This is a genomic window from Eudoraea sp. (assembly GCF_039969275.1).
In the GTDB taxonomy this organism is placed as follows: Bacteria; Bacteroidota; Bacteroidia; order Flavobacteriales; family Flavobacteriaceae; genus Eudoraea.
In genome coordinates this window covers 115,343-173,013 of record NZ_JBDVOC010000017.1, presented here as the reverse complement: position 1 = coordinate 173,013, position 57,671 = coordinate 115,343, and the positions used below count along the sequence as shown (strand labels likewise).

At 37.9% G+C, this 57,671-nt stretch carries 46 protein-coding genes (2 of these 46 running past the window's edge); 32 read left to right on the top strand and 14 right to left on the bottom strand.

Annotation, left to right across the window (positions count from 1 at the left end):
* Nucleotides 1-229: the end of a peptidylprolyl isomerase gene (locus tag ABJH90_RS16360; protein WP_348140000.1), read on the top strand. The gene continues 485 nt to the left of window position 1, outside the view; only the last 229 of its 714 coding nucleotides appear in the window; the start codon falls outside the window, past its left edge; it ends in the stop codon at nt 227-229.
* Here ABJH90_RS16360 and ABJH90_RS16355 read toward each other — a convergent pair whose 3' ends face one another.
* Complete coding sequence (locus ABJH90_RS16355; RefSeq protein WP_348139998.1) at nt 230-838, bottom strand: trimeric intracellular cation channel family protein; 609 nt, start codon at nt 836-838, stop codon at nt 230-232. It abuts the gene before it with no gap.
* Nucleotides 839-1,025: 187 nt separating this feature from the next.
* Between ABJH90_RS16355 and ABJH90_RS16350 the strand changes: the two genes are divergently transcribed.
* The 10 genes from ABJH90_RS16350 (at nt 1,026) to ABJH90_RS16305 (ending at nt 16,417) form a co-directional block, all read left to right on the top strand.
* The gene (locus tag ABJH90_RS16350; protein ID WP_348139996.1) at nt 1,026-1,649 is read left to right on the top strand and encodes a DUF2306 domain-containing protein; all 624 of its coding nucleotides are present in this window, start codon (nt 1,026-1,028) and stop codon (nt 1,647-1,649) included.
* 275 nt (nt 1,650-1,924) lie between these two features.
* Nucleotides 1,925-2,419 (top strand): CIA30 family protein, encoded by a 495-nt coding sequence (locus ABJH90_RS16345; RefSeq protein ID WP_348139994.1) that lies wholly within the window; start codon nt 1,925-1,927, stop codon nt 2,417-2,419.
* A 72-nt stretch (nt 2,420-2,491) separates the two neighbouring features.
* On the top strand, nt 2,492-4,690 hold the full coding sequence (locus tag ABJH90_RS16340; RefSeq protein WP_348139993.1) for a M28 family metallopeptidase: 2,199 nt from the start codon (nt 2,492-2,494) through the stop codon (nt 4,688-4,690).
* A gap of 35 nt (nt 4,691-4,725) precedes the next feature.
* Entirely contained in the window at nt 4,726-8,136 is a 3,411-nt protein-coding gene (locus tag ABJH90_RS16335; protein WP_348139991.1) for a HEAT repeat domain-containing protein, read from the top strand.
* 227 nt (nt 8,137-8,363) lie between these two features.
* Nucleotides 8,364-9,803 carry a serine hydrolase domain-containing protein gene (locus tag ABJH90_RS16330; RefSeq protein WP_348139989.1) on the top strand — a complete coding sequence of 480 codons (1,440 nt, stop codon included), beginning with the start codon at nt 8,364-8,366 and terminating at the stop codon, nt 9,801-9,803.
* A complete protein-coding gene (locus ABJH90_RS16325) occupies nt 9,803-10,825 on the top strand; it encodes a DUF3500 domain-containing protein (protein WP_348139987.1) in 1,023 nt (340 codons plus the stop codon). Before ABJH90_RS16330 ends, ABJH90_RS16325 begins: the two co-directional genes overlap by 1 nt.
* Nucleotides 10,826-11,084: 259 nt before the next feature.
* Nucleotides 11,085-12,770: a hypothetical protein gene (locus ABJH90_RS16320; RefSeq protein ID WP_348139985.1), complete on the top strand. Its 1,686-nt coding sequence runs from the start codon at nt 11,085-11,087 to the stop codon at nt 12,768-12,770.
* A 53-nt stretch (nt 12,771-12,823) separates the two neighbouring features.
* The gene (locus ABJH90_RS16315) at nt 12,824-14,554 is read left to right on the top strand and encodes a hypothetical protein (RefSeq protein ID WP_348139983.1); all 1,731 of its coding nucleotides are present in this window, start codon (nt 12,824-12,826) and stop codon (nt 14,552-14,554) included.
* Nucleotides 14,555-14,610: 56 nt separating this feature from the next.
* Nucleotides 14,611-15,273, top strand: a complete 663-nt coding sequence (locus ABJH90_RS16310; protein ID WP_348139981.1) for an SCO family protein — start codon at nt 14,611-14,613, stop codon at nt 15,271-15,273.
* Between the two features lie 91 nt (nt 15,274-15,364).
* The gene (locus tag ABJH90_RS16305) at nt 15,365-16,417 is read left to right on the top strand and encodes an SMP-30/gluconolactonase/LRE family protein (RefSeq protein WP_348139979.1); all 1,053 of its coding nucleotides are present in this window, start codon (nt 15,365-15,367) and stop codon (nt 16,415-16,417) included.
* A gap of 72 nt (nt 16,418-16,489) precedes the next feature.
* On the opposite strand, the gene ABJH90_RS16300 is transcribed toward ABJH90_RS16305, so the two are convergent.
* Entirely contained in the window at nt 16,490-17,431 is a 942-nt protein-coding gene (locus ABJH90_RS16300) for a nitronate monooxygenase (protein WP_348139977.1), read from the bottom strand.
* A gap of 67 nt (nt 17,432-17,498) precedes the next feature.
* Nucleotides 17,499-18,689, bottom strand: a complete 1,191-nt coding sequence (mnmA, locus tag ABJH90_RS16295; protein WP_348139975.1) for a tRNA 2-thiouridine(34) synthase MnmA — start codon at nt 18,687-18,689, stop codon at nt 17,499-17,501.
* Between the two features lie 283 nt (nt 18,690-18,972).
* On the opposite strand from mnmA, the gene ABJH90_RS16290 reads away from it, so the two are divergent.
* Nucleotides 18,973-19,956, top strand: a complete 984-nt coding sequence (locus ABJH90_RS16290) for a fasciclin domain-containing protein (protein WP_348139973.1) — start codon at nt 18,973-18,975, stop codon at nt 19,954-19,956.
* A gap of 443 nt (nt 19,957-20,399) precedes the next feature.
* Here the strand turns inward: ABJH90_RS16290 and yidC are convergent, their stop codons facing one another.
* From yidC to ABJH90_RS16275, 3 genes are all read right to left on the bottom strand, one after another.
* On the bottom strand, nt 20,400-22,250 hold the full coding sequence (gene yidC / locus ABJH90_RS16285; RefSeq protein ID WP_348139971.1) for a membrane protein insertase YidC: 1,851 nt from the start codon (nt 22,248-22,250) through the stop codon (nt 20,400-20,402).
* Between the two features lie 96 nt (nt 22,251-22,346).
* On the bottom strand, nt 22,347-23,984 hold the full coding sequence (locus ABJH90_RS16280) for a CTP synthase (RefSeq protein ID WP_348139969.1): 1,638 nt from the start codon (nt 23,982-23,984) through the stop codon (nt 22,347-22,349).
* Nucleotides 23,985-24,034: 50 nt separating this feature from the next.
* Nucleotides 24,035-24,277, bottom strand: coding sequence for a DUF3820 family protein (locus ABJH90_RS16275; protein WP_348139967.1), 243 nt, complete (start codon nt 24,275-24,277; stop codon nt 24,035-24,037).
* Nucleotides 24,278-24,324: 47 nt separating this feature from the next.
* Here ABJH90_RS16275 and ABJH90_RS16270 point away from each other — a divergent pair, with 47 nt between their 5' ends.
* Nucleotides 24,325-25,191 carry a TIM barrel protein gene (locus ABJH90_RS16270; protein WP_348139965.1) on the top strand — a complete coding sequence of 289 codons (867 nt, stop codon included), beginning with the start codon at nt 24,325-24,327 and terminating at the stop codon, nt 25,189-25,191.
* Nucleotides 25,192-25,218: 27 nt separating this feature from the next.
* Here the strand turns inward: ABJH90_RS16270 and ABJH90_RS16265 are convergent, their stop codons facing one another.
* The 4 genes from ABJH90_RS16265 to guaA are packed head-to-tail and all read right to left on the bottom strand — an operon-like array spanning nt 25,219 to nt 29,832.
* Nucleotides 25,219-25,698, bottom strand: a complete 480-nt coding sequence (locus tag ABJH90_RS16265) for a DUF922 domain-containing protein (protein WP_348139963.1) — start codon at nt 25,696-25,698, stop codon at nt 25,219-25,221.
* 38 nt (nt 25,699-25,736) lie between these two features.
* Nucleotides 25,737-26,141 (bottom strand): OsmC family protein, encoded by a 405-nt coding sequence (locus ABJH90_RS16260; protein ID WP_348139961.1) that lies wholly within the window; start codon nt 26,139-26,141, stop codon nt 25,737-25,739.
* Nucleotides 26,138-28,288 carry a LysM peptidoglycan-binding domain-containing protein gene (locus tag ABJH90_RS16255; protein ID WP_348139959.1) on the bottom strand — a complete coding sequence of 717 codons (2,151 nt, stop codon included), beginning with the start codon at nt 28,286-28,288 and terminating at the stop codon, nt 26,138-26,140. Before ABJH90_RS16255 ends, ABJH90_RS16260 begins: the two co-directional genes overlap by 4 nt.
* A gap of 11 nt (nt 28,289-28,299) precedes the next feature.
* Entirely contained in the window at nt 28,300-29,832 is a 1,533-nt protein-coding gene (guaA, locus tag ABJH90_RS16250; protein WP_348139957.1) for a glutamine-hydrolyzing GMP synthase, read from the bottom strand.
* 78 nt (nt 29,833-29,910) lie between these two features.
* On the opposite strand from guaA, the gene ABJH90_RS16245 reads away from it, so the two are divergent.
* Both ABJH90_RS16245 and ABJH90_RS16240 read left to right on the top strand, forming a co-directional pair.
* Nucleotides 29,911-30,636 (top strand): SIMPL domain-containing protein, encoded by a 726-nt coding sequence (locus ABJH90_RS16245; protein WP_348139955.1) that lies wholly within the window; start codon nt 29,911-29,913, stop codon nt 30,634-30,636.
* Between the two features lie 254 nt (nt 30,637-30,890).
* Nucleotides 30,891-31,442, top strand: coding sequence for a pyridoxamine 5'-phosphate oxidase family protein (locus tag ABJH90_RS16240; RefSeq protein WP_348139953.1), 552 nt, complete (start codon nt 30,891-30,893; stop codon nt 31,440-31,442).
* Between the two features lie 12 nt (nt 31,443-31,454).
* Here ABJH90_RS16240 and ABJH90_RS16235 read toward each other — a convergent pair whose 3' ends face one another.
* Together ABJH90_RS16235 and bshC are read right to left on the bottom strand one after the other, a co-directional pair.
* A complete protein-coding gene (locus tag ABJH90_RS16235; protein WP_348139951.1) occupies nt 31,455-32,825 on the bottom strand; it encodes an aminotransferase class V-fold PLP-dependent enzyme in 1,371 nt (456 codons plus the stop codon).
* A gap of 55 nt (nt 32,826-32,880) precedes the next feature.
* Nucleotides 32,881-34,482 (bottom strand): bacillithiol biosynthesis cysteine-adding enzyme BshC, encoded by a 1,602-nt coding sequence (gene bshC / locus ABJH90_RS16230; RefSeq protein ID WP_348140389.1) that lies wholly within the window; start codon nt 34,480-34,482, stop codon nt 32,881-32,883.
* 207 nt (nt 34,483-34,689) lie between these two features.
* Here bshC and ABJH90_RS16225 point away from each other — a divergent pair, with 207 nt between their 5' ends.
* The gene (locus tag ABJH90_RS16225; protein WP_348139949.1) at nt 34,690-37,143 is read left to right on the top strand and encodes a M14 family metallopeptidase; all 2,454 of its coding nucleotides are present in this window, start codon (nt 34,690-34,692) and stop codon (nt 37,141-37,143) included.
* A gap of 17 nt (nt 37,144-37,160) precedes the next feature.
* Here ABJH90_RS16225 and ABJH90_RS16220 read toward each other — a convergent pair whose 3' ends face one another.
* Entirely contained in the window at nt 37,161-38,225 is a 1,065-nt protein-coding gene (locus ABJH90_RS16220) for a DUF3667 domain-containing protein (RefSeq protein ID WP_348139947.1), read from the bottom strand.
* A 358-nt stretch (nt 38,226-38,583) separates the two neighbouring features.
* Between ABJH90_RS16220 and ABJH90_RS16215 the strand changes: the two genes are divergently transcribed.
* From ABJH90_RS16215 to ABJH90_RS16180, 8 genes are all read left to right on the top strand, one after another.
* Nucleotides 38,584-39,075, top strand: a complete 492-nt coding sequence (locus ABJH90_RS16215) for a nuclear transport factor 2 family protein (protein WP_348139945.1) — start codon at nt 38,584-38,586, stop codon at nt 39,073-39,075.
* A gap of 225 nt (nt 39,076-39,300) precedes the next feature.
* Nucleotides 39,301-41,454, top strand: a complete 2,154-nt coding sequence (locus tag ABJH90_RS16210; protein ID WP_348139943.1) for a PQQ-dependent dehydrogenase, methanol/ethanol family — start codon at nt 39,301-39,303, stop codon at nt 41,452-41,454.
* A gap of 74 nt (nt 41,455-41,528) precedes the next feature.
* The gene (locus ABJH90_RS16205; RefSeq protein WP_348139941.1) at nt 41,529-43,250 is read left to right on the top strand and encodes an arylsulfatase; all 1,722 of its coding nucleotides are present in this window, start codon (nt 41,529-41,531) and stop codon (nt 43,248-43,250) included.
* Between the two features lie 468 nt (nt 43,251-43,718).
* A complete protein-coding gene (locus ABJH90_RS16200; protein ID WP_348139939.1) occupies nt 43,719-45,218 on the top strand; it encodes a M1 family aminopeptidase in 1,500 nt (499 codons plus the stop codon).
* Nucleotides 45,219-45,399: 181 nt separating this feature from the next.
* The gene (locus ABJH90_RS16195; protein ID WP_348139937.1) at nt 45,400-46,332 is read left to right on the top strand and encodes a hypothetical protein; all 933 of its coding nucleotides are present in this window, start codon (nt 45,400-45,402) and stop codon (nt 46,330-46,332) included.
* A 150-nt stretch (nt 46,333-46,482) separates the two neighbouring features.
* Nucleotides 46,483-47,427: a homocysteine S-methyltransferase family protein gene (locus ABJH90_RS16190; RefSeq protein ID WP_348139935.1), complete on the top strand. Its 945-nt coding sequence runs from the start codon at nt 46,483-46,485 to the stop codon at nt 47,425-47,427.
* Between the two features lie 28 nt (nt 47,428-47,455).
* Complete coding sequence (locus ABJH90_RS16185) at nt 47,456-48,649, top strand: MFS transporter (RefSeq protein WP_348139933.1); 1,194 nt, start codon at nt 47,456-47,458, stop codon at nt 48,647-48,649.
* 352 nt (nt 48,650-49,001) lie between these two features.
* Nucleotides 49,002-50,594, top strand: a complete 1,593-nt coding sequence (locus tag ABJH90_RS16180; protein ID WP_348139931.1) for a sulfatase — start codon at nt 49,002-49,004, stop codon at nt 50,592-50,594.
* 353 nt (nt 50,595-50,947) lie between these two features.
* Here ABJH90_RS16180 and ABJH90_RS16175 read toward each other — a convergent pair whose 3' ends face one another.
* The gene (locus tag ABJH90_RS16175) at nt 50,948-51,808 is read right to left on the bottom strand and encodes a hypothetical protein (RefSeq protein WP_348139929.1); all 861 of its coding nucleotides are present in this window, start codon (nt 51,806-51,808) and stop codon (nt 50,948-50,950) included.
* Between the two features lie 176 nt (nt 51,809-51,984).
* Between ABJH90_RS16175 and ABJH90_RS16170 the strand changes: the two genes are divergently transcribed.
* From ABJH90_RS16170 to ABJH90_RS16135, 8 genes are all read left to right on the top strand, one after another.
* Complete coding sequence (locus tag ABJH90_RS16170) at nt 51,985-52,977, top strand: helix-turn-helix domain-containing protein (protein ID WP_348139927.1); 993 nt, start codon at nt 51,985-51,987, stop codon at nt 52,975-52,977.
* Between the two features lie 102 nt (nt 52,978-53,079).
* Nucleotides 53,080-53,553, top strand: a complete 474-nt coding sequence (locus tag ABJH90_RS16165; RefSeq protein ID WP_348139925.1) for a GyrI-like domain-containing protein — start codon at nt 53,080-53,082, stop codon at nt 53,551-53,553.
* An 82-nt stretch (nt 53,554-53,635) separates the two neighbouring features.
* Nucleotides 53,636-54,064, top strand: a complete 429-nt coding sequence (locus ABJH90_RS16160) for a DoxX family protein (RefSeq protein WP_348139923.1) — start codon at nt 53,636-53,638, stop codon at nt 54,062-54,064.
* A 157-nt stretch (nt 54,065-54,221) separates the two neighbouring features.
* Nucleotides 54,222-55,199, top strand: coding sequence for an NAD(P)-dependent alcohol dehydrogenase (locus ABJH90_RS16155; RefSeq protein WP_348139921.1), 978 nt, complete (start codon nt 54,222-54,224; stop codon nt 55,197-55,199).
* 190 nt (nt 55,200-55,389) lie between these two features.
* Complete coding sequence (locus ABJH90_RS16150; protein ID WP_348139919.1) at nt 55,390-55,719, top strand: metalloregulator ArsR/SmtB family transcription factor; 330 nt, start codon at nt 55,390-55,392, stop codon at nt 55,717-55,719.
* Nucleotides 55,720-55,780: 61 nt separating this feature from the next.
* Nucleotides 55,781-56,395 carry a protein-tyrosine-phosphatase gene (locus tag ABJH90_RS16145; RefSeq protein WP_348139917.1) on the top strand — a complete coding sequence of 205 codons (615 nt, stop codon included), beginning with the start codon at nt 55,781-55,783 and terminating at the stop codon, nt 56,393-56,395.
* Nucleotides 56,396-56,397: 2 nt separating this feature from the next.
* Nucleotides 56,398-57,462, top strand: coding sequence for an ACR3 family arsenite efflux transporter (gene arsB, locus ABJH90_RS16140; protein ID WP_348139916.1), 1,065 nt, complete (start codon nt 56,398-56,400; stop codon nt 57,460-57,462).
* A gap of 162 nt (nt 57,463-57,624) precedes the next feature.
* Nucleotides 57,625-57,671 carry the 5' end (the start) of a glycosyltransferase family 39 protein gene (locus ABJH90_RS16135; RefSeq protein WP_348139914.1) on the top strand. It continues 1,477 nt past the right edge of the window, so 47 of the gene's 1,524 nt are visible here — the first part of the coding sequence; it begins with the start codon at nt 57,625-57,627; its stop codon lies off the right edge, out of view.

The following is a 57,671-nucleotide window of genomic DNA, read 5'->3' as shown; positions in this document are numbered from 1 at the left end:
CTCTATGCCCAGCAGTGAAATAGATAATCCGCATATGCTAGCCTCTCCTTATGAATTTTTTATTGTCGTGACAAAACCCGGATCCTACCATTTAGACGGTGATTTTACGCCCTTTGGAAAGGTTATTAGTGGTATGGATGTGGTTGATAAAATAAACCAGCAACCAGTAGATAGTGGTGACTGGCCCATGCAAAATATCAACATACTGAAGGCAGAAATTGTTGAGTGATTATTGAGTTTTATATATACTGGGAAGCGCAATTTTGTATTTTACAGCCACTAAACGAATGCCAATCACAATTAGAATAGACGCCAAATAGACGTATTCATCACCTAAAGGTAATTTTCGTAACAGGAAATAACTTAATCCTCCCACTACGCATGCTGTGGCATATATCTCTTTGCGAAAAATAACCGGTATTTCATTACATAAAATATCTCTGATAACACCTCCAAAACTAGCTGTAATTGTACCCAAAATAATACACATAGCAGGAAGTAAGTTCGCATTTAGGCCCTTCTCTATTCCAACCATGGTATACAATCCAATTCCTAAAGTATCAAAAAAGAATAATGATTTTCTTAAATATCGGAGTTTCTCCCTGAAGGCAATGGCAAGGATAACAGTTCCTATAATGGTAATTATATACGTAGATTCCAGCATCCAGGCTACCGGAGTATTCCCTATTAGTAAATCTCTAAGTGTTCCACCTCCTATAGCGGTGACAAATGCAATAATAAATACCCCGAAAAGGTCAAGCCGTTTTTCCATGGCTACAAGCACCCCGGAAATAGCAAAGGCTACAGTACCCAACAGATCCATTAGAAAGTAAAACATAATTCCTTCTTTTAGGATTAATCCTATTACAAGTGTTAAAACTATAAAAATAAACTTTGCTAAGACAGCAGGCTATAAAAGAATTCGTTTTGTAAATATGATATTAAAATCGTAAGATTACTAAAGGTTAAATAATTGGACTGTGATCGGAAAATCAAACTAATGTACCTTAACTTAGGTTTGTAATATGGATTTAAAAAAAGGGCGCCTCAACACAGGTTATTTCTTTCTTGGATTATTTGCCATTTTCATTGGCTTGTATCCATTGCGATTTATTGGATTACCTTATGAAGAAAGTCTTTTAGGATCAAAATCCGATGCACTCCTCAATAGTTCAGTATATCTCACTGCTTTTTATACACATATTTTTTTAGGTGGACTTGCCTTGCTAACAGGGTTTTCTCAATTTTATAAAAGACTGAGAGTAAAAAGATTAGCCTTGCATAGGACATTAGGGAAAATTTATGTTGGAGCCGTCCTGTTAAGTGGTATTGCCGGATTGGGCATTGCATTTTTTGCAACAGGAGGGATCATTCCTGCACTGGGTTTTGGGGGATTAGCTATACTTTGGCTTTATACCACATCAAATGCATACACCAGTATAAAAAAAATAGATATTGATGCGCATCAGCGATGGATGATCCGAAGTTACGCCCTATGTTTTGCCGCTGTTACACTTCGTCTTTATCTGCCCTTATTCACTGGGTTAATGCATATGGACTTTCTCCCGGCCTATAAAATTATTGCCTGGTTATGCTGGGTACCAAATATTCTTATCGCGGAGATTTTTATCGTCAGAAGGCTTACCTGAATCTTCCAATTGCATAAGGGTCTGCCTTTCTGCCTATTTAGACGTAAAAAATGATAAAATAGAGTTATTTTTTAAGAAAATTGAGATTATTTTTATCATTACTTTTAGAAAATGATCTCTTAGTGTCTAAAACCAAATCGTAAAAGATAAAAATGAGCTAAAAGAATTAAAAAAAGCAATTGTTTAGCGAGAATCTTCTTAGTTAATTATTTAAGAAGAAAATCTGCAATCTGGTATTTATGAGATTCTTGTTTCTAGTAATTTTTATATTCATAATGTCTGAACCTTTTGTTCTATTTAATTTCTCTAAAGAATGTAATATTCAAAACTGGAGTGTGGTGAATGATGGGGTTATGGGAGGTCTGTCAAAAGGGAATTTCTCAGTTAATGACAAAGGAGATGGCTTTTTTACCGGGAATGTATCTCTTGAAAATAACGGTGGCTTCTCCTCTGTTCGCTGCAATTTCGAATCCAAATTGGTACACAGTCTTAAGAAAATAACTTTACGACTTAAAGGCGATGGAAAGCAATATCAGATAAGGGTTAAAACCAGGATTTCAGATTATTATTCATATATCGCTTATATCAAAACTAATGGAGAATGGCAGACTTTGGAAGTTCTATTTTCCGAAATGATCCCTTCATTTCGGGGAAATAAACTAGATCTTCCCAATTATCCTGGGGAATATATGGAGCAATTTGCAATTTTAATTGGAAACAAAAAAAACGAAGATTTTGAATTAAGTCTTGATCAGATAGAGTTGGAATAGCTGGTTTAATCGGAATATCTCCGATACGTTTAAATTAGTTAGCTAATATGATAAATTATAATAAAACCCAATATGAAAAAACAGTACCTAGTGATCCTTTTAGCCCTTTTTGTTGTGGCGCTGAATGCCCAGAATATAAAAGGATTTAAACCTGAAAATGTAAAAAAACAATTAGATCTTGAAACCTCCTTTGAGTCCAAAATTTCCACAGGTAATTTGGATTCCTGGATGAAAAAAATGGCTGCGCGCCCACATTATGTGGGCACTGAATATGGAAAAGAAAATGCAGAATGGATGCTAAAACAATTCAAATCCTGGGGTTATGATGCAAAAATAGAAACCTATCAGGTCCTCTTTCCTTATCCAAAAGTTAGAATTCTCGAATTAACGGAACCCACGGTCTATAAGGCAAAATTAACTGCAGTTCCCGTTGCAGGTGATACGTATACCGAACAGGGAGAAGAATTATTACCCAGCTACAATGCATTCTCAACAGATGGAGATGTTGAGGCAGAACTGGTATTTGTCAACTATGGGATTCCTTCAGATTACGAAGAGTTGGAAAAACTGGGAATAGATGTAAAAGGAAAAATAGTTATTGCTAAATATTACGGGTCATGGCGAGGCATTAAACCGAAGTTAGCAGCAGAAAAGGGAGCTATTGGTTGTATCATTTATTCAGATCCTGAGGATGACGGTTATGTTCGGGGTGACGTTTATCCTGAAGGAGCGTTTAAAAATAAAACTGGTGTACAACGGGGATCCGTTATGGATATGCCACTATATCCGGGAGATGTACTTACTCCGGGTTATGGTGCAACAGAAGATGCTCAAAGATTGGATAGAAAAGATGCACCAACTATTACAAAAATACCTGTTTTACCAATTTCCTATGAAGATGCCGCACCATTGCTGGAGGCCCTTCAAGGGCCTGTTGCTCCGGTTTCATGGCGAGGGGGATTACCTCTCACTTATCATATTGGTCCGGGACCTGCAAAAGTTCATTTAAAACTTGAATTTGACTGGCAATTGAAGCCAGCCTACAATGTCATAGCCACTCTTAAAGGTTCCGAGTTTCCCGATGAATGGGTTTTACGCGGTAACCATCATGATGCATGGGTTCATGGTGCTGCTGATCCTGTAAGTGGTATGGTGGCTCTAATGGAGGAAGCAAGAGCAGTTGGTGAATTAGCTAAAAAAGGACAAAGTCCAAAAAGAACTTTAGTATACTGCGCCTGGGATGCTGAGGAACCAGGACTGATTGGCTCTACGGAATGGGTAGAACATCATAAAGAAGAATTGCAGAAGAAAGCCGTTGCATACATTAATACTGATGGAAATGGCAGAGGGTTTTTTAACGCCGGGGGCTCTCACACATTGCAGACCCTGGTAAGTGAAGTAGCTGATGCCGTTACAGATCCCCAGAAAGGCGTTTCTATTAAGGAAAGAAAAATTGCAAGGGATCAAATAAATGGGGGAGACAATAAATTTAAGCTTTATGCCCTGGGATCAGGATCAGATTACACCCCTTTCATACAGCACGCCGGAATTGCTTCACTAAATTTAGGATTTGGTGGTGAAAATGCCGGGGGAGAATATCATACTATATATGATACTTATTCCCATTATAAACGTTTTAAGGACCCTGAATTTGCCTACGGGGCCACCCTGGCAAAGACCGCAGGCAGAATTGTATTGCGGCTCGCCAATGCCGATATTTTACCCTTCGCTTTTGACCCCTTGCGAGAGACAATTTCAACCTACCTGGAAGAAATTATGAAGTCTTGTGAAACCATGAGAAAAGCTGTGGGAAAACATAACAAGCTGATCAGCGAAAATGCCTTTTATCTGGCCTCCGATCCAACTAAACCCTATATTGAACCTGAGAAAAAAGAAAGTATCCCTTACCTGGACTTTACACCAATTCAAAATAGCATGACTAGCCTCGGAGCTACAATAGATTTGTTCAATTCAATAAATTTAAATTCACTTTCTGATAATGAACTTGACGCATTGAATAATAAATTGATGCACTCAGAACTTGCCTTAACCGATGCGTCTGGATTACCCAGAAGGTCGTGGTACAAACATCAGATTTATGCGCCAGGCTTCTATACCGGTTATGGAGTTAAAACCTTACCTGGTGTTCGGGAAGCTATAGAGCAAAAAGAATGGTTGGAAGCCCAGGAGCAAATTAAAAAACTAGCACAAACACTAAATAAATTAAATAATCATATTGAATCTCTTTGTTCCATCGCAAAGAAAAAATAGTCATGTTTTAATGTAATCCCGTTAATTAAATAATAATGATTTCAAGCAGGTACCTTTCATATTTTATCGCATTAATAACAATAGGTTTATTGGCACACTCATGTAGTCAAAAGTCAAAAATTCCAAAAGAAACTCCCTTAACCTTTGTGTTAGATTCTTTATCTGCAACGATGTTAGTAGATGCAAGTCAGGAGTATATTTCGCCAAACGTGGCAGATGGATTAAAATTGGACTTATGGGCATCAGATTCATTAGCTCCCGATCCTATTGCTATTGACATAGATGATGAAGGCAATGTATATCTAACAAGAACCAACAGGCAAAAAAATTCCGAATTTGATATCAGGGGACATCAGGATTGGATGACGGCCTCCATTGGTTTACAAACGGTTGAAGACAGGCGTGCTTTTTTACGCAAAACATTCGCACCTGAGCTGAGCGAAGACAATGAATGGTTCCCTGATCTGAATAAGGACAGTATTCATGACTGGAGGGATCTCACGGTTGAAAAAGATGAAATATGGAAATTAGAAGATACTGATATGGACGGTGTAGCAGATGTTTCCACGCGTATTTTGGAAGATTTTAATGAAGAAATTACTGATGTGGCCGGCGCTCTATTGGTGCGGGACGATGATATTTTTGTAGGAATAGGACCCGATATGTGGCGGGTAGAGGACGCCAACGGTGATGGTGTCATGGATACAAAAACCTCAATTGCACATGGTTTCGCTGTGCATATTGGATTTGGAGCCCACGGGATGTCTGGAGCAATAGAAGGCCCCGATGGTAAAATTTATTGGGGAATTGGTGATATTGGCGCCAGTATAACTACAGTAGAAGGTGATTCACTTCATTATCCGAATCAGGGTATGATTGTGAGATCTAATCCTGACGGTACCAACTTTGAGGTATTTGCAAGAGGACTTAGAAATACACACGAATTTGTATTTGACGCTTATGGCAATTTAATTTCTTCAGATAATGACGGGGACCATAGAGGAGAAAGCGAGCGACTAGTACATATAGTTGAAGGTTCTGATGCCGGATGGCGATCTAATTGGCAATATGGGAAATATACAGATCCAAAGAACAACAGTTATAAAGTATGGATGGATGAAAAGCTATATCTCCCCCGCTGGGAAGGACAGGCAGCCTATATCATTCCTCCTATTGCCAATTACCATAATGGCCCTACCGGGATGGTTTATAACCCGGGGACCGCCCTTGGGAAGGACTGGCTGAATCAATTTTTTCTGGTTGAATTTGTCGGTGATCCCGCACTTTCACATATTTGGTCATTCAGTTTAAAACCAAAAGGGGCTTCCTTTGATCTGGAAAAGGAATTAGATGTCTTAAGTGGTGTCCTACCCACCGGTTTACAATTCGGGCCGGACGGTGCTCTCTACTTAGCTGATTGGATTAACGGTTGGGGAACTAAAAATTATGGACGGGTCTGGAAATTGGATGTTGAGGATTCAAAAAACGATTTAAAAGAACAAAGACTGGAGACACAAAGGCTTATGACCTTAGCATATGAAGATCAGTCTGCCGATGATCTTGTTGAACTACTGGCTTATCCGGATATGCGAATAAGAAAAAAGGCGCAATTTGAGCTTGCAGAACGAACTTTCTGGGGATACAGAGCCTTAAAAGAGGTAATTCTGGAAGATAAAAACCAATTTGCAAGAATACACGCAATTTGGGGAATTGGTCAGGTTGCTTCAGATAATATTAAGAAGGCCAAGCCTTTAATGGATTTATTGGATGATGAGGATCCCGAAATCATAGCCCAGGCGGCAAAAGTCCTCGGAGATGTAAAATATAAGGAGGCAGGAGACAAACTTATTTCTTTATTGGAATATGAAAACGAAAGGGTGCGTTTCTTTGCGGCACAGGCATTGGGAAGAATAGAATACTCAGAAGCCGTTCAGCCTTTAATTAATTTCCTGGCCGTTAACAATGATGAGGATGTATACCTACGTCATGCCGGGGTACTGGCATTGAGCCGTATTGGTGAAATTGAACCCATAATTGCTTTATCAGAGAGCCCCGAAAGGAGTTTGCGGATTGCTGCAGTATTGGTATTAAGAAGACTACAAAATGAAGATGTGGCGTTATTTTTAAAAGACAATGACGAATATATTGTTACAGAAGCTGCAAGGGCTATTAATGATGACTGGTCAATTCCTGAAGCCATGCCTGCTTTGGCAGCTCTTCTGCAGGAAGAAAGATTTACTTCAGAACCATTGCTGCGCAGGAGTATTAATTCAGCCTTAAGAGTTGGAGGTGAAAGAGAGCTGGACATGCTTATTTCATTTGCAAAAAGAACTGATGTTTCTGGCGATCTGCGAGGAGAAGCCCTCGCAACAATTGGCACCTGGGCCTCTCCCTCTGTTTTAGACAGAGTAGATGGGCGTTACAGAGGAGAAATTAGTCGGGATTCAAATTTTGTAAAACAAAAGATCCAGAAAGATATCCCAGTATTCCTTAAGGACAGCGATCCAAATATTCTTATTGGTACTTCAAAAATTTTGGGAACACTTGGAATATCTGCTTATAATTCTCAGTTGAAATCTATTCTGTCTAAGGACCGAAGACCGGGAGTAAGAGTAGCAATGATAGAAGCTTTGGGAGAATTAAATGACGATGCAATTGCCTCAATTGTAAAAATGGGGATGCGCGACAAAGATGAAAACGTTCGAGCAGCCGCTGTGGGTATGATCCCTGAGTTAAATATTTCGAAAAATGAATTACCCGGTGTAATAGGTCCAATTTTTAAAAATGGATCAATAAGGGAGCAACAAACAATGATAAGTGCTTTAGCAGAGATGCCCCTTGATCAAAGCCAGGATGCATTAGAGGATCTAATTCATAAAGCAGGGAACAAGCAACTGAATCCCGGAGTCATCCTGGATCTAATTGAGGCTGTTGAATCAACTCAATCGGAAGATTTGATTGCCGGTTTAAGCAAACTGAAAAACAGTGGATATTCTATGGATTCATATATGGAAGCACTTTATGGTGGCAGGAATTGGCCGGGTGCGAATGTCTTTAAGAATAATTCCGCGGCGCAGTGTGTAAGATGCCATGCACTTGATGGGGCAGGTGGAAAAGTGGGGCCCCCTCTGGACAATATTGCGAATATACTAAGCAGGGAAGAAATCTTACAATCCCTTATTGAACCCGGAGCACGTTTGGCTCCCGGGTATGGCTCTGTTGTGTTGACCCTTAAAGATGGCCAGGTGGTATCGGGAATTCTTGCAGCGGAAAACAAGGAGGAAATAATTCTTCGGACTTCGGATGCAGAGCCAATGGAAATTGCGGTATCAAGAATTAAGAAAAGAAATAATATGCCTTCGGCAATGCCCCCTATGGGAACGGTATTGACTAAAAGGGAGCTTAGGGATTTGGTTGAATTCTTGTCCAATTTAAAAGGAAAATAATCAGGGGGATTTCTCAATTTATATTTGTCTTGTAGTTATGAAATCCAAAGTGGAAGTTCGAATTTAATTATTACCTTAACCGGGGATTTATTGATGAAATTGCGACATAGGACGAGCAGCATAGCGTTTCTTGGTGCTTCTCCTAATAAAGTAAACTAATTTCATAGCAATAATTGCATTGCAATTTCAATAACACCTATAAACCAACTTAATCACCAACGACTAACATGAAATTTAAAATTTTTGCTTTAATCTTCATTTTTTGCTTCAATACAGGTGCACAAGAAACTAAAAAAGACTATTCTGAAGCCTTTAAAATAATTGAAGTCTGGTTAGATGCCCAAAAAGATTACGAAAAACTCCCTGGCATATCAGCTGCAATCATTGAGGATCAGGAAATAATCTGGTCTGGTGCTTTTGGCAAATCAAATATCGAGGCAGATGTGAAAATCGAAACAAATACGATTTGTAGTATCTGTTCAATTTCCAAATTATTTACCGCCACAGCCATTATGAAATTGTATGATGAAGGTAAGCTCCGTCTGGACGATAAAGTGAGTGATCTTTTACCCTGGTATAACCTGGATCAGAAATATTCAGATAGTGGTCCTATTACCGTGCGCACTTTATTAACTCATTCCTCCGGCTTACCAAGAGAGGCCAATTTTCCTTATTGGACGGGCCCGGATTTTCCATTTCCCACCCAGGAGGAAATCAAAAAAGAGTTGGGCAATCAGGAGACTTTATACCCTTCATCTACCTATTTTCAATATAGCAATCTTGGCCTTACCCTGTTAGGAGAAATTGTGGAACAGGTCTCAGGAATATCTTTTACTACATATGTTGAAGAGCAAATTATAAAACCTCTTCAGCTTAACAATACACGAACACAACTCCCTGAAAATTTATATGGAAGTCAATTAGCCATAGGTTATTCATCTTTAAACCGGCAGGGGCAGCGTCAAAAAGTGAAGCTATTCCAGGCAAATGGAATCACCGCCGCTGCGGGATTCTCGTCCAATGTACTGGACCTGGGGAAATTTGCTTCCTGGCAATTTCGACTTATGGATTCGACAATTACAGAAATTATAAAGCCTTCCACCCTAAAATATATGCAACAGGTACACTGGACCGATCCTGATTGGAAAACAACCTGGGGATTGGGCTTTTCAGTATATAAAGGCAGTGATGGAACAAAGTGGGTTTCCCATGGGGGCAGTTGCCCGGGTTATAGATCCGGGATACAGTTAAACCCAAAAACTAAAATGGCGTATACGGTAATGATTAATGCAAATGGCACAAATCCTCATAAATATTCCATAGCCATGCATGCCATTCTCCAAAAGGTGAAAGACGAATCTAAAAATGGCAAGGTAGCAGAAACTTCAAAAAAAGATATGACAGATTATACCGGTTATTACAGCAGTCAACCCTGGGGAAGTGAAAGTTATATTTCAAGCTGGGAAGGAAAGCTGGTACTATTAAGACTACCCTCCCAATCTCCTGCCAAGTCTATGATTTTCCTTAAACATCTGGAGGGAGATCGTTTTCAAAAAATAAGAAAGGACGAAGAACCCGGAGAGATCATAGTATTTGAACGAGACGAAGCCGGGAAGGTTACTAAGTACAGTCAACATGGAAACTACTCTAATAAAATAAGAAGCTGATGACATTAAAATCATTTTTATTACTGGTTGGATGCAGCCTAATTTGTGCTAACATATCCTCACAAGAACTTAATGCTCTTGCAACTAAATTTTTAAACACTCTGGATCCGGAATTAAAGTCAAAAACAATTTTCACTCTGGATGACGAAGAACGGTTGAATTTTAATTTTATCCCTATCATAAGAAAAGGCCCTACTTTTCATGACTTCAATGATGAACAAAAACAGGCCGCAATGGACCTGCTCAGAACTTCATTGAGTGCAGAGGGATTTCGAAAAACAAAAGAAATCATAGCACTGGAAAATGTTTTGCTGGAAATTGAAGGAGGCAAATTCAAAATGCCTGATGGCTCTGGTCGTGATGCACTCAATTATCATTTTTGTGTTTTTAATGATCCGGCAACCCAGCAGTTTTGGGGATGGCGGTTTGAAGGACATCATATTTCCTTTAATTTTGTCGCCTCAAAGGGCAAGATTGTTGCCTCTACACCTTCTTTCCTGGGATCCAACCCGGCTATAGTTCGAGAAGGGAAACAAAAAGGTAAGGAAGTTTTGAAATTAGAAACCCAATTGGGGTTTGATTTGGTAAATTCCCTTTCAAAAGAGCAATTAGGTAAAGCACTTTTTTCCGAAGAAGCACCAAGGGAAATTTTCACCACTAATAAACAGGAAGTGACCAATCTTGATCCTTTGGGTATTTCCTATGCAGATTTAAATAAGAGTCAAAAAGAAGCTTTAGAGAAGTTACTTATGGTTTATTTGGACAATTATGAATCGGGATTTTCCCAATCTCTTTTAGATAAAATAAATACCACGGGAATGGATAAGCTCTCATTTGCATGGGCAGGTAGTTTAACGCCAGGAAAGGCTCATTACTACAGATTACAAAGTCCTGTGATATTAATAGAATATGACAACACGCAAAATAATGCCAATCACGTGCACACCGCAGTAAGGGATCTTACTAATGATTTTGGGAGGGATCTTCTGAAAGAGCATTATAGCGAAAGCCATAAGCATTAGGAGGTAGTGTGTTATATTTTTTCGAATCAAAAGCTGGTTACTGGTAAACTTTAATTAATTGGGGTTAACACAAAAGGGTATTTATACTTTTTATTACCCAATCTAAGTATAAAAAGCTACGAACCATACAGTTTAACTTTTGAGCTATTTCTGCAAACTTTTTATTGCTTATCTTTAAACGAAGTCGTGTAGTGTCTCACGATACGTCTATTCGCTTACTTCATATATATTTACCCCTTTGTATTAAACTTGTATTATAATGAAAATCAGAAAAACACTGTTTGTAGGCTTATTTATTCTAGGCTTGTTTAGCTTCACCAATTGTAAAAATAAATCAAAACCGAATCCTGAATTGGCATCTATTAATCTGCTCAGAGGCGAACTCATTTTATGTAGTTCAGAACAATTCGGGGAGGTGAGCTTTTCCCTATCCTGTAATTATGATACCCGCGAGACTTTTGACCTGGCAGTATCCTTATTGCACTCATTTGAATATGAAGAGGCAGAAAAAGCGTTTGTCCAGGTGTTGGATGCAGATCCTGATTGTGCAATGGCTTATTGGGGAGTGGCTATGAGTATCGTCCATTCATTATGGTATCAGTCTGATAATAGTTACTTAGAAAAAGGATCAAAACTTCTGGAAATTGCAAGTAAAATTCCAAAAGGAGAAAGAGAAAAGGATTATTTGGATGCTATAAGTGTATATTATAAAGATTGGAATACTGTTGATCAAAATACAAGGGCGCTATTGTATGAAAAGAAGATGGAAAAAATTTATAATAAGTACCCTGACGATAATGAAGCGGCCGTTTTTTATGCTTTAGCCTTAAGAGCATCTGCTGATCGTAAAGATAGGAGCTACAAGAATCAAAAAAAATCAGGTAAGATTCTTGAAAACTTATTTATAGACCAACCCAACCATCCCGGTATAGCTCATTATATCATACATAATTATGATTACCCGGAATTGGCTCATTTAGCATTACCAACGGCAAGAAGATATGCAGATATCGCACCGGCCTCATCACACGCCCAGCACATGCCTTCCCATATCTTTACTCGTTTGGGATTATGGGATGAATCTATACAATCTAATGTAAGTTCAGCGTCTTCGGCGCGATGTTATGCCGAGGCAAGTGGAATGGCTGGTCACTGGTCTAACGAGCTTCATGCCATGGGTTATTTAGTATATGCTTATTTACAAAAAGGAGACAATGTACAAGCAAATGAACAATACCAGTACATGAAAACAATTTACAAAGTGTACCCTTCAAACATTGCCGCTATTGCGTATCCCTTTGCTGCAGTACCTGCAAGAATTGCCCTGGAAAATAGGCAATGGGATGTCGCGGCCAATCTTGAATTTCATGAATCAGAGGTGAAATGGGATCAATTTCCATGGCAAAGTTCTTTACTTCATTTTACCAGAGCCATAGGTTCACTTCATCTAAAAAACTTCGATGCTTCCAAAGATGAAATAGAAATTCTGGGCACTTTAAGACAACAAATAATTGATAGCGGTAATGAAGCTAATGCAAACCAGGTATTAATTCAAATGAAAATAGCACAAGGATGGTTAGATTTTTATAGTGGACAACAAGATTCCGGTATTACACTATTAAAAGAGGCCGTAGAAATGGAAGATATCATAGGAGTACATGGTATTACGCCAGGTAAATTGATTCCGGCCAGAGAATTTTTGGCAGAAATGTTAATGGCCATGAATAAACCACAAGAAGCTTTAGAAGTATATGAAAAAAATCTAAGTGTGAATCCTAATCGCTTTAATGGCGTTTATGGCGCAGCCGTGGCTGCAAAACAATTTGGTGATCAGGAGAAAGCATCAAGGTATTTTGAAGATTTGTTAAACCTTACGGAATCATCGCGAAGCGGTAGACCCGAAGTAGAGGAAGCGGAAGCATATATTCAACAAAATGTAGGCTGATTTCCTGTAATTAAGAGAACAAAACACAAACAACAATTATTAACATTACTATCATGAAAAAAAAATCAGGCCTTATAATACTCGCAATTGGGCTACTTGCACTTGTATATTTTTTGCCTAGTCAAAAAAGTGACAAAAGCCTGGACAATTCACAAAAAGCATCCTATTACACTATCAAATGTACCGTTGCTAAATATTTATTAAGCGATGTGGACACCACACAACAGATATCACCCTTGTTCGAAAACCTTGGAAATCTTAGTTTTTCAATTACAACCTCCAAAGAAATGGCGCAAACTTTTTTTAATCAGGGTTTAAGACTTACCTATGCTTTTAATCATGCAGAAGCGCACCGCTCGTTTATGGAAGCATCCAGGTTGGATCCGAATTCTGCTATGACTTATTGGGGACAAGCCTATGCACTGGGGCCAAACATAAATGATCCATTGCCTCCGGAGGAGCGCAAGGAAAAATATAATGAGGCACTCGCAAAAGCTACAAAACTGGCGGCTAATGCAAGTCCAAAAGAACAGGCTTTAATTAATGCGCTGACATCCAGATACAGTACAGATCTTACTAAGGATGTGGCAGAATTGAATATCGCATATATGAACGCCATGACGGAAGTAGTAAAGCAATTTCCTGATGATTCAAATATTCAGACCTTATACGCTGCATCGGTCATGAATACGGTACCATGGAATTATTGGGATAAGGATGGAAATCCGTCACCTAATATCACCGAAGCAAAGGCCGCGCTGGAAAAAGCTATGGAAATAAATCCCGACAATCCAGGAGCGCATCACTATTATATTCATATGGTAGAACTCCCCAAACCAGACCTGGCAGTTCCCAGTGCAGATAAATTAGCATCCCTTATGCCTGCCGCAGGCCATATTGTTCATATGCCTTCACATATCTATATCAGAGTTGGCCGTTATCTAGACGCAGTTAAGACCAATCAGGCAGCTATTTTGGCCGATGAAGATTATATTTCTCAGTGTTATTCCCAGGGCCTTTACCCCCTTGGTTACTACCCCCATAATATTCATTTTCTTTGGTCTGCCTCAAGTTTATTGGGAGCCAGCGAGATAGCTATAGATGCGGCTAAAAAAACGGCTGAAAAAGTACCCACAGGAGAATTAGTAACACTTCCCTTTTTGCAGGATTTTGCATCGACACCTATGCTTTCCTATGTCCGTTTTGGTAAATGGAATGAAATATTGACTATACCAGCTCCAAATCCGGAGATTAAGCATGTAAATCTTATGAGGCACTATGCCCGTGGAATAGCATTTGTCCGTAAAAACAATGCGAAAGAAGCCCGGGAAGAACTGGAAGCCATTGCAACCCTTAAAGAAGATCCTGAACTGGAAGACCTCGTAGCTACAGCCAATAACAACTCGGCTTCCATTGCCAGTATAGCATATGAAGTTGTTGCCGGAGAACTGGCCGCTATTAACGGGGATTTGCCAAAAGCCATTGAACATTTAAAAAATGCTGTGGCCCTGGAAGATAAACTGGTCTATACTGAACCTGCGGCCTGGCATGTGCCAACACGTCAAAATCTGGGCGCAATACTTTTAAAAGCCAAAAAATACAATGAGGCTGAAGTTATTTATAAAGAAGACCTGGAAGTATTAAGGCAAAACGGTTGGTCGCTTATGGGCTTATATAAAAGCCTTTTAGCTCAGGGTAAAATGGATGAGGCGGCGCTCATTAAAGCCGAATATGATAAAGCCTGGGAAAATGCCGATATAGAAATAGATACTTCAATACTTTAAAAATAGAAGAAATCTATTAGTTACTTTGAATATATTAAGTTCATAAATACGAATCATTGCAGACTGAATTTTTTAAAAATCCGTATTTAAGGCAGGGAATAATTATATTTCTGGTACTTACATCCTTATTGATTTTCTTTTCCTATTGGTTGCAGGAAGAACAACCCCCAGTTTATAATCCTTCAGATTTAAATCCTGCATTGGTAGACAGGAGTCTTCATGGTATGAATGCTAACCACACTATTGGTCCTTTTAGCCTTATCAATCAAAATGGAGATACGATAACAGAGGTGGATTATGAAGGCAAAATCTATGTGGCCGATTTCTTCTTTACCCGCTGTCCTACTATTTGTCCTGTTATGACCAATAATATGGAAAAATTGCAAACTGAGTTTTTGAATGATGCCGATGTAAAATTATTGTCGCTTTCTGTAACGCCCGAGTATGACAGTGTGCCCGTTTTATATGACTATGCCTCTAAAAATGGTGCTATTGATACTAAATGGAATATTACTACAGGCAAAAAAAAGCATATTTATGAACTAGCACGAAAAAATTATTTTGCAGTGGTTGATCAAGGTGATGGAGGTTTACAGGATTTTATCCATACTCCAAATTTTGTACTTGTCGACAAAAAAAAACAAATAAGAGGTATTTATGACGGTACCAAAGACGAAGAGATAAAGCGATTAGTTAAGGACATCAGAATCTTACAATAGTAGTCGGCATTTTTAGTAAATTACATCATGCCCCGGTGAAATCATTAAAATTAAATGCATTACAGCCGGTATTAAGCTTAATACAATCAATATGAAAAAAATATTATATCCATGCCTTATAGCATTAAACGCCTTTATCCTGCTTCAATGTAAGACAGAAAAAAAAGAGAACTCTATCAAAGAACAGGAAGAACATAAGGTATCCAGGATATTTGAAGAGGGTGAGATTGAGGCATACGAAGAAAGCTTCTGGTCCATAGTTCCCAAGGCAAGCAGAATTGAAGTGATCGCGGAAGGACATGACTGGACTGAAGGCCCACTATGGTTACCTGAACAGGAAATGTTATTGTACACAGATATACCCAGGAATGCAATTTATAGTTGGAAGGCAGGTGAAGAGGCAAAATTATATCTTCAGCCTTCAGGCTTTATGGGTGAAAATTTTGAAGGATCAGAACCCGGAGCTAACGGATTACTACTTAATAGTGAAGGCGAGTTGGTACTATGCCAGCATGGGGATAGACAGATGGCACTAATGCAAAGTTCGGTATTGGAACCAGCAGCCAATTATAAAACCCTTACGAGCGCTTTTAAAGGCAAAAGATTTAATAGCCCAAATGATGCGACATACAAAAGCAACGGTGACCTCTATTTTACAGACCCTCCTTATGGCCTGCCACAGCGAATGGATGATCCAAACAAAGAACTGGACTATCAGGGGGTATACAGGCTCAGCCAGGAAGGAGAGTTGACCCTATTGACAACTGAATTTACAAGACCCAATGGAATTGCGTTCTCTCCTGATGAAAAGAAACTATATGTGGCGAATTCTGATCCGGAACTTGCTGTTTGGAAAGTATTTGATGTCCTAGATGACGGTTCTGTTAGTAATGTTGAGATCTTTTTTGATGCTACCGAACTCGTTACCAAGGAAAAAGGGCTGCCAGACGGCTTAAAAGTGGATAATGACGGGAACTTATTTGCTACAGGCCCTGGCGGAGTTTTTGTATTCTCACCCGAAGGAAAGCTATTGGGGAAGATTAAAACAGGGCAAGCCACCTCAAACTGCGCCTTCAATGAGGATAAATCAACATTATATATAACGGCGGATAGTTATGTACTTAGAGTGCGCTTAGATCTATAATTAGATTGAGGTTTTTTACCACTATCTGATTTCTTCAAAGCCGGGAGAAATACAATAGATTCTTAATTTTTATTATAAATCACTCATTCTTTCTTTGGCATCATTAAACTCCTGCATCATATCAGATAATATTTTTGCTGCGGGCTTAATGTCGTGGATAAGAGAGGAAACCTGACCTATTTCTAACTCCCCTTCTTCAAGGTCACCTTCAAACATGCCTCTTTTGGCCCTGGCCCTACCCAGGAGATTTTTTAACTCTTCTACGCCATAACCCTGCTCATAGGCCGACTGAACATCATTGTAAAATTTATTTTTAAGGAGTCTTACCGGAGCAAGTTCCTTAAGTGTCAAGTGGGTATCCCCTTCTCCTGCCTCAACAACTTTCTCCTTGAACAACGGGTGGGATGATGCTTCTTCACTAGCAACAAATCTACTTCCAACCTGTACCCCGTCTGCACCTAAAATCATAACTGCAAGCATAGCACTACCGGTGGCAATTCCTCCTGCAGCTATAAGGGGAATATTAATTTTTTCACGAACAGCAGGGATTAGGGTCAGGGTAGTTGTTTCATCCCTACCATTGTGACCTCCCGCCTCGAAACCTTCAGCGACGACCGCATCAACACCGGCTTCCTGCGCTTTTAGAGCAAATTTGACACTACTTACCACATGCACCACAGTAACTCCATTTTCTTTTAAATAATTGGTCCATGTCTTTGGATTCCCGGCTGAGGTAAATACGATCTTAATCTTTAATTTCACTATAATTTCCATCAACTTGTCGATGTCCGGATAAAGCATAGGTACGTTAACTCCAAAAGGTTTTTCCGTTGCCTGCTGGCACTTTTGAATATGTTCCCTAAGCACTTCCGGATACATACTCCCTGCACCTATAAGTCCAAGTCCTCCTGCATTAGATACTGCGGAGGCCAGCCGCCAACCGCTTGCCCAAATCATGCCCGCCTGGATAATTGGAACCTCAATTCCGAAAAGTGTGGTTATTCTGTTTTGCATATATTTTTAATCAAATCTCCCTGCGCTAAAACTTAATTATTAAAATTCCGATTGTTTAGCGGAAAAATTAAGAAATTACTCCGGAACCTATAAGCTCGTTTTCAATATACCAGGCTGCGAACTGTCCTTCAGTTATGGCAGATTGTTTCTCTTCGAAATCAACATAAAGCCCGGTATCAACCTTGTATAATTTGGCTTTTTGGAGTGGTTGCCTATATCGTATCCTGGCCCAAACCTCCATATCCTCATCTACTTTAAGACTAAGGTCGGGTCTAATCCAATGCAATTCATCATTCTTTATAAATAATGTTCGTCTGAAAAGTCCGGGATGGGTTTTTCCCTGTCCCGTAAAAATGATATTTTCGGAAACATCAGTATCTATGACAAATAAGGGCTCAGGGGTACCCCCTACATCAAGCCCTTTTCTCTGTCCTTTAGTAAAGTAATGAGCACCCTGATGCTGGCCTACTACTTTACCATCGGAAATTTCGTAAACGGGTTTTTGAGCATAAAAGGCCAATTCCTCAAATTTATTATTAAAAACAGGAACTTTTCGTGCGTATTGGGGCACATTATTTGGCACTTCCACTATGGGCCCGTTTTTTGGCTTTAACTTTTGCTGTAAAAAATCGGGTAAGCGCACTTTTCCAATAAAGCAAAGTCCTTGAGAATCCTTTTTATCAGCAGTAATTAAATCATTATCAAAGGCGATCTTCCTAACCTGTGGTTTAGTCAACTCCCCAATTGGGAAAAGTGTTTTCGACAATTGATCCTGGGACAGCTGGCATAAAAAATAGGATTGATCCTTATTATCATCTACCCCTGCTAATAACCTGTAAGTAGTAGATCCATCAGCATTCAAAATTTCCCCTTTTCTACAATAATGTCCTGTCGCTACGTAATCTGCTCCCAATTGTATTGCAATCTTTAAGAAAACATCAAATTTAATTTCCCGATTACATAACACATCTGGATTGGGGGTTCTTCCTTTTTCATACTCCCGAAACATATAATCTACAATGCGTTCCTTGTATTCTTTACTCAAATCTACCGTTTGAAAAGGGATTCCCAATTTCTCGGCAACTATCAATGCATCATTGCTATCTTCCAGCCATGGACATTCTTTGGAAATGGTCACAGAATCATCATGCCAGTTTTTCATAAAAAGGCCAATGACATCATATCCTTGTTCTTTCAACAGATATGCTGCCACACTAGAGTCTACACCTCCCGAAAGTCCTACAACTACTTTTTTCATACTTACTAAAGAGCTGCAAAATTACAAAATTTGATTATTATTCGGGCTAAGAAGAAAAGTCTCTGCACTAGAGTAGATATCAAAAACGTTACAGTATCAATTACACGTGCAATATTTTTGAATATTGTTAAAATTCGATTAACCCTAAATGGCAGGCAAACAAGCTTGATTTAAAATCAAAAAGCAATTTTAAAAGAATATTAAATTTATCCTAAATTTAATTAGACAAAAAAAATGTCAACAAAAAATATTGCATTTTTATATCACAAATAAAAAAAGAATTATGAAAAAGCATCAAAGTTTAAAACATTTCCTGATTTTAACTCTTTTGGCCTTAACAGTACTCTCCTGCAACAATGATGACGGAGGTGGGTCCCAATCTGGTGAAAACATTGTTGAAATTGCAATGGCTAACCCTAATTTATCCACTTTGGTTGAGGCACTGGAAATTACAGATTTAGTAACTGCCCTTGAAGGCCCTGGTCCTTTTACGGTTCTGGCACCTACAAATACTGCGTTCGACCTATTTTTAGCTACCGGGAATTTTGCCAGTATCAATGATGTTCCTGTTGATGTTTTGGAACAATTACTACTTAATCATGTAATTGGTTCAGAAATAAATACAGCAAATTTTCAAACTCTTGCCAGGAATTATGCAGAGACCCTGGCAGACGGGCCAACCGATGGCACAAAGCTCTCCCTCTATTTCGATGCCACTGGTGCTGCAATTGAATTTAACGGCGCTTCTAACGTAGTTGACGGGGATGTACTTGCATCGAATGGCATTATTCATACCGTTGACACGGTAATAGATTTTCCAACATTGATGACCTTTATAACAAATGATATTAATTTTGAACAGTTGACAATTGCTTTGACGACTGCAACCCCAGGCACCGATTTTGCAGCACTTCTTTCAGGTACAGGACCGTTTACTGTCTTTGCACCTGCTGAAATTGCATTTGATGAGCTGCTTGCCACTAATCCCGATTGGAACACCGTAGACGACATTGATGAAGATTTGTTAACCGCTGTGCTTCAACACCACATTAGCAATGGCAATCTCCGATCTGAAGATATTACAGACCAATCAACCGCTACTACCCTGGAAGGTGACGATATTACATTTGCATTATCGCTTGGTATTATAACAATCACGGATGGTTCCGGAAATACAGATATTGAAATAGCAGTCGCTGACATACAGGCTGCAAATGGCGTCATGCACCTTATTACTAAAGTAATGATCCCGGATACAACAAATTAGATTTAAAGGTTTACTAAAATAAAGTTTAAACTGCCGTCTTTACGGCAGTTTTTTTATGCTTAAAATTAGGGTCATTATAATGGTTTCGCTTCCTTCGAAGACGTCCCAACAGATGTTTTGTCGGAAATTTTATTAAACCTCGTTATGTCTTCAGATATCACAGCAGGTGATTTAGTAGACTAAATCAATTATTTGGTAGCGTAAACTCCCTTGAATTTCAGGGGAGTTTTTTTGTAGGAAAAAAGTCCAGGATTCTGCTTAGAAATTCGAAACAACAAAATTGAAACTGTTAACATACAAAAAATGAGCCTTTACAACTATTCTTTTTTCTTAGTGGAACTATAGTGCATCTTTGAAGTCCCAAATCTTATCAAACTAAACCTACTTAAAGCTAGAAGCCCCGACACAAGTGTCAGGGCTTTTTTCTTTTATGAAAAGTTTAATTATTTATTCTTTTTCTGCTGCTCTGCCTGATCCATCATCTCCCTCATTTTACGCTGAAACTTATTTTCCTTTTTAGGCTTCTTTTTATTCTCCTGTATCTGAGCGTGTATTTTGTCCTCATCCAGAATAAATTTCTTTATGGCTAACATAATAAAGATGGTAATGAGGTTTGAAACAAAATAATACAAACTCAATCCACTTGCATAATTATTAAAAAAGAAAAGCATCATTAATGGAGACAGGTACATGATGAATTTCATATTTGGCATACCCGGTTGGGTTTGCATATTCTGCCCAGTGGTCATCATCATATAAAAGAAAATGGCAACAGATGCCAATATCGGAAATAAACTCACATGGTCTCCATAAAAAGGAATCGTAAAAGGTAACTCCGCTATAGTGTCATAGGAAGATAAATCATCTGCCCACAGAAACGCTTTCTGGCGTAACGCAAAAGATGTTGGGAAGAACATAAATAAGGCATAGAAAATAGGCAATTGCAATAGTGCTGGTACACATCCACTCATAGGACTCACCCCGGCCTTATTGTAGAGCTTCATGGTTTCCTGCTGTTTTTTCATAGCATTGTCCTTGTACTTTTCAGTGAGTTCCGTAATTTCCGGTTTTAACACCTTCATCTTGGCCTGAGATAAATACGACTTGTAAGTAACTGGAGACATCAGTAACCTTACCAGGATAGTCATTACCACTATCGCAATCCCGAAGGGTAAAAAAGAACTTAAAAAGCCATAAAATGGGGTAAACACATACCGGTTTATCCACCCAAAAATCCCCCAGCCATAAGGAATAGAATCTGCCAGTCCCAATTCCTTATATTCAGATAAAACTGCAATATCTGTTGGTCCATAATACCAGTTCATATTATAGGAAAGTTCCCCGCCTTCCATTTCCAGGGGTGTAATAGAAGTAAATTCCTTGGTTGTTTTAGCTTCTTTACTCTCCTCCTCCACTAAATTCTTCGAGCTTAAGTCTGCAGACTCAAAAGGAGTCTTAGTTGCCAGGATAGAACTAAAAAAATGTTGTCTGTAAGAAAGCCAGGTAACCCCATTCTCAATTTCTTCATCATCACCACTCTCAGATAGTTTGCTTATTTTACCGTCCTCATGCTTATAGGTAAGTCTTGTGTACCTGTTTTCATATTGAATACTCTTATTATGTCTGATACCCCTGAGTTTCCAATTAAGATTTATGGGCTGGGTATCATTTATTATGCCACTTAGACCCTGAGAACGAATTGTATAGTCTACCAGGTATTCATCAGGTTTCATCTCATAACGAAATTCCAGATACTGATCAGACGCAACCTTTGCCTTCATTGAAAGCACCTGATTTTCTCCATTTTTCGACATGGATGGTTCAAAAAACAGATCCTTTGAATCCAATACCCGATTATCCCTTGTTGAAAAATTAATTCCAAAAGAGGCGTTTCCGTCTTTTACTAAATAAATAGGTATGGAATCGAAGGTGACATATTTCTTCATCCTGGCCTCAATTATCTGGCCCCCTTTATTGCTTACTTCCAAAAAAAGGATTTCATTTTCAAGTATGGTAGTGCCTTCTTTAGCTGAAGTAAATCCAAAACCACCTATGGTTTTTTTATAATCAGCAATGGCAACAGAGTCTTGTAGATCTATTTTTGTTTCAGGCAAAACAGCCTGAGGAACTTCGAGTTCCTCCTCTATTACCTGAGACTCCACTTTAGCCCGCTCCGCTTTTTGAGCTTCCAATTCCTCTGGTGTAGGTTGATTTTGATAAAACCAAAAAATGAGAATACCAAATATCAGTACGAAGCCGATGATGGAATTTATGTCCAGTTTTTTTTCTTCCATTTAACTTAATTTAAATACTAAGCCGTTATGAATTTGGCTTTTGCCTGTGAACGGATAGTTCCAAATAGTCTGCAAATATATATCCAATTGTGGAGTTTATGCCAAACTGGCATTAGTTTGTTGTCTTTTGTGCAGTAATACGGCTTTAACAAAGCCCACAAAAAGAGGGTGTGGGTTAGCTACTGTACTTTTATATTCCGGATGATATTGTACACCTATAAACCAAGGATGAGAAGGCAATTCTATTATTTCCACCAATCCGGTTTCTTTATTTATTCCTGAGGCCAACATACCTGCTTTCTCCAATTCTTCCTTGTAATCATTATTAAATTCATAACGATGCCGGTGTCTTTCTGAAATAGAAGTTATTCCATGGTACACTTTATGCACAAGTGTACCTTCCTGTATATCACAATCCCAGGCTCCAAGACGCATTGTACCTCCCATATTGGTTATGGACTTTTGCGCTTCCATTAAACTAATAACAGGATGTTCTGTACCTCCGTCCATTTCAGTCGAATTGGCATCTTTTAAGCCCAAAACATTCCTTGCAAATTCAATTACCGCCATTTGCATACCCAGACATATCCCTAAAAAAGGAATATCATTTTCTCTTGCATATCGCACAGCTTTGATTTTACCTTCAATGCCCCGTTCTCCAAAACCAGGTGCCACAAGAATTCCCTGAAGACCCTTCATTTTTTCTTCAAAGTTTTTGGCTGTGATATGCTCTGAATGAATAGATCTTATGTTTACTTTAACTTCATTTATAGCACCTGCATGAATAAAAGACTCCAGAATGGATTTGTAAGAATCCTGCAATTCAACGTATTTGCCAATTAAACCAATGGTCACTTCAGACTTAGGATGTTTATGCCTGTCCAGGAATTCATTCCATTGATCCAGATCCGGTGCATTATTATCGGGTAAGGCAAGTTTTTGTAGTGCCACTGTATCTAAACCTTCATCCTGCATCATCACCGGTACATCATATATTGTTGACGCATCTATGGATTGTATGACGGCCTCTTTTTTAACATTACAGAACAATGCCAGTTTTTGTTTGATGTCATCAGACAGTTCATGTTCTGTTCTGCACACCAGAATATCTGCCTTTATTCCACTCTCCATCAATGTTTTAACAGAGTGCTGTGTTGGCTTGGTCTTTAATTCGCCTGCTGCAGAAAGGTATGGAACCAATGTAAGATGTATCACAATGCCATTGTTATCACCCAGCTCCCATAGTAATTGCCTTACCGCTTCTATATAGGGTAGAGATTCAATATCCCCTACGGTGCCCCCAATTTCAGTAATAACAATATCATATTCACCACTATTTCCAAGTATTTGAATCCGTTCCTTAATTTCATTGGTAATATGTGGAACTACCTGTACCGTTTTACCTAAAAACTCTCCCCGGCGCTCTTTTTCAATTACACTCTGGTAAATTCTGCCGGTAGTTACATTATTGGCCTGCGAGGTCTTTACATTTAAAAATCGTTCGTAGTGGCCAAGATCCAAATCGGTTTCCGCTCCATCATCCGTAACATAGCATTCTCCATGTTCATACGGGTTAAGGGTACCCGGATCTACATTGATATAAGGATCCAGTTTTTGTATGGTGGTTTTATAACCCCTGGCTTGCAGAAGTTTGGCTAAGGAAGCTGCAATGATTCCTTTTCCAAGTGAAGAAGTAACACCCCCCGTAACGAAAACATATTTTGTATCTGGCATATTGCACTTCTATATTACGGGATTCAAAGGTACAAAAATGCAACTAGAAATTATTGGGTATCCGGAGGAAATTCTTTCCTAATTTTTCTAATGAGGCCCTCTATGCCATTCATTTTAACTTCAAGAATGGCCTTCATATGCTCCCCAAGCTTACCTTTAGGAAAACCATTTCTTTGAAACCAGATTAAATAAGCTTCAGGCAAATCTAGCAGGTATCGCCCTTTAAACTTGCCATAAGGCATTTTATAATGAGCGAGTTCTATAAGCTTTTTCCTATCGGGAAATAGTTCCATTATTAAATCTAAATAAATTATCTTTAATAAGTTATAAATGATATAAAATGAAACGAAGAACATTCATCGGCTCTTCTGTGGCCGCCTCCGTAGGTTTAGTTTCTACTGCCGGCGTTGCCATGGAAGGAAAATCTTTTATTACCAATGATTTAAAAGGAAATATTAATCACAGCGTATGTCGTTGGTGCTATAGCAAGATTCCCATGGAGGATTTTCTCCAAAGCCTTAATGAATTAGGCATTGCAGCAATGGATTTAACAGGGCCCGAAGATTGGCCTTTAATGAAAAAGTATGGCATTCATGCATCTATGTGTTGGGGCGCAGGTTTTGGTATTGAGAAAGGCTGGAACGACTCTAAACTGCACCAGGAACTGATAAAAGATTATTTACAAATGATTCCGAAAGTGGCAGAAGCCGGCTACACCAATCTGATTTGTTTTAGTGGAAACCGCAATGGTATGAATGATGAAGACGGGCTCAGAAATTGCGCAAAAGGATTAAAACAAATTATGCCTCTGGCAGAAAAACACGGCGTGGTTATTCAGATGGAACTTTTGAATTCTAAAGTAGACCACAAAGACTATATGTGCGATCATGCAGAATGGGGTGTGGCCTTATGTAAGGAAATAGGTTCAGAGAATTTCAAATTACTATATGATATTTACCATATGCAGATTATGGAGGGGGATGTAATTCGTACAATCAGGGATTATCATGAATATTTTGGACACTATCATACCGGTGGCAATCCCGGAAGGCATGAAATCGATGAAACTCAGGAATTATATTATCCGGCTATTATGAAGGCTATTTTAGAAACTGGATTTAAAGGCTACGTGGCACAGGAATTTATTCCCAGCTGGGAGGACAAAATTGCTGCATTAAAACAAGGGATAACTATTTGTGATGTTTAGCCCAAAAGAGCAAACAAAGCCAGATACTTAATTTCTAAGGGCATCATTTATTTTCTGATTCCAAGTTAGTTGCTGCTCTGTGTTTCTGGAATAGTTGGTCTCATTATCATAAACTTGCTGAAATTCTGCAAGTTCTTTATTTATTTTACGATAAATGGTTTTTACCTCCGCTTTCACATTTTTTGTAAATGTGGTGTTATCCATAATTTTTCGCATTTTCCTGGCAAACAATTCAGAGATATCAAAATGCAGCTGCTCGTGACTTAGAATTACTTCATCACATATTTTTGGCTGATACCATGATCTATCCGGATAAAAAAAAGTACTTACCGTATAATCCAATTCATATTTTCCATCTTCTTCGGTTGTAGAAAACTGATAGCTCAACCCACTTGCCGTTGTGGCAGCTACCTTGGAACCCTCTATGGGTTCGGCTTTGAAATTAGACCAGCTCAACCTTTGTTTGGGGTGCCAAAGAATGGCCTCTTCCTCTTGTGCGAATGACATGCCAGACCAGAGAAATAAAAAAAGGCCAAATATGAATCTTAGAGATCCCAATGAAATATAATTTCCTTTTTAATATCTGTATGAAGACTTAATAGTACCGGGCAGGTTCGCGCAGTGTGCTCCAGAATTTTTTTTTGCTTTTCAGTAATTATAGCAGGTAAATGCAGCCTTATATCAATCTGAGAAATCCTTCTTGGATTTGCAGCCATATGCTTTGTGACATCTGCGACAGAATTTTTTAGATCAACTTCCATATCCCTGGCCTTAATACCCATCATGGTAAGCATACAACTGGCTAAAGCAGTAGCAACCGTATCTGTAGGGGAAAAGGCTTGTCCAAGGCCATTATTATCAAGGGGTGCATCTGTTATGATTTCATTTTCTGAACGCAGGTGTATACAGCTAGTGCGTAATTTGCCTGTATATGTAACTTTTGAGGTCACGGTTCGGAATTAATCAGGGTTATTCTCATATCCTCGTACTTCATTATATAGGAAGCAGTATTGTAATATCCTGAAGAAGGTTCATTATCATAATCAAATTTATTACCGCAATACTCCGTAATCCCAATGATATTTGAGGCCTCAAATAAGTTAAGTTTATAGGCCAATTTTAAAAGAAGGTCAAAGGTAAGGTCAAAACCACGCACCGCATACCGATCCGGTTCTGCTCCAAAACGCCTTCTGTATCTTCTTACGAAAGCATTATTATTAGCTTGTTTATATACAGAGGGATAGGTGAAATTCAGGTTAGACAAATGCGCCCCTGAAATAACATCATTTTCGAATGCCTTATTCTTATTGGTGGTAAACATCCTCACTTTGGTGGTATCTGAATTAGACGAATTAAGAATGGAACTTACACTAGAAACCACTTTAAAATTATCGGTCTCTACAAATACCCAGTTCTCGGTTTCAAGGGAAAGAAGACTGGCAAATACCTCCAAATCCAAAGAAATATTTTCTTCATCTTCCTGAAGATCTACAGATTTAGCCAAAGGAAACTTTTCTATTATCTGTTCGCCAACCGGTTTATTCTTTGCATCGGTAATCACAATAATATTCTCATCTGTTATAGAATCTTTAATAAAACCGAGCATGCGTTCACGCAATATCTGATCAGACGGAATTGAAAAGAAAACATTTTCGAGTTCAAAATCACTTGTTGATGCCAGAGGTGCAATAACAGGAACCTTGGCATTAGCTGCCTTAATAGCTACTTCTTTTAAGGAATTTAATTGTAATGGCCCTACAATGGCACTAACTCCTTCTAAATTTTCTCCCTGAAGTATTAGTCTTGTTTTGTCTGGATTTAATTGAGTATCAAATGTTTTTACATCAACAGAAATTCCCAGTTCGGCAATAGAATCGAGAGCAACCAGGGCACCACTATATAAACCAAGGCTATAACTAATAGCATTACTTCGTGCAATTGCATCTGTAGCGCTATCAATATCACTAAGGTCTAATTTATCTGTACGAAAAGGAAGTAAATAAATTAGTTTAGGTTTGTTAACCGAATTAATGCTATCCAAAAGGTTTATTTTATCAAGAATTAAAGAATTCTTCACTTCGAAGTTTCCCTTTTGCTCTTTAGGGAGTTTTAAAACCATCCCGGCCTTTAGCCCTTTGGAAAGATCCGGATTGAGTTCCAGCATTTCATTATAATCAATACCTAAATTCCTGGTTAAGGAGAATACTGTTTGTTTGGGTTTAACTTCATAAAATATGAAATTATCCGTATTTACCTCATTTTCGTCAATTTTCATTTCCGGTAACCTAATTACCATGCCTTCCTTTAACCCCCCACGTTCCCCGATCTCGGGATTTAGCCGAACAATATCCTGGGAGCTAATTTTATATTCTTGCGAAAGGCTATATAAAGTCTTTTTTGGTGGAACCGTATAGGAGATATACAATTCTACGTTTTGATCCTCCAGACTGCTGCCTGCAATTTTAGGAAGCTTCAACTCCTGACCTTCTGCCAGAAAACTCGTAACATCTGACAATTCGGGATTTAAGGCAAGAAGGCTATCTATAGTGATACCATATTTATTGGCAATACTCCATCTTGTTTCTTTTGGCAGTACTGTATAAGTTTCAAAATCAACAAGGTTAATACTATCGTTTTCAACTTCAACTTTTAGATATTTAGGGATTTTTAAACGCATTCCCTTTTTCAATTGTTTGGCGTACAATTGAGTATTATAGCGTTTAATATCCTCTTCAGAAATATTGTATCGCTGCGATATGCTAAAAATAGTTTCCCTTTTCTTAACCTTATGTGTAATAAAATCAACCGGCTTATTCTGTTCTTCCGTGGCCTCCTTAAGTTTTAAGGCAGTTGAATCCTGAGCGCTTAATACTTTAGCGCCCAGAGGGATGACGAGAATAGTATTAGGATTGAGTACATCGGCTTCTGTTATTTCTTTGTTATACTTTAGGATATCAGCCGGGTTTACCTTGTATTGTCTTGCAATACTGTAAACAGTTTCTCCAACCTTTACCGCATGAGAGCTAAACTGCTGTGCCATGGCCTGGCATGAAAACAGTATAATTGCAGCCGTTGTAATTAAAAATCTTTTTGACATACTTGTAGGTTTTATTCCCATTCTATTGTTGCCGGGGGTTTTGAAGAGATGTCGTAAACCACTCTATTTACTCCCGGAACTTTATTTATTATTTCATTTGAGGTCTTTTGTAAAAATTCGTAGGGCAAATTAACCCAATCTGCCGTCATACCATCGGTACTTTCGACTGCCCGCAAAGCTACACATTTTTCATAGGTTCGTTCATCTCCCATGACCCCTACACTATTTACGGGTAAAAGCATGGCTCCGGCCTGCCAAACTTCATCATAAAGTCCCCATTCCTTTAAACCATTTATAAAAATAGCATCTACCTCTTGCAAAATATTTACCTTTTCTTCCGTAACATCGCCCAATATTCGTATTGCCAATCCAGGTCCCGGAAACGGATGACGCCCCAAACGTTCATCTTCTATTCCCAGAGTGGCCCCTACTCTTCTCACTTCATCTTTAAACAACATTTTCAAGGGTTCTACCACTTTTAGTTTCATAAAATCGGGCAATCCTCCTACATTATGATGACTCTTAATAGTTGCCGAAGGCCCTCCTGTTGCAGATACCGACTCAATCACATCGGGATAAATGGTTCCCTGAGCTAGCCATTTGGCATCTTCAACTTTATGCGATTCATCATCAAAAACATCAATAAAAATGCCTCCAATAATTTTTCTTTTCTTTTCAGGATCATCTTCTCCTGCAAGAGCATTCAAAAAACGTGCCGAAGCATCAACTCCTTTCACATTAAGACCCATATGCTCATACTGGTCCAGCACTTCCTGAAATTCATTTTTCCTGAGCAATCCGTTATCAACAAAAATACAATGGAGATGTTCTCCTATTGCCTTATGCAATAAAACGGCTGCAACAGTAGAATCTACTCCTCCTGACAGTCCAAGAATAACTTTTTCACTTCCTATCTTTTTCTTTAATTCCGCCACTGTGGTTTCCACAAATGCATCCGGAGTCCAGGTTTGCTGCAAACCTGCAATATGTACTAAAAAGTTTTCCAAAAGCAGTTTTCCCTGTTTCGTATGATAAACTTCGGGGTGAAACTGAATACCGTAAGTTAATTCCCCTTCTATTTTATAGGCCGCGTTTAGCACATCATTTGTGCTGGCCAGCCGCACACCATTTTCAGGTAATTCTTTTATAGTATCACTATGGCTCATCCATACCTGTGAATCTTCTCTGATCTCATAAAAAAACGGTTCATCTCCATCAATCGAAGTAAGTCTTGCCCGGCCATATTCACGCGTATTCGAAGGGGCAACATTTCCTCCACCGAAATGAGCGAGGTATTGCGCTCCATAGCAAATAGCTAGCATGGGCTTCTTTCCCTTTATCTCAGATAAATCCGGGTGCGGGGCATCATCTGCCCTTACGGAAAAGGGAGAACCGGAAAGGATTACTGCTTTATAGCCCGACAGGTCTTCCGGAGGGTTGTTATAAGGCTTAATTTCGCAGTAAATATTCAGTTCCCTTACTCGTCTGGCGATGAGCTGCGTATACTGGGAACCAAAATCTAAAATAAGGACGTTGTTTTGCATGGGCAAAAATAGTAATTCAAGGGATTTTCAAAAGCAAGTTTTCGGTATATTTATAACATCTTTATTAACGCTGTATAAATGAAACATTTAAATGCCATAATATTTGGAGTCGCAATAGTGATATCGGCCTATTTTCTGGGTAATGCTTATGTACAACGGTCAAATCCTGCACGGGTGATTTCTATTACTGGGCTGGGAAATGAGAACTTCACATCAGACCTCATTGTTTGGGAAGGGCGTTTTGTTGCCTTTAATACAGTTTTAAAGTCCGCTTTTGAACAATTGAACAATGATAAGGAAATAGTAAGGGATTATCTGGTATCCAAGGGGATAAGCCCGGATAACATAATTTTTAATGCCGTTCAAACTATTGAGCAACGCGATAATAAGTACGACAACGGAAATTTTGTTGGTTCAATCTTCCGGGGGTATGAGCTGTCTCAATCTATTCAGATAGAATCTAATGATGTAGCACTGGTTGAAAAAGTATCGCGTGAGATCACGGAACTATTAAATAAAGGAGTACAGTTTAATTCCTCACCTCCTCGTTATTATTACACCAAATTATCAGATCTTAAGATTAAAATGATTTCGAAGGCTACAGAAGATGCCCGTATCCGAGCTGAAAAAATAGCGGAGAATTCCGGGGGTACTTTAGGCGATCTTATTTCTGCCCGTATGGGTGTTTTTCAAATAACCGGGCAAAATTCCGACGAGGATTACAGCTGGGGCGGAGCATATAATACCTCAGCTAAAAAGAAGACTGCTTCTATTACCATGCGCCTTGAATACAAGGTGAAATAAGATGAGTGAGGTGTTATTTTAATCCTACTTTATAATAGCAACGATTTACATAAATATGCTAAATCCCCGGTTTAAAGAAAAAGCCCCGACGACGATCGTCAGGGCTTTTCAAATCAAAAACCAACCTAAACACATGAACTTGTTATGACACAATTTTATCTATAAAAAATGAACTTTTTCATAGCAATTTATATATATAACAATCTTCTCTAAAAATACCCTACCTAATTTTTAATTTTTTTACCTTTATATATATGGAAAGAACAGATCAGATTTTTAAAAACATGCAGGAAGAACTAAAAAAAGGGAGCACACAACAATCGCATCCTTTTCGCTACTTTACTTTGGGAACGGTAGGTTTGGACCGTTTGGCCAGGCAAAGAACAGTAGTTTTAAGAAAGGTTTCTGATGAACTCCAACTTTCTTTTTATACTGATTTTCGCTCAAAAAAAATTATTCATATAAAGGAAAATAATAAGGTAGGCTTATTATTTTATCATCCTGAAATGCTCTTACAACTAAAAGTTGAAGGTATTGCCAAAATAATTAAAGGAAAGGCAATAGAAGAAACTTATAGTAATGATATTCCTGAAAAAGCTCGCAAGGATTATACCACAGCCCTGGCACCGGGAACACCGCTCGAGGATCCTAAATTAATTGAATATCTTAAGGAGGAAAATCATTTCTGTGTGATTGAAGTTACTCCCTATAAAATAGAATACCTGAAATTACAACAACCAGAGCATCTGAGGGTGCGGTTTTCCATGAGGCAAGAACTTTGGAACGGAGAATTCCTTGTCCCGTAAAACCGACTCAGTTTATTTCATAGTATCCAAAATAACTTTAATATCCTCTTCTGTCGTATCCGGATTAATAAAACAAAAACGGGATACCGTTTCAAAACCTTCTTTGGTTTTCCATTTACTGGGAGTAACTAAAGCTAAGCCATCACGATGGTTCTTATAAGTCCAGTTTGTATAGTCATCCGGAGACCAGCCTTTGCGCCTAAAAAGGACACAGGAAAGGCTTGGAGGTCGAATCAGTTCCAATTCCGCCCTGGATGAAATTAATTCCCCCGCTAAATTAGCCAATTCAATACCTCGTTCTACAGCCCATTTATACTTATCCGTTCCGTGAGTAGCTAGTGAAAACCACAACGGTAATCCCCGCAACCTCCTGGTTAATTGTATCTGGTAATCAGAAGGGTTAAACCCATGCGCGCCCGGATCTTTAATGATATCCAGGTAAGAGCCTTCCTGGGAATGAGCGACTTTTGCCAATTCGGGATCTTTATAAATAATAGCCCCGCAATCATAGGGCGAGAATAACCATTTATGGGGATCTATCGTAATACTATTAGCTTTTTCAATCCCATTAAACAGATGCCTAACTGAATCTGCTGCGAGTGCGCCACCACCATAGGCCGCATCTACGTGGAACCAAAGGTTAAGTTCCTTGCAAATTTTTGCAATCCCATTCAGATCATCCACAATACCCGCATTGGTAGTACCGCCTGTAGCCACCACAGCAAAAACCCTTTCCATTGTGCTTTTATCCAGGGAAGATATTTTTTCTTGTAAAGCTTCGGCCGTCATCAGATCATCTGTTTCAACCAGGAGCACATCGGCATCAATTACCTTTGCCATGGCCTTAATTGAAGAATGTGCGCCCACTGAAGTAAGGAGGCACCCTTTTTTATTCTGATTTTCCTTTTTCTTTCGCCAATATTCTCTTGCAGTTACCATGGCCGATAGATTTGCAGCAGTACCCCCGCTGGTAAAAACGCCAAAAGCACCTTCGGGCATGCCCGTCAGTTCTACAAGCCATCGCATAGCTTCATTTTCACAGAAAATACCTCCGGCGCCTTCCATCCAATAGGCCCCATGTATACTGGATGCCGAGGTCACCAGGTCAAACATAATGGCCGCGCGTGTGGGAGCCGCAGGTACAAAAGCCAGATGCCTGGGGTGATCTATTGGAACGGTTGCTTTTAACAATACATCACGAAAAAGACGAAAGGCATTCTCGCCGCCTATACCAGAAGGAGTAATAGTCTCCCCTGCCTGCTCCTTTAATTCCTCTTCCTTAATGGGTGATCCCAGTTCCGGGGATTGATTGGTAATTCTATTAATGGCATATTTCATGACATCGAGGGTCATTTCTACCAATTCTATATCCACATTATGCATGAGCTAAATTTTTATCAAAAGTACGCTGGAAAAGAAACCTATGCCATTAATTGGCTTAGTATTTTAACACCAAAAATTCCTGTTTTAAGGGATTCAGCGCATTTAGTAAAAAAGGAATAAGCTTGTCTCCCAATTCCAGATAGAGTTCTGAAAAATTCAGAGAACGTTCTTGCAGGGATTGATTAGGGAATAACTGGTTCTGAATAGCTGTTAATCTAATCACCTGGTCTTTAAGTTTTAGTTTCTGGGCTTTTAATAATCGTTTTTCCAGATGGTTGAGTCCGTTTAGTTGCTTTACTTCCTGAGCCTTTACTGCTCCCAGGAAGGATTTGTCTGTTTCTTCGGCCAATTGGTAAAGCGCTTCAAACTGATTGCTTAGATGCTCCTTTTGAGTTGAAAAATCAATATCAATATTGGAAATTTCCCGTATTCTTTTATTAATAAGACTGTTTTGCTTCAAAAACAAATCCGCCGGAATCAGGCCTAAATTTTTTATTTTTTTATTTTCCTTTTCTGATACCAACAGAGCAGAATTACGCAATAACAAGATGGGAAATGCCACTTTCATTGCGTCAAAAGACGATTTAAGCTCCAGCCAATAGGCTAATTCGCCACCTCCGCCAATATAGCAGAGATTAGGAAGGACGACTTCCTGGTAAAGGGGTCTGGTAACCACATTAGGTGAAAATCTTTCTGGATGGGTATCCAGTTCAATCAATATTTCATCCTTTGTAAATTTAAGTTCGGTATTGTTAATATAAAAAAAGCCTTCTTTTTCGATTAGCCTTTCCCGTAACCCATCCTTTAAATAAAAATGATTGATCTCCCTTGGGTTAACCTGAATGTTGTAAACAGGAGACACAGATTCCAGTGAAGTTATAGTCTCATTTACTTTTGTATAAGACAGGTTTTCAAGGATATCTTTCTTTATATAGGGTATAAAAAGGTTTTTTAGTTTAACATCATCACCATCCACAATTACCAAACCGTACTCCCCAAAAAGGGTATTAGCCAGGTGTCTGGTTGCGTCAGTAAGTGAATTGTGCTCCAGATAGGCTTTTTTGAAAAGATCTTTTAGGTTTTCTGCATTAGTATTGTGGCCCACTTCTTTTGAAAAAGCTTCAAATAGAGCATCTAATCCCTGAGTATCTAACCTTCCTACTGCTCCCGAGGAATCTCGATTCCATTGTAACTTTTTGTTGTGTAGATTAAAATAATTTATCTCATCAAAATCATGATCTTCGGTAGCCATCCAGTATATCGGAACAAAATTATTTTTTGGATACTCCTTTTTTAATGCTTTTGCAAGATTTATAGTACTGATTATCTTATATAAAAAATATAGCGGGCCAGTAAAAATATTAAGCTGATGTCCCGTAACCACAGTAAAGGTTTGGTCTTTACCTAAAGATGAAATATTGGATAAGGTAATTTTTGAAGCCCTTACACCCTGGTATTGTTCTTGAAGGACCTGCTTTAGTATTTTTCTGTTAGTCTGTGGATACGAATTGGACTTCTCCTCTATTTGAGCCTTAAACTCTTCAATTTTAGGAAATCTGTTATAAAAGGGTTTTAGCTTCTTGTTTTCGTCCAGATAGTCGGAAATAAGTGAAGAAAAATATCCGGTTTTTTTAAATGGTATACAGGCTACTTCCATAAAAAGTTCTAAAATCCGATCAAAGATAAAATTCTCGGGTTTTACTCTTCCCAAAAATACGTTAAGATGTTTTAACTACATAGAAATGAGGAACCAATTCTTTGTAAGCCTTGTAATTGGGCGACTCATAAACGAATAACACCGAACTTAAAATGTGATTTCCTTAATATTTCTTAGCTTTAGCGTCCTAATTTGAAACCAAGGTTTATGAAGCTACTATTACCTGTATTATCCTTGTTTATTACCCTCAGTTTAAGTGCACAAGAACTAAAATCGCCCTCAGAATTCCTGGGATATGAACTTGGCACCAGATTTACGCGCCATCATCAGGTAGTAGACTATTACCAATATTTGTCTGAAGCCGCAAAAGACCGTGTACAACTAAATGAATACGGAAAAACAAATGAAAACAGACCGCTGCTACTGGCCTATATTTCATCAACAGCCAATATGGAAAATCTGGAAGCCATAAGAGAGGAACATTTGAAAAGCACAAGTGGTACGAGTAATTCTACAAAAGCCATTGTTTGGCTTAGCTACAATGTACATGGTAATGAAAGTGTAAGTACAGAAGCTTCTATGCAAACCATTTATGCATTGCTAACCAGCAAGCAGGCCTATTTAGAAAATACAATAATAATTATGGACCCCTGTATTAACCCGGACGGTCGTGACAGGTACGTGAACTGGTACAATCAATATAAAAACACACCTAATCAGTTGAATCCGGCGAGCAAGGAACATCATGAAGGCTGGTGGAACGGTCGCAGCAATCATTATATGTTCGATTTAAACCGGGATTGGGCCTGGCTTACTCAATTAGAAAGCCGGCAAAGACTTCGCTATTACAACAAATGGCTCCCGCATATACATGTGGATTTTCATGAACAAAGTATGGATTCCCCTTATTACTTTGCTCCGGCATCTGAGCCGTTTCATGAAGTGATTACAGATTTTCAGCGAGATTTTCAGGTGACCATAGGAAAGAACCATGCTAAATATTTTGACGCTAACGGTTGGTTCTACTTTACTAAAGAACGCTTTGATCTTTTTTACCCCAGTTACGGAGACACTTACCCAACCTATAATGGCGCCATTGGGATGACCTATGAGCAGGGTGGCGGAGGCAGGGCCGGACTTGGAGTCATTACCGGGAATGGAGATACGCTGACCTTAAAAGACCGTATAGCGCATCATTTTACCACAGGTATCTCTACGGTGGAAGTTGCCGCCAACAACGTGAAAAGACTGAATGAGGAATATCAAAAATTCTATCGATCCAAAAATTACAGATATAAGAGTTTTATCCTCAACGGGCAAGAAGATCATTTAAAGGCCCTTACCCAACTCCTGGATCAGCACCAGTTAACTTATAGTTATGGTACAGGAGCCACGGTAAAAGGGTTTAACTATAAAACGGGCAAAACGGGAAGTCTTAAGACCAATGCACAAAGTATTATAATTTCCACGGATCAGACCCGGGGAACTTTGGCAAAAGTACTTTTTGAACCCAACGCCAAACTAAGTGATTCCCTTACCTATGATATTACGGCATGGTCTTTACCTTATGCTTACGGATTAGATGCTATTGCTTCCGAAAGCTTGATAAGCGGAACTTCAAAGACGGAAAATTCAGCCCAAAAGGAGGCACTGAAAGCTAATGCATATGCCTTCCTAACCGATTGGAACGGTATGGACGATGCCCGTTTTTTAGCTGAATTACTTCAGAAAAAAATTCGGGTACGCCAGGCGCAAAAACCTTTTACACTTGAAGGAAAACGACATAACCGTGGAAGTCTTATCATTACGAAAGCGGATAATGACAATAAAATGGAATTTACCAAAATCCTGAGTGGGATTGCTGAAAAACATCATAAATCTCTAACAGCGGTTAATACTGGATTTGTGGATAAAGGAAAAGACTTTGGGTCTGGCTATGTAAAAATGATCCCGGCTGTAAAGGTAGCCGTTCTTGCAGGTGAGCCAACTTCTACTTTACGCTTTGGTGAGATATGGCATTTCTTTGAGCAACAATTACACTATCCGCTAACTGTATTGGATGAGAATTATATAGGCGGTGTGGATCTTTCTAACTATGATGTATTAATTCTACCCGGTGGTGACGGCTATGAATCCTTTATGGATGATACCATGCTAGCTAAACTGAAAGAATGGGTAAATCAGGGAGGCAGGCTTATAGCTATGGGCAAGTCTATTGCCTCGTTGGATGGAGAGAATGGATTTGACATATCTGCCAGGGAAAAGGAAATAGATAGTACGGTAAATCTAGTGGAACCTTATGAGAACTTACGGCGAGAGAAGATGAAAAATGATATTACCGGTGCCATCTTTAAAACAAAAGTAGATCAGACACATCCGCTGGCCTTTGGGTATAAAGACACTTATTTTAGTCTTAAATTGGGAAGTGACGCCTTCAACTACCTGGAAAATGGTACGGTTGCCTATATTTCTAAGGATACTTCGCCGGTAGCAGGTTTTGCGGGTAGTGAAGCACAAAAAAAAATGTCTAAAAGCCTTGTTTTTGGCGTAGAGAAGCACCGCAAGGGACAGGTAGTTTACATGATAGATAACCCTTTATTCCGCGGGTTCTGGGAAAACGGTAAACTCTTTTTTGTGAATGCACTTTTTATGGCTAATTAGAACTTGGTGCCAAGAAATTAATACAGCATAAAGGCCACCATAATAATACCTGCTGCCGCGACTGGTAGAATAATGAGCATATAGAAGAAGGAGATAATACCGGCTTTAAAAAAAGCACCCACCCAGGAGCTCTTGTAAAAATTTCGCAGGGCCAGCATCAGGTATATAACAAAAGAGAGGCATATGAGTACTTCTAACCATATGGGAATTTCCCATACCTTATTCACCAGGAGTATGGTACAAAACGAGGTGAATACAAAAGTGAAGAAATAAAAGCTGAATACTAAATGGTGGGCAAACGTGGCCGGTTTCCAGTAAAACATTTTCAGAAGTACAGCAAAAAGTGGTAAAAGGAGAAACATCGCAATAGGAATGGTATCATATAACGCCTGCAGGATACCCCCTCCCCGTTGTTCATAAAACTTGAGCATTTGGGTATAGAATCTGCGCGTAAAAGCGTCTGCATCTTCCTTCATTCCCATCGCCTTAATTTTTTGGTCTAACGGCGCTCCGGCAGCGATAAGGGAGTCTAACTTCTCGCGCCTAAAACCAAAATCTACGGTGGCTATCTCCGGGTCTGAAATCATTACAGAATCTATTTCCCTGATTTCTTCATCTGTTAAACCTATAGTTTTCTGACTTTTTTTCAGGACTTTTTTAGCTTCGGCAAGCGCCAATGAATCCTGTTTTATCGGAATAGAATCCAGATTGATCTCCTGATCAAAACCCTTTTCCAGGGCCTCACTTACTTCATTATCCGCTTTACGTATGGTAAAAGAGAAGATAAAAAAGAAAACAACAGAGATAAAGAGGTAAAATTGGGCAGGATGCAGGTATTTAAGGCGTTTTCCATCTACAAACCGCCGGGCCAGCACTCCCGGTTTCAACATAAGGGTCCCAAAGCTCCTGAAGAATCTGGCATCTATAGAAATATAATTATCTATGGTATTGCTGAAGAGGACCCCAATAGTCAGGTTATCTGCTGTTTCCTGGCCGCAATAAGGGCAATAATTGTAGGATGCATCAAAGGTTTCATCGCAATTTTTACATTGTTCAGTGGTTGGTGTTTCAGAGGTTGGCATATAGATAACTTTACATAAAAATACAAAAAGCTGGGATACTACAAAGTTTCTTATTTAACAGAGAAATGTTAGACTTAGAACGGCAATAATATATCTAATTTAGGGTACTCATAAAACCAAATTTAATAAATGAATTCAGAATATACTATTGGGTTTCAAAAAAGGAAAATACCCTAATTCATACCCATGTAGCCAAAAAAGATCTTTTACAAATCCAAAGTCCACTGAATGATGCTGTACCGGGGTTATTGGAATCTGATAAAAAGCATAGAAATGTACTATTATCCAGAACCATTTTCCAGATATGAGTATATTTAGTGTTGATATAACGAGTTGTAGCACATTAAAATTGAATAATATGATAAGAAAGAATTTTTTACTGATTATGTCAATTGCCTTCATGATAACTAGTTGCAATCAGATTGACAAGCCAACCAATTCTAATATTACTTCGATAAGCGATGCTGAAATGGAAAAAGAGTTACGTCAAATAGTCATGAAAGTATGGGAGGATGCAAACAATAGCAATATTCCTGAATTAAAATCTGCTCATCTTCACAGCCCGAAGTTCTCTAAATTTGGACCCCGAATCGCAAAAAGACAAGATGTAGAACAAACTAACGAATCTGAAACAGAACATTTCTTGTCAATATTGGAGGCTAATCTTGTCATAGAAGACCTTAAGATTGACATCTTTGATAAAATAGGTATCGCAACATTCTATAACAACTACTCTTTCATTAAAAATGATGATAGAGTTCAAGGAAAAGGACGTGTAACATTAGCATTTCTGCGAACAGAGGAAGGATGGAAAATAATTCATGAACACTCTTCTCCTTTTAAGGAATAAATTAAAACGTACTACAACAACACCTATACGTAATACGGAGGTTCAGGCTTAATCAAAGGTCTGTGAATATTGGAGTTACCACCAAATCACAGATTTGGTCATTATGAAGAAAAATATAAAAACAAAATATTGTAATTTGGCTTGTGTAACCTCGGAAATAATCGCTGATCTATTTCCGTACTACGCATAGCCAAAACGTTATATTTAATATAAGGCCATAAACCAATGAGAATAAAAATCCTAACAGCAGCCCTATTTGTATCCATTATCGGCTGCAAAAATGAATCACAAGAAGGTTGGATAGATGAAGACCGACTAATGATTGAGGCAGCTGAAAATTGGGTGTCTTTAGGTGGTAATTATAAACAACAACATTACTCACACCTTAATCAAATTAACTCTGGCAATGTTGAGAATTTGGGTTTTGCCTGGGAATATGATGCCAGATCAACCATTGGAAGAGTACCTCGAGGATTGGAAGCAACTCCCTTCGTAGTGGACGGAATCATGTACACCTCAGGAGCATGGGGATTTGTGTACGCAATAAATGCAAAAACAGGAGATGAAATTTGGAGATATGACCCAAATGTTGATGCTTCTTACAACCGCAGGACTTGTTGTGATGTAGTCAATCGCGGAGTAGCTGTATGGAAGGGTAAAGTTTATGTTGGAACCTTAGATGGATATTTGGTTTGTCTTAATGCCAAAGATGGCGAAGAGTTATGGCGGGTTGATACATTTACGGATAGAACAGTTGCTTATACTATTACCGGGCCTCCTCAGGTCGCAAAAGATATAGTTCTCATTGGAAATTCCGGAGCTGAATTTGGGGTAAGGGGATATATTACTGCTTATGACCTTGACTCGGGTGAAGAAAAATGGAGATTTTTTATTGTACCTGGAGATCCCAACAAAGGATTCGAACACGAGGAATTGGAAATGGCATCAAAAACCTGGGATCCTAATTCAATTTGGGAAGCTGGAGGTGGAGGTACAGTTTGGGGGCAATCAGCTTACGACCCTGAGCTAAATCTGGTTTATGTGGGTACTGGTAATTCCTCGCCCTATCCAATTTGGTATAGGAGTCCATCTGGTGGAGATAATCTTTTTTTAGCGTCTATACTTGCAATCAATCCTGATAATGGCAAACTGAAATGGCATTATCAAACTACTCCTGGTGAAATATGGGATTATACTGCCACTCAAAATATAATCTTAGCCGAACTTGAAATTAAAGGAGAGAAACGCGAGGTATTAATGCAGGCTCCAAAGAATGGTTTTTTTTACATCCTCGACCGAGCTAGCGGCGAATTGCTCTCTGCAGAAAAATATACTAAAGTGAATTGGGCCAGTCACGTTGATTTAAAGACTGGCAGGCCGGAAAAAACAGATCAAGGTTGGTATAAAGATGAACCGAAATTGGTAAATCCGTCATTACCTGGGGGACACAGCTGGAATCCCATGTCTTACAATCCCAAGACTGGACTTGTCTATATCCCCGAAATAATCTATCCATGGATTTACATGGCTGATGAGTCATTTGCCTTCGAGAAGCTCAAATGGGGTACTGGAATAATGTATGATGGAACGGGACCACCATATTCAGAAGAAAATCGAAAATATCTTTTAGGCCAAAAGGATACTGTCGAATTAAATAAGCTAAAGGCCTGGGATCCGCTAAATCACAGAGTTGTCTGGGAATTGATACACCCGGTTGCAAGAGGAAATGGTGGTGTCCTCTCTACAGCTGGTGATTTGGTATTTCAAGGAACAAATACCGGTTATTTAAAGATTTATGAAGCTGCCACTGGAGAATTGCTAAAAGAGATTGAAATCGGAACAGGAATCATGGCAGCCCCAATGTCCTACCAAGTTGAAGGAGAGCAATATGTAGCTGTTATGGCCGGATATGGTGGTAATGAGCTAATAGTCGGTCCTGTGGATCAAAGAGCAGCGATTCACAAGTATCAAAATTACGGACGAATTTTAGCATTTAAATTGGGTGGTGGTGATACACCATTACCTCCAAAAGTAGAAATAAGTAATGTTCCTGAACCACCGGAGCTTGAATTGGACGAACAATTAGTAATAAAGGGGGAATCTTTATTCTTTACTTATTGTGTTAATTGCCATTTAGCTGGGAACAGTACTGAATATCATTCTCAATATCCAAACCTGGCCAAATTAAATCCTTCTGTTCACAGTATTTTCAAGGATATTGTTCTGAAAGGTGTTTTCGCTCAAAACGGCATGGCTTCTTTCGCTGATGTACTAGATGAAAGTGATGTAAACGCCATTCAACAATATCTTGTAAAGCAGCAAATTGGTTTACATATAGAGCAAGAAATCAATAGAAAAACTGAATATAACAAAAAATAAACGGCATTAAAACGAGCGTTTATTCAAACCGTTGCCAGCAATTATTGGGAATATGGCAACTTATAAATAAAAAAATGAGAAAACATGTTAAACCATTCTTTATCCTATTTCTTATTGCTGGATTATTAGGTTGCAGCCAGAATCAAAATAATGATTCCAAAAAATTACCTAGGCCTAATATTCTGTTGATAGTAGTTGATGACTTAGGATATTCCGACTTAGGTTGCTATGGCAGTGAGATTAGAACGCCGAATCTTGATAAACTTGCAAATCAAGGTGTGAAATTTACAGACTTTTACGTCTCATCTCTTTGTGCACCAACACGTGCTATGTTATTAACTGGTGTCGATAATCATCAAAATGGTTTGGGGACAATGCCTCCTGGACATACTGAGAATCAATACCTAAAACCCGGGTATGAAGGCTCACTAAATAATCAAGTTATTACAATACCAGAAGTTTTACGTGATAATGGTTATCATACTTATATGACAGGTAAATGGCATTTGGGACATCATGAAGAAAGCTATCCTGCAAATAGAGGTTTTGAAAAAAGTTTTGGACTTCTAGGTGGTGGATCAGGACATTTTACTAATTCATTTGCTCTCGGCCCTGGAGAAGAACCGGTTACTTTTTATGTTAAGGATCAAGATATTGTTGAAAAACTTCCTGACGAATTTTACTCTAGCAAAGACTTCACAGACAAGATGATTAATTATATTGTGAAACAGGAAGATGAATCACCTTTCTTTGGATACCTTGCCTACACAGCACCTCATGATCCACTTCACGTACCTGATGAGTATTTAGATAATTATAAAGGTGTTTATGATACCGGCTATGAACAAATAAAAAGGGACCGTCTTGTACGAACAAAAAAGCTTGGGATTGTAAATGAGTCTGTCCCTTATAATCCTGGCACAGGAAAATTTCCCATGTGGGGAGATTTAGATGACGATCAAAAGAAATTGCAAGCGCGGATTATGGAAATTTATGCATCAATGGTTGAAAATCTCGACTATAATATCGGACGCTTAATTGATTCATTGAAAGAAGCCGGGAAATATGAAAACACTATTATTGTTTTTTTGTCAGATAATGGTGCGAATCCTAAAGAGGCAGGTTCTTATCCGGGGAATTCAAAAGAATATTTAGCTGAGAACTTTAATAATAGCTTTAGCAATCTTGGGAAAGGTAATTCTTTTATTTCTCAGGGAGGTGCATGGGCAGAAGTAAGCAATACACCTTTTACATATTTTAAAACTACCACAGGAGAAGGAGGTATACATGCACCACTGATAATTGCAGGGCCCGGTATTGAAAAGAGAAAATACTATACTAATACCGGCATGCATGTTTGCGACATTTTCCCAACCATTCTTGACTTTGTCGAAGTATCACGTCCGGCTAAATATAAAGAAATTGAACTGGCACCGTTTTACGGAAAATCAGCCAAAAAGCTTTTGGATGGAAAAGCAGAATTAGTCCGCAACACTTCTGTAAATCCATTATTTTTTGAGATGATGGAATGCAAAGCCGTCATTAAGGGAAAATGGAAAGCTATGATGTTACAACCCCCATATGCTAATGAACCTATATGGCAACTTTATGATCTATCTAAAGATCCTCTTGAGAAACATGACCTGTCTCTGCAGGAACCTGAAAAACTAGAGGAGCTTATTAAAGATTGGGACGAATATGCAAATGATGTCGGTTATATTAAGGGTGAAGGGGAAATGCTTATCAACAAAATTGGACCAGAAGAATTCTATAAATACGAAAGCCTTATAAAATAACAACTGGCAACGCAATCATACTTTATTCCTGAAAAAAGCACAATTAATCAAATAGAAGCAAGTAGCAGCGGTCATTTAATAAAAAATAAGAGGCTTCGTGATTTTGTTTTTCGCTATTACTCTGTAAATGATAGAAATGAAAAAAATTATGAAGTAAGCACTCAATTTTATCAGCATAATTATTTCACAGAACATATAATAAAAGGAGCTTTATTAGGTGGAGAATTTTTTGAACAAGTAATCGGAACTTCATTAAATAGACCTTATAGCAATCCGAGCGAACTTACACAAAATTCAAATTATTTAACAGCCTTAGTGGGGGAAAAAATTAATGCCGAAACACAGAATCGACTATATAAAAAAACTAAAGCAATGGCAGAAAATTTACTGCAATCAATAGATAATGAGCTTAAAAAAAATTAAACTAACGAAAGGCTAACAAAGTGTATAACCTACTAAAGAAATTTCATGAAGATAAGTACTATAATATTTTTTTTGCTGATAATCTTTTCATGCTCGAAAAAGGAAAGCCATGAAGCTTCACTAGTTTATAATATCAATCCAAATTATAGTGATAGTTTAAGTTTAGATGTGAATTTTGTATATAAAAGTGATGACAAAGGAATACTATTATTGAGATATGAGAATAGTTCTTGGGGAGATAATGATATATTTAATTGCATCAAAGATTTTAAAGTCAGTCCAAAACCAATAAGTATTGATTTTGATAGAGACAGTAGCTTTATTACTATTAAAACAAAAGCTAATCTAAAAAACACTATCAAATACTCAATTGTCCAAGATTTTAAAGACCCTCTTTTAAATAAGTATCGATATAGACCAATTCTTGATAAGAACTATTTCCATATTCTTGGAATGAGACTATTCATGATTCCTGAAGGAGTATTTGATAAAGAATCTAGTAAAGAAAAGATTACAATCACTTGGGGAGCTATCCCAAATAATGGACTATTTCATAGTAGTTTTGGAGTTGATAAAAAACAGAATCTTGAGGTAACAAAAGAAGAACTTAATGCGTCATTTTTTGTAGGAGGAGATTTCAGAAGATATATGTTTGACTATAAAGGATATCCCGTATACTTTGTAACTCGTGGTGATTGGAAAATGTTTCATGATGAAGATATTTTCAATATTTTAAAGGAGACTATTACTTTTCAAAACGATTTTTGGAATGACCCTAGAAAAGGAATTTATTCAGTCTCATTACTTCCGACTTTTGAACCTTGGACAACAACTTCCAAAGCCTACTCTGTTGGTGGAAGTGGTCTGCCCAATTCCTTTATTTCTTTTGCATCAAACAATGATGGAATTAGCTTAAAAAGAATCTCTTGGCTCTACAATCATGAATTGCTTCATAAATGGATTTCTAGGACAATTAAAAATGAAAATGAAGTCGAGCAGTATTGGTTTAGTGAAGGGTTTACGGATTATTATGCTTATAAACTGATGCTTAAAAATGACAAATTAAATGTTGAAGAATTCATAGAAACATTTAACAAAGAAGTGATTATCCCTCATTATAATGATTCAATCAACACTATTCCAAATTCAGAACTGACTTTTCAAAAATATTGGTCAAATTATACTTTATATCAAAAATTACCCTATAGACGTGGACTTTTGTACGCTTTCTTGATAGATACTCAAATTAAAGAACAAAGTCAATTTGTTATGAGTTTAGATGATCTAATGCAAGATTTGTTAGATATGTCTTTGCAAGACGAAAATTTGCGGTTAAACAATGCTATATTTAAACAATTATTATCTAGATATTTAAATAGTCAAGCACTAGTAGAATTTAAAAACTACATAATAAATGGGCACTTAATTGATTTCACTGGTAAATTACCAGAGGGATTGTCTCTGGAAATGCAGAATAATATTCCGTTGCTTAAGATTAAATCCTCAATTGATACAACTCAATTAGAAAATAACCTTAAACTTTAATATATAACAGCTAACAATGTATATAAAAAATAGCAGAATAATTGATAAAACAAAGGTATAAACATAAAATAAAAGTCAGTTGTATTCCAAAAAATTAGTGTTTAAAAAGCCGCTACTTTTCATATACAAACACCTTGCTATTCCCCCAAATATTAAATTAATACAGTAATTATTTAATGATATGAAATTTATAAAAACACTATTCATTTTGACTTTATCACTTGTCTTTATTACCTCTTGTCGAGACAGTGAAAAATCAAATCTTTCTTTGCTCAGCAATCAAATCCCGATTGATACAGCCTTGATTTTTGGGAAAGGTATTGTTTCAACCAACAATTTTGAGTTCGCAATCACTTTCAACCCGGAAATGGACGAATTGTTTTTTACTAGAAGAAAACCCGAAGAGGACAATGAAATTTATACTATGAAATTAGTTGACGGTAAATGGTCAGACCCAGAACTAGCTTTTTTTAAAGCAAATAAAGGATGGGATTTTGAACCTCATATAGATCCGAAAGGAAATCGACTCTATTTTGGAACCACCAGACCACTCAACGACACTATCAAATCATCAGGATTACATCAATGGTATTGTAAAAAAAACGCAAGTGGTTGGGAAAAGCCAATTCCTTTAGAAAAACCGTTTGTGGACAGGTCTGTAATAATGTATTTAACGTCTTCAGAGAATGGCAATTTATACTTTACCACTGGGGAGAAAGGAGATAAGCCCGAAGATTGGGTCATTTATAACTCAATCAATGAAAAAGGGCAATATAGAAGTATAAAAAGAATGGGGAACGAAATAAACTTCTCTGGAAAGTATATCGCTCATCCATACATTTCACCAGATGAAAGTTACATCATTTATGATGGTGAAGGCACTGCGGGATATGGAAACAATGATTTGTACATCAGCTTCAATAAAAACGGTACCTGGACAGAAGCTTTAAATTTAGGACCTGAAGTAAATACCGATCAAACTGAAATGTGTCCCAGCGTATCGCCTGATGGAAAGTATTTATTCTTTCATAGAGGTGGAGAAGATAATGGAGATATTTATTGGATAGATTTTAGACTAATAAAAGAACGTATTGAGAACATAAACAGCAACTAACAATGGCTAAACGTAATACGGGTTAAGATGCAGTTGTAAAGGTAATTTCACTAAATAAACTGATAGCAAAAACGAAAAGTGAAATGCTTTGAAATCCCGCACTATGCATAGCCGAGACGTTGGTGATCATTAGTACAATATCAAAATATCATGGCAAAATATAGAACAGCTCTTCCACAATTAAAAGAATCTACATTTTTGACCGATGGTGGCTTAGAAACAACTCTAATCTTCAATCAGGGTATTGACTTACCACATTTTGCATCATTCGATTTGCTTATGAATGAGGAAGGCAGAAAGATTCTTCAAGAATATTACGAAAATTACATTGCTATTTCAAAGCCAAAATGTAAAGGATTCATACTCGAAACTGGTACTTGGAGAGCAAATCCAGATTGGATAGAGAAAGTTGGGTATTCATCTTTACAGATCGATACGATTAATAGTGTGGCTATTCAAGAACTTGAAATTCTACGGAATAAACATGAGACTGAGGATTTTAAGATGCCCATTAGCCTATGTATTGGCCCCCGTGGTGATGGCTACTCGCCAAAAGACAAAATGAGCGTAGAAATTGCTGAAGAATATCATTCTCACCAAATAGAAATAGCAGCAGCAGCAAATGCTGACATGGTCTCAGCAATGACCATGAATTATAATGAAGAAGCTATTGGAATTGTAGCTGCTGCTAAAAAAAATAACATCCCGGTTATTATATCATATACTGTTGAAACTGATGGGAAACTTCCAAGTGGAGACTCATTGGAAGATGCCCTTACAACGCTTGACAAACTAACCGACAATTATGTTTCTTATTTTATGATCAATTGTGCGCATCCCAATCATTTTAAAGACGTGCTAAAAACTAATGGTAGTTGGTTATATAGAATTGGAGGCATTCGTGCCAATTCCTCTACTAAAAGTCATGCAGAATTAGATGAATCAGAAGTCCTTGATGAAGGAGATAAAGATGCTCTTGCCAAAGGCTATAAAGAATTAAAAACAATGCTCCCGAATCTTAATGTAATTGGAGGTTGCTGTGGAACGGATCACACACATATGGAAAAAATTTGTGAGATGTGGTTTCAAGAATAGTTTGTACAACATTAAAAAGAAGACATAAATGAAGTTTCTTTCGAATATCAGTTTAGAAAAAAGTGAAAGAAAAATTCTATTTTCTTCTTTTGCGGCGATCTCGGGAGTTGGGCTTCTTTCATATGCAGCCTTACCATTCTTGATTGGTTCTACCATGGTCACTCTGGATTTGTCTGAGGAAAGTGTTGGATTTCTCTATAGTCTGGAATTCATTGCTGCGGCTCTTTCATCAATTTTTATTGCTCCGAAAATTGGAAAAATAAATCGAACAAAAATTGCTTTCATAGGAGCCTTCGTTGTTATAGCTGGAAACTTCGCTTCTGGGTTATGGTGTAATTATGACTTCTTGCAGTTTATTCGACCCCTTACTGGAATTGGTGCAGGATTAACTTTAGCAACTGGAAACGCAACAATTGCCAACTCCAATCAGCCAGCAAAAATTGCGGGAATGATGAATGTATTGTTTACGGCTATGATCGTACTCCTCATGCTGTGTTTATCATATTTAGGTAATCGCTGGGGCATTCAAGGTATTTATTTTGGCTTGGCAACAGTAACCTTTTGTTTTCTATTCTTATTGATCATGATACCGCAGCGATCAGCAAATCTTAATTCAGAAAATGTCTCCAATGAAATACACAGTACTGGAATATTCAGTATTGCAGGAATTGCAATTTTTGCCGTATTCCTAATGTACACTCTCAGAGATTCAATGGCATGGGGCTTTGCTGAAAGAATTGGAAATGAAGTTGGATATTCTCCCGCCGAAATGGGTCAAATATTATCCTTGCAGGCATTTGTAGGCCTGATAGGACCTCTACTAACAGCGGTAATTGGTTTCAAGCTTGGAGTAAAATTTCCTTTGCTTTTGGGGATAATTTTTGCAGGTTTAACCTCTTATGCTGTATTCTTATCTCCTGAATTACCTTATCTTTTTGAGGGTTCTGTCCTGGTTTGGACGGCAGGCTATTTCTTTGGGATAGCCTATCTCACTGCTTATGCGGCTTCACTAGATCATGATGGACGAGTTGTGGCTGCCTCTGGAAGTGCTATGGTACTAGGAGTAGCAGCAGGACCAGCATTAGCAGGCTATCTTATTACCAAAGGCGGTTATACATGGGCGGCATGGGCTACACTTGCATTAGTCATTTTGATGGTTATTGCAGCGATTGTTTCGCTAAAATGGAGGGTTAAGACACAAGAAGAAAAGATTTTGAAATGATAAAATAACGATCACCAACAAAAAATATAGTGCATTTGGCAGATAGTGAAAAATATGAAGATGTTAGCAATTAACAAATTAGTTATAACCTAAAAACTATTTGTGTTAAAATACCAAATACACCATATTCAAACCGTTATGCGTAATAAATTCAACTCCCTGAGACTGGAAATTAAGAAGTAAAGATTATGAAACTTTTTGTACATCCTTTTTATGCTTTTATTGCTTATTTGGTGTAATAAGGAATATGAAAAAATAGTACCTTATCAGGAATAGATCGTTCCAATCTTGAAAAACGCTTCTTATATTGGGACTTATTATAACATAATTAAAACCGGTGGAAACCATAGACATGAAAACAGTAAGAAAAAAGTATACGTCTTTTCTGATTATTTTACTACTTGTCATACCGTTTATATCTTGTAAAAAGCAAAACAATCAACCAAATATTATCTTTTTTCTTGTTGACGATTTAGGTTGGACAGATGTTGGTTGTTATGGTAGTCAGTTTTATGAAACTCCGAATATTGATGCACTGGCCGCATCAGGTGTTCGATTTACTGATGCTTATGCAGCTTCTCATGTGTGCTCACCAACCAGGGCCAGCATCATCACAGGAAAATACCCGGCCAGCATTAATTTGACGGATTGGTTAACTGGCCGAAGGGATTTTCCATTTCAAAAAATGCTGAATGTGAAAATCAACCAACATATTCCTTATGATGTGAAAACACTTCCCGCAATTTTAAAGGCAAATGGCTATAAAACGGCTATTTATGGCAAATGGCATTTGGGGGAAGATTCTGCCTCAACAGCTCGTCAGGGGTTCGATAAGCATATTCCTGATTGGAATCGTGGTTGGCCAAAGAATGGTTACTACTTTCCATATGGAATGAAGGGACTGGAAGAAGGTGATGATGGAGAATACCTCACCGACCGGATGACTACCGAAGCTTTAAAATATATTGAACAAAACAAAGACAAGCCATTCTTTCTTTATTTATCACATTTTGCAGTCCACGATCCTATTGAAGGTCGACCTGATTTGGTTGAAAAGTATCAGAAAAAACTGGCGGAAATGGTTCCTCCTGAAAGTCATCCTTTCATTTTAGAAGGAAAACCAGGTGTAGAAAATCCAATTTCAAGAGTCGATCTTGATAAAGCAATTGATCAAGAGGAATATCAAGGTTTTAAGGTGTTTCCCAATCAAACGGTCAAAATCAAACAACACCAGGATAATGTGCAATTTGCAGGAATGGTTGAAAGTATGGACGAAAGCCTTGGACGAGTACTCAATAAACTGAATGAACTGGAGATAGATGACCAAACAGTAGTAATATTTTATTCAGACAATGGCGGAATGTCGGCAGCAAATTTTTGGGACCCAAAGCGAAATATTCCAGAGGATGAGTTGGATAAAGCATTTTCAACTTCCAACTTACCACTTCGAGGAGGAAAGGGTTGGCTGTATGAAGGCGGAATTCGAGTTCCTTTGATTATTAAATGGCCCGGAAAAGGATTGCAAAAAGTAACATGTGATGTTCCGGTAACCAGTCCTGATTTTTTACCAACAATTTTGGATATGGTTGGTGTCAAAAACACGGAAAACTCTGACGGTCTTAGTTTGGTGCCTTTACTAACTGGAGATTCAATACTAAATCGTAAAGCTATCTTCTGGCATTTCCCACATTACAGCAATCATGGAATGCAAAGCGCAGGAGGCGCTGTCCGATCTGGAGATTTCAAGTTACTTGAATACTATGACACAGGTAAAGTTCAGCTTTTTAACCTTAAGGATGATATTGGGGAACAAAAAGATTTATCTGAAATTGAGGTTGAAAAAACCAGTGAACTGAAAGAGAAATTACACTTCTGGCGTGATAAAACCAGTGCACAAATGATGAATACAAATCCAAATTATGACCCCTCTATAAAATCGGATTAATTTTATAAATATGAGGACAAAAAGTAATTCACAAAGGCCACATACAGAAACCTATCTGAAAGTATGTTGGCGAACAAAGAAAAGATAGTTCCAATCTGGATAAAGCTTCTGATATTGAACCGGATTTCATTGAAAGTAAATAACCTATTTTCGGAAAAGAGCGAAAAAAATTGAGAAGCTAAAAATTTAAGCGCATAACAATGTGTAAAAATAATAACCATGATGGTAGATATGTTAAGATCCGTCGCACGCTTCAAAAATTGTAACTGTTTGATAAGTAATTCGTCCGCCATCGGTTACTATTCTTATACTTAACGTTGGCAGTAATATAAAAACATCATTAACCCAAAAAATTAAAATTTTCCATCACTCATATTGCCTCCATCCTGAGTGAAGTTGCTACCCTGGCTTGAGTATGTAGCCGGTAAATGCAAGAACTTGGAATATGTACGGATCATCCATGAGACAGGGCCTCTGAAAAAGTAATTCTCAGGGAATGCAATTCCGTCGATGTCGTTTTTATATTTAGCTGCGGTACCTTTTGAAAGATGGAACTGCAACTCATCACTGGTATCGAATGTCTCGTGTATAATCAAGGCATTTTCCCCGATTACCCTGTATACTTCGAATCTCACTAAGCCCTTTTCCATATCATAAGCATCAGTTCCTACACGTTGCCACCAATAGATCAAATCTTCTATTGACCCCTCTTCTTTACACGTCCACTTTGCAGTCACTTGTATGGCCTTTTTCGGATCTGGCCTTTGATAATCGTTCTTCACATAACCAAAAAGATGCTCACCAAAACTCCCTTTGACATTTTTGGAGGCCAAAGCATCCCTTACCTCATCACTGATGTTTAAACCTCTGATCAGATGAACCTCAGGTTTAGCAACAGCCATTAGAGCACTGGCATGTTGCTCTGCAGTTGTCGAGAAATACGCCAATAAGGATTCGGGGTTCTTAAAAACATGATGAACAAGTACTGCATCTTGTCCAATGGCATGGTTAATTTCGGTAGCTAACATACCATTATGTTGTTTGGCTCCAGAATGTATGTCTTCCCACTCTTGTAGCATCTTTTTTGATTCGGCAGACTTTCTGAATAATCCTCCTTTTTTTAAAGGAAGCCACTTTCCAGTAATACTAATCTCTTGTCCTAGTTTCGTTGGTTGAGCTAGAAAATCTGGCAAAGCTTCTTTCGATTGAATCATAATTATTGTTTTTACGAGCCTATTTCAAGACTCAGTTTAGATTAAATTTTTCCATTATATAAATATACTTAACAAATATATGGCGCAATAAGCTATTTTATGGGTGTCTTTTACGACTATTTAAGGGGTTGTTTACGACAATTTGTTTTTATAACTTTGACAATAATTTGTAAATTATGAAACATATCAGCATAATTGTGCCTTTAGGTAATAGCATTGTCGATACCATTATTGCACCCTATAATATGTTCAAAATGGCAAACTCCTATCATCAGAGATTGAATAGGTTGTCTAAACCATTATTTAGTATCGACTTGGTTGGCATTAATGATAAACCGGTTACCTATCAAAAACTTTTTACTATAAATCCCACTGCAAGTATTGAATCAGTTCAGAAAACCGATTTGATCATCATATCTCCAATAAGCGGGAATCTGGAAAAAGGCGTGAAAGACAATCAAAGCTTTGTGGACTGGATAAAAAAACAACGAATTGTCAATGATGCAGAGTTAGCAAGTCTTTGTAAAGGAGCTTTTCTTTTAGCTGAAACTGGATTAGTGAATGGAAAGAATTGTGCAACACATTGGACTGCTCACGAATTATTCAAGCAAAAGTATCCTGCTGTAAACCTAATCCCTGAAAGCATCATTTGTGAAGATAACGGGATTTATTCAAGTGGAGGAGCCTACTCCATCCTTAATTTCGCCCTATATCTGATCGAGCGATTTTTTGGAAGAGAAACCGCTATTTGGACATCAAAGATTTCAGAAATAGAATTCGATCGAGTAAGTCAAAGTGAATTCATAATATTCAGCGGGCAAAAAGAGCATTCGGATGAACCAATAAAAATGGCTCAAGAATACATTGAGAATAACTTCGAACATAAACTGAATGTCGAAACTATTGCAGAAAGTGTTCACTTAAATGGTAGAAGTTTTTTAAGAAGATTCAAAAAAGCCACTTCTAACACTCCTCTTGAATACATTCAAAGAGTGAGAATTGAGTCGGCTAAAAAGAGATTGGAATCCACGACAAACACCATTTTGGAAGTAATGTTTAGTATCGGATATAATGATGAAAAAGCATTTCGCAATATCTTTAAAAAGTATTCTGGTCTATCACCCAAAGAATACCAAAGAAAGTATAATCGGGAAATGGCATTTGCGTAGTTTTAAATAGAATAAATAACGAGACCTAACAATGTATATATTGCCTTGAAACGCACCATATACTGAACGTTAGGTGCAAGTAAAATTAAGGACAGAAATTAAATGCAACCAAGGATAAAAAATTTAAAAGAAAAGAAATTAATTGGTAAACGATTGAGGATGAGTTTAACAAATAATTTAACTGGTCGACTTTGGGGTGGGTTTATGCCAAGAAGAAATGAAATAAAGAACAACTTAACAACAGAGATGATTTCAATGCAAGTTTATGATTCATTGTATTACGAAGATTTTAAACCGAGCAATGAGTTTGAAAAGTGGGCGACAGTCGAAGTAACAGACTTTGATGTTATTCCCAAAGAAATGGAATCATTCACTTTGGCAGGAGGGCTTTATGCCGTTTTTGATTACAAAGGCTATAGCAATGACAACAGTATATTTCAATATATTTTTATGGTTTGGTTACCGGGTTCAGAATATCAATTGGACGACAGACCTCACTTTGAGGTATTAGGAGAAAAATACCAGAACAATGATCCAAATTCAGAAGAAGAAATATGGATACCAATAAGGAAATAATAAAGCCCGGATCGAACATTGTATAAAATTAATTAAAGCTATTTTTACACCATCGGTTGTACGTAAGCAAAACGATATAAACATGAATAAAAAAATCATTAAACTCTTTTTAAGATTTGGAATTGGAATTGGTTTTTTATCTGCTGTTGCAGATAGATTTGGATTATGGCCTGCAGAAGTATCTGCCTGGGGAAATTGGGAAAGTTTCTTAGAATATACCAAATTTATTAATCCTCTAATTCCGGAAACGTTGGTCCCCGCTTTTGGAGTCATAGCAACAGCTGCGGAAACCTTATTTGGAATTTGTCTGATTATAGGTTTTAAAACGGAGCTTATTGCAAAATTAAGCGGATTTCTTATGTTAATCTTTGCTCTGGCGATTACATTTTCAACCGGAATAAAAGGAGCTTTGGATTACTCAGTATTTGCAGCTTCTGCCGGGGCATTTGGACTAAGTATCATGAATGAAAAATATCTGGAAATAGATTCAATACTTTCAAAAAAAAGCTAAAAAATTATAGCCAGGTTACAGCAATGGCTATTAGTAATTGCTAATTCTCCCCTTCTCTGAAAATTCCTGCGTAATTTTCAGCTTGGTGTGAAATTGCAAAATTAAGTTCTAACCCAGGCAACAACATTAGCCCGGCCGTTGTGGCACATTAGTAAATATGAAAGCATATAATATTAAAAACTACGGAGAGCCTGACAAAGTTCTTAGGCTTATAGAAGCCGAACAACCTGAACCAAATGATACCGAGGTTCAGGTTAAAGTTTGTGCAACAACGATCAATGATTACGATTGGTGCATTACCACTGGAAGGCCTTTTGCTTATCGCCTGTTCTTTGGGATATTTAGTCCCAGGAAAAAATTAATGATACCAGGAATGGAGGTAGCAGGAATTGTGGAGCAAGTCGGAAATAATGTTACAAAGTTTAAAGCCGGTGATGCCGTTTACGGTGACATCTCAGAATTCGGGTTTGGCAGCTTTGCTGAGTTTCTTTGTATAGATGAGAAAGCACTTGCTCAAAAGCCAGATAGCATGAGTTTTGAAGAGGCAACTAGTATTCCACACGCAGCAATGCTTGCCCTACAAGGTCTGCGCGATGCGGGACAGATAAAAGATGGCCAGAAGATCCTGATCAACGGCGGTGGCGGTGGTGTTGGTTCATTTGGACTTCAAATAGCAAAACTTTACAACGCGGATGTTACAGGGGTCGATACTGGTGAAAAATTAAAAGCGATGGAAACTCAAGGGTTTGACAACGTAATTGACTATAAAAAAGAAGACTTTACCAAGAGTGATCAACAATATGATCTAATCCTTGATTGCAAGACCAATCGATCGCTCTGGAAATTTTTAAAGGTTCTTGAACCGGAAGGAAAATACATTTCAATAGGTGGTAAGTCCGGCAAGCTGTTGCAAATGCTTTATATGAGTCCGATACTAAAGTTATTTAGCAAGAAACGTGTGCACATGGTCATGTTAAAAGCTAATAAGGACTTGGAGTACATCAATCAGCTTTATGAGGACAACAAGATAAATTGTGTTATAGATGGTCCTTATACTTTTGACAAATTACCTTGGGCAATTCAACGATTTGGAGATGGACTGCACAATGGTAAAATTGTAATTTCAGTAAACTAACAGTGCCACAACAACGGCTCCTATGAAAAACCCTGGTCCGGTTCTCTGAAGTTAGTGCATATTTATTTTTTCTTTAAACCACTACAGCCAACGCTAAAAAAAGTAAAAGAACTGTTACTTACTATACCCTATAATAACTGCGTATTAGAATTTTAATCGTAATATTGCAATGAACTAATAAATGAATATTATGGGATTAGCCAAAACGGAAATGTTTACCGACCTGCAAAACGAAATTGCTTTATTTGCGAAAGTTTTTGGGCATCCCGCTAGAGTGGCGATTTTGCAGCATTTATTCAAAATTGACAATTGTGCTTGCGGAGATTTGGTAAACGAAATCGGGCTTGCTCAACCGACCATTTCTCAACACCTTAAGGAATTAAAACATTTGGGTTTAATTAAAGGCAAGGTTGAAGGAACAAGTGTTTGTTACTGTATCAACCCCGAAAATTGGACTAAAATGAAAAAAGTTATGTTACAGTTTTTAGACCAGGACATTCCAAAAGGAGATTGTTGTTAAAATAAATCAATTCATCAATCGGAGCACCGCAATTAACAAATAACCAATATCAACTAAAACCATGCTATTTAACAAAATAGAAAATACTATCAATTCATTGAATAATGAAAGTATATCGGAGGCACGCAAAAAAACCCTTCAGGCATTAATAGATTTTATCCAAATAAAAGTAGATAACCACCAAGAAATTCGTATAAACTTTATTTGTACGCATAATTCTCGCAGAAGTCATTTATCACAAGTTTGGGCACAAACAATGGCTTTTTATTTTAATATAAAAAATGTGTTTTGCTATTCGGGCGGAACGGAATCTACAGCTCTTTTTCCTATGGCTGCCAAAACTTTGGAGAATTCAGGTTTTGAAGTAAAAACGATTTCAGAAAACATAAACCCAATTTACAGCATTAAATATGCAGAAAACGAGCATCCTATAATCGGGTTTTCTAAAAAATTCGATGACCCTTTTAACCCAAAATCAGAGTTTGCAGCTATAATGACTTGTTCGCAGGCAGATGGTGATTGTCCTTTTCTTGCAGGTGCAGAAAAACGAATTCCAATAACTTTTGAAGATCCAAAAGCATTTGACAATACTCCGCAACAGGCAGAAAAATACAACGAAAGAAGTCTGCAAATTGCAACCGAACTATTTTACGTTTTCTCTCAAATCAATTCTTAAATATGGCCTCCAATAAAAAATTAAGTTTTCTCGACAGTTATCTGACACTTTGGATTTTCATAGCAATGGCTTTGGGTGTTGCAATTGGTTATTTTGTCCCTTCATTTCCAGACATTATAAATTCTTTCAGCAGTGGAACAACGAATATCCCCATTGCCATCGGATTAATTTTAATGATGTATCCACCATTGGCAAAGGTCAATTATTCACTTTTGCCAAAAGTTTTCCGAAACACAAGAATCCTTTCTATTTCACTAATCCTCAATTGGATTATTGGTCCTGTTTTAATGTTTGTTTTGGCAATCACATTTTTACGGGATTATCCTGAATATATGGTTGGACTGATTTTGATTGGTTTGGCCCGTTGCATTGCAATGGTACTCGTTTGGAACGACCTTGCCGAAGGCAGCAGCGAATATGGTGCAGGTTTGGTAGCGCTGAACAGTATTTTTCAAGTTTTTGCATACAGTTTTTATGCTTGGATTTTCATTACCGTTCTTCCACCTTATTTCGGATTTGAAGGTGCAATTGTGGATATTTCAATTGGAACTATTGCCGAAAGTGTAGCTATCTATTTGGGTATTCCGTTTGTGTTGGGAATTTTGAGCCGATTGATTTTGGTAAAACTCAAAGGCGAAGAATGGTACACGAAAAAATTTATTCCAACTATTTCGCCAATGACTTTGATTGCACTTTTATTTACTATAGTTGTAATGTTCTCATTAAAAGGAGAGTTGATTGTGGAAATTCCAATGGACGTATTAATCATAGCTGTTCCACTTCTTATCTATTTTAGTTTAATGTTCATTATTGGCTTTTTCTTTACAAAAGCAACGGGAGCAGAATATGATAAAACCGCTTCAGTAGCGTTTACAGCGGCAGGAAATAACTTTGAATTGGCTATAGCTGTTGCCATAGCAGTCTTCGGACTGAATTCTGGACAAGCATTTGCAGGGGTTATTGGTCCTTTAGTAGAAGTTCCCGCTCTAATTTTATTGGTTCGGGTTTCATTTTGGTTACGGAAAAAGTACTACGGAAAAGACTACGCTAAAAACCGAACAGGATAGAAAATGTTAATGGGTAGCAAAGCATATAATAAACAGCGATCGTGAAAAAAAGACTACCGGAATAATCCGGATTTATCTAACTTTAATCCAGTTCTTCCATAAAAACCCAATCCTCGACTAATTTTAGCCAGGATCGTAAGCGGCAATTTAATACGAATACCAATGAATAAAAAGACGTGGGTTTTAGTAGGCTTTATATTTTTAAAGTT

Coding starts and splice junctions, on each gene's coding strand:
- ABJH90_RS16355 (WP_348139998.1), bottom strand. CDS start 838: ATGTTTTACTTTCTAATGGATCTGTTGGGTACTGTAGCCTTTGCTATT.
- ABJH90_RS16350 (WP_348139996.1), top strand. CDS start 1,026: ATGGATTTAAAAAAAGGGCGCCTCAACACAGGTTATTTCTTTCTTGGA.
- ABJH90_RS16345 (WP_348139994.1), top strand. CDS start 1,925: ATGTCTGAACCTTTTGTTCTATTTAATTTCTCTAAAGAATGTAATATT.
- ABJH90_RS16340 (WP_348139993.1), top strand. CDS start 2,492: ATGAAAAAACAGTACCTAGTGATCCTTTTAGCCCTTTTTGTTGTGGCG.
- ABJH90_RS16335 (WP_348139991.1), top strand. CDS start 4,726: ATGATTTCAAGCAGGTACCTTTCATATTTTATCGCATTAATAACAATA.
- ABJH90_RS16330 (WP_348139989.1), top strand. CDS start 8,364: ATGAAATTTAAAATTTTTGCTTTAATCTTCATTTTTTGCTTCAATACA.
- ABJH90_RS16325 (WP_348139987.1), top strand. CDS start 9,803: ATGACATTAAAATCATTTTTATTACTGGTTGGATGCAGCCTAATTTGT.
- ABJH90_RS16320 (WP_348139985.1), top strand. CDS start 11,085: ATGAAAATCAGAAAAACACTGTTTGTAGGCTTATTTATTCTAGGCTTG.
- ABJH90_RS16315 (WP_348139983.1), top strand. CDS start 12,824: ATGAAAAAAAAATCAGGCCTTATAATACTCGCAATTGGGCTACTTGCA.
- ABJH90_RS16305 (WP_348139979.1), top strand. CDS start 15,365: ATGAAAAAAATATTATATCCATGCCTTATAGCATTAAACGCCTTTATC.
- ABJH90_RS16300 (WP_348139977.1), bottom strand. CDS start 17,431: ATGCAAAACAGAATAACCACACTTTTCGGAATTGAGGTTCCAATTATC.
- mnmA (WP_348139975.1), bottom strand. CDS start 18,689: ATGAAAAAAGTAGTTGTAGGACTTTCGGGAGGTGTAGACTCTAGTGTG.
- ABJH90_RS16290 (WP_348139973.1), top strand. CDS start 18,973: ATGAAAAAGCATCAAAGTTTAAAACATTTCCTGATTTTAACTCTTTTG.
- yidC (WP_348139971.1), bottom strand. CDS start 22,250: ATGGAAGAAAAAAAACTGGACATAAATTCCATCATCGGCTTCGTACTG.
- ABJH90_RS16280 (WP_348139969.1), bottom strand. CDS start 23,984: ATGCCAGATACAAAATATGTTTTCGTTACGGGGGGTGTTACTTCTTCA.
- ABJH90_RS16275 (WP_348139967.1), bottom strand. CDS start 24,277: ATGGAACTATTTCCCGATAGGAAAAAGCTTATAGAACTCGCTCATTAT.
- ABJH90_RS16270 (WP_348139965.1), top strand. CDS start 24,325: ATGAAACGAAGAACATTCATCGGCTCTTCTGTGGCCGCCTCCGTAGGT.
- ABJH90_RS16265 (WP_348139963.1), bottom strand. CDS start 25,698: ATGTCATTCGCACAAGAGGAAGAGGCCATTCTTTGGCACCCCAAACAA.
- ABJH90_RS16255 (WP_348139959.1), bottom strand. CDS start 28,288: ATGTCAAAAAGATTTTTAATTACAACGGCTGCAATTATACTGTTTTCA.
- guaA (WP_348139957.1), bottom strand. CDS start 29,832: ATGCAAAACAACGTCCTTATTTTAGATTTTGGTTCCCAGTATACGCAG.
- ABJH90_RS16245 (WP_348139955.1), top strand. CDS start 29,911: ATGAAACATTTAAATGCCATAATATTTGGAGTCGCAATAGTGATATCG.
- ABJH90_RS16240 (WP_348139953.1), top strand. CDS start 30,891: ATGGAAAGAACAGATCAGATTTTTAAAAACATGCAGGAAGAACTAAAA.
- ABJH90_RS16235 (WP_348139951.1), bottom strand. CDS start 32,825: ATGCATAATGTGGATATAGAATTGGTAGAAATGACCCTCGATGTCATG.
- bshC (WP_348140389.1), bottom strand. CDS start 34,482: ATGGAAGTAGCCTGTATACCATTTAAAAAAACCGGATATTTTTCTTCA.
- ABJH90_RS16225 (WP_348139949.1), top strand. CDS start 34,690: ATGAAGCTACTATTACCTGTATTATCCTTGTTTATTACCCTCAGTTTA.
- ABJH90_RS16220 (WP_348139947.1), bottom strand. CDS start 38,225: ATGCCAACCTCTGAAACACCAACCACTGAACAATGTAAAAATTGCGAT.
- ABJH90_RS16215 (WP_348139945.1), top strand. CDS start 38,584: ATGATAAGAAAGAATTTTTTACTGATTATGTCAATTGCCTTCATGATA.
- ABJH90_RS16210 (WP_348139943.1), top strand. CDS start 39,301: ATGAGAATAAAAATCCTAACAGCAGCCCTATTTGTATCCATTATCGGC.
- ABJH90_RS16205 (WP_348139941.1), top strand. CDS start 41,529: ATGAGAAAACATGTTAAACCATTCTTTATCCTATTTCTTATTGCTGGA.
- ABJH90_RS16200 (WP_348139939.1), top strand. CDS start 43,719: ATGAAGATAAGTACTATAATATTTTTTTTGCTGATAATCTTTTCATGC.
- ABJH90_RS16195 (WP_348139937.1), top strand. CDS start 45,400: ATGAAATTTATAAAAACACTATTCATTTTGACTTTATCACTTGTCTTT.
- ABJH90_RS16190 (WP_348139935.1), top strand. CDS start 46,483: ATGGCAAAATATAGAACAGCTCTTCCACAATTAAAAGAATCTACATTT.
- ABJH90_RS16185 (WP_348139933.1), top strand. CDS start 47,456: ATGAAGTTTCTTTCGAATATCAGTTTAGAAAAAAGTGAAAGAAAAATT.
- ABJH90_RS16180 (WP_348139931.1), top strand. CDS start 49,002: ATGAAAACAGTAAGAAAAAAGTATACGTCTTTTCTGATTATTTTACTA.
- ABJH90_RS16175 (WP_348139929.1), bottom strand. CDS start 51,808: ATGATTCAATCGAAAGAAGCTTTGCCAGATTTTCTAGCTCAACCAACG.
- ABJH90_RS16170 (WP_348139927.1), top strand. CDS start 51,985: ATGAAACATATCAGCATAATTGTGCCTTTAGGTAATAGCATTGTCGAT.
- ABJH90_RS16165 (WP_348139925.1), top strand. CDS start 53,080: ATGCAACCAAGGATAAAAAATTTAAAAGAAAAGAAATTAATTGGTAAA.
- ABJH90_RS16160 (WP_348139923.1), top strand. CDS start 53,636: ATGAATAAAAAAATCATTAAACTCTTTTTAAGATTTGGAATTGGAATT.
- ABJH90_RS16155 (WP_348139921.1), top strand. CDS start 54,222: ATGAAAGCATATAATATTAAAAACTACGGAGAGCCTGACAAAGTTCTT.
- ABJH90_RS16150 (WP_348139919.1), top strand. CDS start 55,390: ATGGGATTAGCCAAAACGGAAATGTTTACCGACCTGCAAAACGAAATT.
- ABJH90_RS16145 (WP_348139917.1), top strand. CDS start 55,781: ATGCTATTTAACAAAATAGAAAATACTATCAATTCATTGAATAATGAA.
- arsB (WP_348139916.1), top strand. CDS start 56,398: ATGGCCTCCAATAAAAAATTAAGTTTTCTCGACAGTTATCTGACACTT.